Origin of the sequence: Rhizobium sp. BK212, assembly GCF_014197475.1 — a bacterium.
Classification (GTDB): Bacteria; Pseudomonadota; Alphaproteobacteria; order Rhizobiales; family Rhizobiaceae; genus Rhizobium; species Rhizobium anhuiense.
The window spans coordinates 280,381-338,051 of sequence record NZ_JACIFS010000006.1; the positions used below are offsets into that span (position 1 = coordinate 280,381).

General features: G+C 61.9%; 48 protein-coding genes and 3 tRNA genes (2 of these 51 only partly in view). 33 read left to right on the forward strand and 18 right to left on the reverse strand.

Annotated elements, in window-relative coordinates:
- A protein-coding gene (locus FHT79_RS20740; RefSeq protein ID WP_183904016.1) for a glutathione peroxidase crosses the window boundary here: on the forward strand, positions 1–149 show its 3' end. It extends 400 nt beyond the left edge of the window; the window shows 149 of its 549 coding nt (coding positions 401–549); the start codon falls outside the window, past its left edge; the stop codon is at positions 147–149.
- A 45-nt stretch (positions 150–194) separates the two neighbouring features.
- Here the strand turns inward: FHT79_RS20740 and FHT79_RS32515 are convergent, their stop codons facing one another.
- The 3 genes from FHT79_RS32515 to FHT79_RS20750 form a co-directional block, all read right to left on the reverse strand.
- Positions 195–407 (reverse strand): hypothetical protein, encoded by a 213-nt coding sequence (locus FHT79_RS32515; RefSeq protein WP_097543053.1) that lies wholly within the window; start codon positions 405–407, stop codon positions 195–197.
- 447 nt (positions 408–854) lie between these two features.
- Positions 855–1,253, reverse strand: a complete 399-nt coding sequence (locus tag FHT79_RS20745) for a hypothetical protein (RefSeq protein ID WP_183904017.1) — start codon at positions 1,251–1,253, stop codon at positions 855–857.
- A gap of 101 nt (positions 1,254–1,354) precedes the next feature.
- A tRNA-Val gene (locus FHT79_RS20750) sits at positions 1,355–1,430 on the reverse strand.
- Positions 1,431–1,846: 416 nt separating this feature from the next.
- On the opposite strand from FHT79_RS20750, the gene FHT79_RS20755 reads away from it, so the two are divergent.
- From FHT79_RS20755 to FHT79_RS20875, 25 genes are all read left to right on the forward strand, one after another.
- A tRNA-Asp gene (locus tag FHT79_RS20755) sits at positions 1,847–1,923 on the forward strand.
- An 85-nt stretch (positions 1,924–2,008) separates the two neighbouring features.
- Positions 2,009–2,085 (forward strand) — tRNA-Asp (locus FHT79_RS20760).
- A 246-nt stretch (positions 2,086–2,331) separates the two neighbouring features.
- Positions 2,332–2,697, forward strand: coding sequence for an NADH-quinone oxidoreductase subunit A (locus FHT79_RS20765; RefSeq protein WP_010055493.1), 366 nt, complete (start codon positions 2,332–2,334; stop codon positions 2,695–2,697).
- On the forward strand, positions 2,688–3,272 hold the full coding sequence (locus FHT79_RS20770) for an NADH-quinone oxidoreductase subunit B (protein ID WP_003578567.1): 585 nt from the start codon (positions 2,688–2,690) through the stop codon (positions 3,270–3,272). Before FHT79_RS20765 ends, FHT79_RS20770 begins: the two co-directional genes overlap by 10 nt.
- 19 nt (positions 3,273–3,291) lie before the next feature.
- Positions 3,292–3,894 (forward strand): NADH-quinone oxidoreductase subunit C, encoded by a 603-nt coding sequence (locus FHT79_RS20775; RefSeq protein ID WP_097543026.1) that lies wholly within the window; start codon positions 3,292–3,294, stop codon positions 3,892–3,894.
- 63 nt (positions 3,895–3,957) lie between these two features.
- Positions 3,958–5,148 (forward strand): NADH-quinone oxidoreductase subunit D, encoded by a 1,191-nt coding sequence (locus FHT79_RS20780; RefSeq protein WP_047616506.1) that lies wholly within the window; start codon positions 3,958–3,960, stop codon positions 5,146–5,148.
- Entirely contained in the window at positions 5,148–5,420 is a 273-nt protein-coding gene (locus FHT79_RS20785) for a hypothetical protein (RefSeq protein ID WP_047616508.1), read from the forward strand. Before FHT79_RS20780 ends, FHT79_RS20785 begins: the two co-directional genes overlap by 1 nt.
- Before the next feature lie 16 nt (positions 5,421–5,436).
- Positions 5,437–6,603, forward strand: coding sequence for an NADH-quinone oxidoreductase subunit E (locus FHT79_RS20790; protein WP_183904018.1), 1,167 nt, complete (start codon positions 5,437–5,439; stop codon positions 6,601–6,603).
- 10 nt (positions 6,604–6,613) lie between these two features.
- The gene (gene nuoF, locus FHT79_RS20795; RefSeq protein ID WP_003547378.1) at positions 6,614–7,918 is read left to right on the forward strand and encodes an NADH-quinone oxidoreductase subunit NuoF; all 1,305 of its coding nucleotides are present in this window, start codon (positions 6,614–6,616) and stop codon (positions 7,916–7,918) included.
- A gap of 2 nt (positions 7,919–7,920) precedes the next feature.
- Positions 7,921–8,658 (forward strand): NADH-ubiquinone oxidoreductase, encoded by a 738-nt coding sequence (locus tag FHT79_RS20800; RefSeq protein ID WP_048338651.1) that lies wholly within the window; start codon positions 7,921–7,923, stop codon positions 8,656–8,658.
- Between the two features lie 218 nt (positions 8,659–8,876).
- Positions 8,877–10,958 (forward strand): NADH-quinone oxidoreductase subunit NuoG, encoded by a 2,082-nt coding sequence (gene nuoG, locus FHT79_RS20805; RefSeq protein WP_048338650.1) that lies wholly within the window; start codon positions 8,877–8,879, stop codon positions 10,956–10,958.
- 12 nt (positions 10,959–10,970) lie between these two features.
- Positions 10,971–12,014, forward strand: coding sequence for an NADH-quinone oxidoreductase subunit NuoH (gene nuoH, locus FHT79_RS20810; RefSeq protein ID WP_047616518.1), 1,044 nt, complete (start codon positions 10,971–10,973; stop codon positions 12,012–12,014).
- Positions 12,015–12,054: 40 nt separating this feature from the next.
- On the forward strand, positions 12,055–12,546 hold the full coding sequence (gene nuoI / locus FHT79_RS20815) for an NADH-quinone oxidoreductase subunit NuoI (protein WP_003547385.1): 492 nt from the start codon (positions 12,055–12,057) through the stop codon (positions 12,544–12,546).
- A 141-nt stretch (positions 12,547–12,687) separates the two neighbouring features.
- Positions 12,688–13,302: an NADH-quinone oxidoreductase subunit J gene (locus tag FHT79_RS20820; RefSeq protein WP_047616520.1), complete on the forward strand. Its 615-nt coding sequence runs from the start codon at positions 12,688–12,690 to the stop codon at positions 13,300–13,302.
- 23 nt (positions 13,303–13,325) lie between these two features.
- Positions 13,326–13,634, forward strand: coding sequence for an NADH-quinone oxidoreductase subunit NuoK (gene nuoK, locus FHT79_RS20825; RefSeq protein WP_003547388.1), 309 nt, complete (start codon positions 13,326–13,328; stop codon positions 13,632–13,634).
- A gap of 7 nt (positions 13,635–13,641) precedes the next feature.
- Positions 13,642–15,642, forward strand: coding sequence for an NADH-quinone oxidoreductase subunit L (gene nuoL, locus FHT79_RS20830; RefSeq protein ID WP_183904019.1), 2,001 nt, complete (start codon positions 13,642–13,644; stop codon positions 15,640–15,642).
- Positions 15,642–17,153, forward strand: a complete 1,512-nt coding sequence (locus FHT79_RS20835; protein WP_183904020.1) for an NADH-quinone oxidoreductase subunit M — start codon at positions 15,642–15,644, stop codon at positions 17,151–17,153. Before nuoL ends, FHT79_RS20835 begins: the two co-directional genes overlap by 1 nt.
- A gap of 18 nt (positions 17,154–17,171) precedes the next feature.
- Positions 17,172–18,617 (forward strand): NADH-quinone oxidoreductase subunit NuoN, encoded by a 1,446-nt coding sequence (nuoN, locus tag FHT79_RS20840; RefSeq protein WP_048338649.1) that lies wholly within the window; start codon positions 17,172–17,174, stop codon positions 18,615–18,617.
- Positions 18,617–19,381 carry a biotin--[acetyl-CoA-carboxylase] ligase gene (locus tag FHT79_RS20845; protein WP_183904021.1) on the forward strand — a complete coding sequence of 255 codons (765 nt, stop codon included), beginning with the start codon at positions 18,617–18,619 and terminating at the stop codon, positions 19,379–19,381. Before nuoN ends, FHT79_RS20845 begins: the two co-directional genes overlap by 1 nt.
- A gap of 17 nt (positions 19,382–19,398) precedes the next feature.
- Positions 19,399–21,069, forward strand: coding sequence for a ribonuclease J (locus FHT79_RS20850; protein ID WP_183904022.1), 1,671 nt, complete (start codon positions 19,399–19,401; stop codon positions 21,067–21,069).
- A gap of 2 nt (positions 21,070–21,071) precedes the next feature.
- Positions 21,072–21,476 (forward strand): methylmalonyl-CoA epimerase, encoded by a 405-nt coding sequence (gene mce, locus FHT79_RS20855; RefSeq protein ID WP_183904023.1) that lies wholly within the window; start codon positions 21,072–21,074, stop codon positions 21,474–21,476.
- 113 nt (positions 21,477–21,589) lie between these two features.
- On the forward strand, positions 21,590–21,865 hold the full coding sequence (locus FHT79_RS20860; RefSeq protein WP_047616533.1) for a DUF1467 family protein: 276 nt from the start codon (positions 21,590–21,592) through the stop codon (positions 21,863–21,865).
- A gap of 590 nt (positions 21,866–22,455) precedes the next feature.
- Positions 22,456–23,778: a proline--tRNA ligase gene (proS, locus tag FHT79_RS20865; RefSeq protein ID WP_097623007.1), complete on the forward strand. Its 1,323-nt coding sequence runs from the start codon at positions 22,456–22,458 to the stop codon at positions 23,776–23,778.
- Between the two features lie 15 nt (positions 23,779–23,793).
- Positions 23,794–25,098, forward strand: coding sequence for a lipoprotein-releasing ABC transporter permease subunit (locus tag FHT79_RS20870; RefSeq protein WP_047616538.1), 1,305 nt, complete (start codon positions 23,794–23,796; stop codon positions 25,096–25,098).
- 14 nt (positions 25,099–25,112) lie between these two features.
- Entirely contained in the window at positions 25,113–25,796 is a 684-nt protein-coding gene (locus tag FHT79_RS20875) for an ABC transporter ATP-binding protein (protein WP_047616540.1), read from the forward strand.
- An 8-nt stretch (positions 25,797–25,804) separates the two neighbouring features.
- Here the strand turns inward: FHT79_RS20875 and FHT79_RS20880 are convergent, their stop codons facing one another.
- On the reverse strand, positions 25,805–26,269 hold the full coding sequence (locus FHT79_RS20880; RefSeq protein WP_183904024.1) for a DUF5680 domain-containing protein: 465 nt from the start codon (positions 26,267–26,269) through the stop codon (positions 25,805–25,807).
- A 501-nt stretch (positions 26,270–26,770) separates the two neighbouring features.
- On the opposite strand from FHT79_RS20880, the gene dnaE reads away from it, so the two are divergent.
- Positions 26,771–30,268, forward strand: a complete 3,498-nt coding sequence (gene dnaE, locus FHT79_RS20885; RefSeq protein WP_183904025.1) for a DNA polymerase III subunit alpha — start codon at positions 26,771–26,773, stop codon at positions 30,266–30,268.
- A gap of 11 nt (positions 30,269–30,279) precedes the next feature.
- On the opposite strand, the gene FHT79_RS20890 is transcribed toward dnaE, so the two are convergent.
- Positions 30,280–31,536 (reverse strand): L,D-transpeptidase family protein, encoded by a 1,257-nt coding sequence (locus tag FHT79_RS20890; RefSeq protein ID WP_183904026.1) that lies wholly within the window; start codon positions 31,534–31,536, stop codon positions 30,280–30,282.
- Between the two features lie 91 nt (positions 31,537–31,627).
- On the reverse strand, positions 31,628–32,920 hold the full coding sequence (locus FHT79_RS20895; protein ID WP_183904052.1) for a DNA polymerase IV: 1,293 nt from the start codon (positions 32,918–32,920) through the stop codon (positions 31,628–31,630).
- Positions 32,921–32,995: 75 nt separating this feature from the next.
- On the opposite strand from FHT79_RS20895, the gene FHT79_RS20900 reads away from it, so the two are divergent.
- A complete protein-coding gene (locus tag FHT79_RS20900; protein WP_183904027.1) occupies positions 32,996–33,583 on the forward strand; it encodes a GNAT family N-acetyltransferase in 588 nt (195 codons plus the stop codon).
- Here the strand turns inward: FHT79_RS20900 and FHT79_RS20905 are convergent.
- Positions 33,558–34,232: a hypothetical protein gene (locus FHT79_RS20905; protein ID WP_183904028.1), complete on the reverse strand. Its 675-nt coding sequence runs from the start codon at positions 34,230–34,232 to the stop codon at positions 33,558–33,560. The two genes, FHT79_RS20900 and FHT79_RS20905, sit on opposite strands and share 26 nt — an antisense overlap.
- A 2-nt stretch (positions 34,233–34,234) precedes the next feature.
- The gene (locus tag FHT79_RS20910; RefSeq protein WP_047616556.1) at positions 34,235–34,543 is read right to left on the reverse strand and encodes a DUF3572 domain-containing protein; all 309 of its coding nucleotides are present in this window, start codon (positions 34,541–34,543) and stop codon (positions 34,235–34,237) included.
- A gap of 132 nt (positions 34,544–34,675) precedes the next feature.
- On the opposite strand from FHT79_RS20910, the gene FHT79_RS20915 reads away from it, so the two are divergent.
- Positions 34,676–35,047, forward strand: a complete 372-nt coding sequence (locus tag FHT79_RS20915) for a response regulator (RefSeq protein ID WP_003547430.1) — start codon at positions 34,676–34,678, stop codon at positions 35,045–35,047.
- An 18-nt stretch (positions 35,048–35,065) separates the two neighbouring features.
- Positions 35,066–36,439, forward strand: a complete 1,374-nt coding sequence (locus FHT79_RS20920; RefSeq protein WP_183904029.1) for a PleD family two-component system response regulator — start codon at positions 35,066–35,068, stop codon at positions 36,437–36,439.
- Between the two features lie 749 nt (positions 36,440–37,188).
- On the opposite strand, the gene rpmG is transcribed toward FHT79_RS20920, so the two are convergent.
- The 9 genes from rpmG to FHT79_RS20965 form a co-directional block, all read right to left on the reverse strand.
- Positions 37,189–37,356 (reverse strand): 50S ribosomal protein L33, encoded by a 168-nt coding sequence (rpmG, locus tag FHT79_RS20925; RefSeq protein WP_003587245.1) that lies wholly within the window; start codon positions 37,354–37,356, stop codon positions 37,189–37,191.
- 92 nt (positions 37,357–37,448) lie between these two features.
- Entirely contained in the window at positions 37,449–38,633 is a 1,185-nt protein-coding gene (locus FHT79_RS20930) for an MFS transporter (protein WP_063474318.1), read from the reverse strand.
- A gap of 310 nt (positions 38,634–38,943) precedes the next feature.
- Positions 38,944–39,396 (reverse strand): DUF983 domain-containing protein, encoded by a 453-nt coding sequence (locus tag FHT79_RS20935; protein WP_047616564.1) that lies wholly within the window; start codon positions 39,394–39,396, stop codon positions 38,944–38,946.
- Between the two features lie 123 nt (positions 39,397–39,519).
- Positions 39,520–41,892 (reverse strand): ribonuclease R, encoded by a 2,373-nt coding sequence (gene rnr, locus FHT79_RS20940; RefSeq protein WP_183904030.1) that lies wholly within the window; start codon positions 41,890–41,892, stop codon positions 39,520–39,522.
- Between the two features lies 1 nt (position 41,893).
- Complete coding sequence (gene topA, locus FHT79_RS20945; protein WP_183904031.1) at positions 41,894–44,548, reverse strand: type I DNA topoisomerase; 2,655 nt, start codon at positions 44,546–44,548, stop codon at positions 41,894–41,896.
- Between the two features lie 236 nt (positions 44,549–44,784).
- A complete protein-coding gene (dprA, locus tag FHT79_RS20950) occupies positions 44,785–45,927 on the reverse strand; it encodes a DNA-processing protein DprA (protein WP_183904032.1) in 1,143 nt (380 codons plus the stop codon).
- Positions 45,927–46,547: a glycerol-3-phosphate 1-O-acyltransferase PlsY gene (gene plsY / locus FHT79_RS20955; protein ID WP_183904033.1), complete on the reverse strand. Its 621-nt coding sequence runs from the start codon at positions 46,545–46,547 to the stop codon at positions 45,927–45,929. The genes dprA and plsY overlap by 1 nt, the downstream gene beginning before the upstream one ends.
- A 45-nt stretch (positions 46,548–46,592) precedes the next feature.
- The gene (locus FHT79_RS20960) at positions 46,593–47,882 is read right to left on the reverse strand and encodes a dihydroorotase (RefSeq protein WP_183904034.1); all 1,290 of its coding nucleotides are present in this window, start codon (positions 47,880–47,882) and stop codon (positions 46,593–46,595) included.
- Positions 47,879–48,835, reverse strand: a complete 957-nt coding sequence (locus tag FHT79_RS20965; RefSeq protein ID WP_007626148.1) for an aspartate carbamoyltransferase catalytic subunit — start codon at positions 48,833–48,835, stop codon at positions 47,879–47,881. Before FHT79_RS20965 ends, FHT79_RS20960 begins: the two co-directional genes overlap by 4 nt.
- A 179-nt stretch (positions 48,836–49,014) precedes the next feature.
- Between FHT79_RS20965 and FHT79_RS20970 the strand changes: the two genes are divergently transcribed.
- On the forward strand, positions 49,015–50,673 hold the full coding sequence (locus FHT79_RS20970; protein ID WP_183904035.1) for an acyl-CoA dehydrogenase family protein: 1,659 nt from the start codon (positions 49,015–49,017) through the stop codon (positions 50,671–50,673).
- Between the two features lie 191 nt (positions 50,674–50,864).
- Here the strand turns inward: FHT79_RS20970 and FHT79_RS20975 are convergent, their stop codons facing one another.
- Positions 50,865–53,729, reverse strand: a complete 2,865-nt coding sequence (locus FHT79_RS20975; RefSeq protein ID WP_183904036.1) for a ribonuclease E/G — start codon at positions 53,727–53,729, stop codon at positions 50,865–50,867.
- A gap of 622 nt (positions 53,730–54,351) precedes the next feature.
- On the opposite strand from FHT79_RS20975, the gene FHT79_RS20980 reads away from it, so the two are divergent.
- Positions 54,352–55,608 carry an N-acetylmuramoyl-L-alanine amidase gene (locus tag FHT79_RS20980; RefSeq protein WP_183904037.1) on the forward strand — a complete coding sequence of 419 codons (1,257 nt, stop codon included), beginning with the start codon at positions 54,352–54,354 and terminating at the stop codon, positions 55,606–55,608.
- Positions 55,609–55,970: 362 nt separating this feature from the next.
- Positions 55,971–57,671 carry the 5' portion of a penicillin-binding protein 1A gene (locus tag FHT79_RS20985; RefSeq protein ID WP_047616584.1) on the forward strand. The gene runs 759 nt beyond the window's last position, so only the first 1,701 of its 2,460 coding nucleotides appear in the window; it begins with the start codon at positions 55,971–55,973; the stop codon falls past the right edge of the window.

Consider the following 57,671-nt stretch of genomic DNA (forward strand, 5'->3'; position numbering starts at 1 on the left):
CAGGCGGCGACGAGGACGACATCCTCTGGAACTTCGAAAAATTCCTGATCGGCCGCGACGGCAGAGTCGCCGCCCGTTTCGCACCTGACGTGACCGCAGATGATTCGCGGCTGGTTTCGGCGGTGGATAAGGAATTGGCGAAGAAATGAAGGCCCTCGGGCGACACCAGTGGCGTCTGGACTCTCAGATAGTCTTCAGATTCCAAGCACGGTCACAAGCGGGGGCGTAAAGTCCTTGTAGCCCAGTCTCGGCCAGTCACACCTTCTGTCGAATCGCGTTTTTGGTTCGTGGCGCTGGCATTTCGGATTCGTCTTGAAGGCGTATCCGGGCAGGCTGACATAGATGGCACTTGGCGTACAAAGGGCAATCGCGATGCACAGCGTCAATGCGGAGCATAGGGTCCTCATGACAGACCTCCAGACGTCGTAAGCCTTCAAGCGCGGAGACTTTCCGGGCGGCGAATTCTCCCACTTTTGCAGGTCTCCATCCATTCGCCCAATAGGAAGTGGCGCGAAGGCGGGGAGTAGCCCGTTTTGTGGAGCGCTGCGGGGATGGCGTATCTGAAGCTGCCGGGCGTAACGCCTTGGTGCGCGGGAACGTCTTGCCGAATGCCGCTTCGAGAACGCAGACCTACCCGCACTCGGCCACGGTCGCAGTCACTCCAGCCAGAAGCGGGCAGAGATTTTGATAGCATGAGGTTGATATAGGACTGATCGTCGCTTCGCCTTACGTCGCTCTAATGGTGGACGATTCGCGGCTGGTTTCGACGGTGGACCAAGAACGGGCGAAGCGATGAAATGGTGGCGGTGAGTGCCCGCCAGACGGAAGGCGTACCCATCACCCCAATCACCCAGTCACTTCTGCGTCAGAGAAAATGAGAAGGCGCATCGGGCGCCGCTCATAAATGAAACGCGGTTCTGGAAAAACGAAAACCTATATTCATCGCCACTTTGACCGCTGTCTCTAAAAGATGCGGGGAATCGGCTGATTTTGCTGAAGACGCCGCGCTGGCTGGCTTTCATGATTTCCAGGCTGCAGGCCGAATTGTCGGCATCGACCGAAAAAACAATCGGCAGATCCGACTGCATTCTCAGGAGATATGTTCTGGCTTCGCGGCCCGGAGTTTCTCCCGACGTCGTCATCGTCTGGTCTCCGGCAGACAGGAACACCTCTTGCGCGGGCTCCTTGGCAATGCACGGCGGCGCAGCCACGCTGGCGAGAAGCAGCGCGGAGGTGATGGCAACGGTTTTCATGAGGTGTCTCCTGACGAAACACCTTGCGCAGATCGCGAGCGCATTAGCGAGCGAATTCGGAATCCCGAATCGGATGGACAAGCAGCGGGAAAGTTTGGAAATGGTGGGCGATGAGAGACTCGAACTCCCGACATCCTCGGTGTAAACGAGGCGCTCTACCAACTGAGCTAATCGCCCATCGCAAACGAAGCCGGATCGGCCTGCCGCGTTGGTGGCCGTGATCTATGCGGATCGCGGCAAAACCGCAAGAGTGTTTGTGAAGATTTTTTGATTTTTTTGGTGGTGCTTCCGTGTCTGGCCCCGTGTCTGGCAATGCCGCTTAGGTTCGGCTCGGCTGTGGAAAAGTGAGGGGAGGGTGGCGAGCATCTCCGTTTCGAAGGCGCTGCGTCTGCGCCTGAGTATCGCTGCGGAACACGGAAGTGCCGGCTTTTGTTCGTCTGGCACCCAACCCGCCGAAACATTTCACAGACTGTCATGGTTTTGTCTCCAAACCTGCTTGACACTAAAAGACGAACCCCGTAGTTAGCCGCTCATCGAAACGGGCAGCCGTTTTGGTGAGGGTGCGAAGGCATCCGGACTGCTTGAAATGAATTGCGGGTGTAGCTCAGTTGGTTAGAGTGCCGGCCTGTCACGCCGGAGGTCGCGGGTTCGAGCCCCGTCACTCGCGCCATTTCAAGTCTTTGTAAAACGCAAATGTGATTTGTCGTTTGTCCGGTTTTCTTCAGCCTCGCGGCCGCCAATGGCCGATCATATGCGCGGGTGTAGCTCAGTCGGTTAGAGTGCCGGCCTGTCACGCCGGAGGTCGCGGGTTCGAGCCCCGTCACTCGCGCCATTTTCTTCCGAAAGCCATGCAGTTTCCAATGGTCAGACATGCAGCTTCAGGCAGCTTGCGTGGATTTGTCGCGACATCGTTGCATCTGCTTGATAATGTCCGCGCGCGACGCGTCGAATTGCCTCTGTAAATCTCTTGCGCCGGGGCGTCGGCTGCGCTAACCACGGCTTGTTGCAACGCACGTTCGCTTGCCGGGCATTTGCCCAAATGCGCGCCTGGCGCCTCCGGCAAGCAGGGATGAACATGATGACTGAACTGCTCAGTTCTTATATTCCGATCGCTATCTTCATCGCTATCGCGCTCGTTATCGGCCTGGCGCTGCTCATTGCGCCGTTCGCCGTGGCTTTCAAAGCGCCTGATTCGGAAAAGCTCTCGGCTTACGAATGCGGCTTCAACGCGTTCGACGACGCCCGCATGAAGTTCGACATCCGCTTCTACCTCGTATCGATCCTCTTCATCATCTTCGACCTCGAAGTCGCCTTCCTCTTCCCCTGGGCCGTTTCCTTCGGCGCCATCGGCTGGTTCGGCTTCTGGTCCATGATGGTCTTCCTTCTCGTGCTGACCATCGGCTTTATCTATGAATGGAAGAAGGGAGCCCTGGAATGGGAGTAGCCCCTGTGAGCAATCAGCCCCTCGTTGCCCAGCAGCCGAAGGGGATCATCGATCCCTCGACCGGCAAGCCGATCGGCAGCAACGACGCCTTTTTCGGCGAGATCAACAATGAGCTCGCCGACAAGGGTTTCCTTGTCACCTCGACCGACGAGCTGATCAACTGGGCCCGCACCGGCTCGCTGATGTGGATGACCTTCGGTCTGGCCTGCTGCGCCGTCGAAATGATGCAGCTGTCGATGCCGCGCTACGACGTCGAGCGCTTCGGCTTTGCGCCACGCGCCTCGCCGCGCCAGTCCGACGTGATGATCGTCGCCGGCACGCTGACCAACAAGATGGCGCCGGCGCTGCGCAAGGTCTATGACCAGATGCCCGAGCCGCGCTACGTCATCTCGATGGGCTCCTGCGCCAATGGCGGCGGCTATTATCACTATTCCTATTCGGTAGTGCGCGGTTGCGACCGCATCGTGCCGATCGACATCTACGTGCCGGGCTGTCCCCCCACGGCGGAGGCGCTGCTTTACGGCGTGCTTCTGCTGCAGAAGAAGATCCGGCGTACCGGCACGATCGAACGCTAAGGGTTAAGGACAAGGCAATATGAGTGAAGCCCTGACTGAGCTTGCGTCCTACCTTGGTGAAGCGCGCGGCAACCTGATCGCCGCATCGCAGACGAAGTATGGCGAGCTGACGGTGACGACGACGGGTGAAAACCTGGTCGCGCTGCTGACCTTTTTGCGCGACGACGCCAAATGCGGTTTCGTCAACCTGATCGATATTTGCGGCGTCGACTGGCCGCAGCGCGAGCTGCGTTTCGATGTCGTCTATCATCTGCTGTCGCCGAAGAAGAACCTGCGCATCCGCGTCAAGGTCGCGACCGACGAAGATACGCCGGTTCCCTCGGCCTGCGCCGTCTATCCCGGCGCCGACTGGTTCGAGCGCGAGACCTGGGATATGTACGGCGTGCTCTTCACCGGCCATCCGGACCTGCGCCGCATCCTCACCGATTACGGTTTCGAAGGCCACCCGCTGCGCAAGGACTTCCCGACGACAGGTTTCGTCGAGGTCCGTTACGACGACGCCGCGAAACGCGTCGTGTACGAGCCGGTCGAGTTGAAGCAGGAATTCCGCAACTTCGACTTCATGTCGCCATGGGAAGGCACCGACTATGTGCTGCCCGGTGATGAAAAAGCGAAGCAATAAATTAAAGGCGGCTGGCGGCTTTCGCCGCCACTCATCGGTTATCTGAGAACGCGAGCCATCGCCATGACAGAACATAACGTCCGCAACTTCAATATCAACTTCGGACCGCAGCATCCGGCGGCGCATGGCGTTCTTCGTCTTGTCCTGGAGCTTGACGGCGAAATTGTGGAGCGGGTCGATCCGCATATCGGCCTGTTGCATCGCGGCACCGAGAAGCTGATCGAGACCAAGACCTATCTTCAGGCCGTGCCCTATTTCGATCGCCTCGACTATGTCGCGCCGATGAACCAGGAGCATGCCTATGCGCTGGCCGTCGAAAAGCTGCTCGGCATCGAGATCCCGATCCGCGGCCAGCTGATCCGCGTGCTCTATTCGGAAATCGGCCGCATCCTCTCGCATCTTCTGAACGTCACCACGCAGGCCATGGACGTCGGGGCGCTGACGCCGCCGCTCTGGGGCTTCGAAGAGCGTGAAAAGCTGATGGTGTTTTACGAGCGCGCCAGCGGTTCGCGCATGCACGCTGCCTATGTTCGTCCGGGCGGCGTCCATCAGGACCTGCCGGAACAGCTCGTGCAGGATATCGGCGACTGGTGCGACCCCTTCCTGAAGGCGCTCGACGACATCGACGACCTGCTCACCGGCAACCGCATCTTCAAGCAGCGCAACGTCGATATCGGCGTCGTCTCCCTGGAAGACTGCTGGGCCTGGGGCTTTTCCGGCGTCATGGTGCGCGGTTCGGGCGCTGCCTGGGATCTGCGCCGCGCCCAGCCTTATGAATGTTATTCCGATCTCGAATTCGACATTCCGATCGGCAAGAACGGCGACAACTACGACCGCTACCTGATCCGCATGATCGAGATGCGCGAATCGGTCCGCATCATGAAGCAATGCGTCAATCGCCTGCTGTCCGATGCCAAGACCGGCCCCTTCTCGTCGATCGACGGCAAGGTCGTACCGCCGAAGCGCGGCGAGATGAAGCGCTCGATGGAAGCGCTGATCCACCACTTCAAGCTCTATACCGAAGGCTACCACGTGCCGGCCGGCGAAGTGTACGCCGCCGTCGAGGCGCCGAAGGGCGAGTTCGGCGTCTATCTCGTCTCCGACGGCTCCAACAAGCCTTATCGCTGCAAGATCCGCGCGCCGGGTTATGCCCATCTGCAGGCGATGGACTTCATGTGCCGCGGCCATCAGCTTGCCGACGTCGCGGCCGTGCTCGGCTCGCTCGACATCGTCTTCGGCGAGGTGGACCGCTGATGCAGCTTCTGCCGCTGGCCGTCGCACTCCTTCTTTCGGCATCCGGAGTTTCGGCTCAGGAGGCCGATAGCCTCGGCACGCCGCTGGGCCATAAGGAAGAGACGCCGCCGGCGCAGCAATCGTCCATGGGCGAGCTTTTGTCCAAGGGCTATCAGATCAAGGCTGCCGTTCCGAACGGCGGCAAATTCGTAGTGTTTATGCAGAAAGACCAGTCGGCCTATGCCTGCGAAATGCAGTCTTTGACCGCTTCGCGGTGTGGAACCCTAAACTGACAAGGCGTGAGGAAGAATGTCCGTTCGTCGATTAGCCGAAGATCAATTTCAGCCTGCCGCATTCGCCTTCAGCGATGAGAATGCGGTCTGGGCGGACAAGACGATCCAGAAATACCCCGCCGGCCGCCAGCAATCGGCGGTCATTCCGCTGTTGATGCGGGCGCAGGAGCAGGATGGCTGGGTCACGCGCGCGGCGATCGAAAAGATCGCCGACATGCTCGACATGGCCTATATCAGAGTGCTCGAGGTCGCGACCTTCTATACGCAGTTCCAACTGCATCCTGTCGGCACGCGCGCCCATGTTCAGGTCTGCGGCACGACGCCCTGCATGCTGCGCGGCTCGGAAGCGCTGATGTCGGTCTGCAAGAGCAAGATCCATGCCCATGCCTTCGAGCGCAATGCCGAAGGCACGCTGTCCTGGGAAGAGGTCGAATGTCTCGGGGCCTGCGTCAACGCGCCGATGGTGATGATCGGCAAGGACACCTATGAGGACCTGACGCCCGAACGTCTCGAAGAGATCATCGACGTCTTTGCCGCCGGCAACGGCGCCAGCATCAAGCCCGGCACCCAGATCGACCGGATATTTTCAGCACCCGAAGGCGGCCCGACCTCGCTGACCACGGAAGAGCCGAAGGCCAGGACGCGCGCCAAGAAGGCCGATGCCGAAACCGTGTCGGCTCCGGTCGATGCCGCGCCGGTTCCGCCTTCCGAGGCCGCCCGCCCGAAGAGCACCGATGCCGAGACCAATGCAGCGCTGAAGACGCCGGCAACCGCACCGAAGGCAGCTGCGAAGAACGCCAAGGCCGCCGAAGAGCAGCCGATATCGGGCACGGCGGCTGCCGAACCGGCGCCGAAAGCTACCGTCAAGGCCGAAGCCGCCCCGTCGGCCAAGCCTTCCCTGACCGACAAGAACCGTCCGTCCGGCATCGAAAAGCCCGCAGCCCCGGATGATCTGAAGATGATCTCGGGCGTCGGTCCGAAGATCGAGGCGACGCTGAACGAAATCGGCATCTTCAGCTTCGCGCAGGTCGCGGGCTGGAAGAAGGCCGAACGCGAATGGGTCGACGGCTACCTGAACTTCCGCGGCCGCATCGAGCGCGATGACTGGGTCAAGCAGGCCAAGGCGCTCGCCAAGGGCGGGGAAGCGGAATATATCAAGGTCTTCGGCAAGAAGCCGCGGTAAGAGGTGAAGCATGTTACAAGATAAAGACCGCATCTTTACCAACATCTACGGCCTCAAGGACAAGTCCCTGAAGGGCGCGATGAGCCGCGGCCACTGGGACGGCACCAAGCAGATCCTCGAAAAGGGCCGTGACTGGATCATCAACGAGATGAAGGCATCCGGCCTTCGCGGTCGCGGCGGCGCCGGCTTCCCCACGGGTCTCAAATGGTCCTTCATGCCGAAGGAAAGCGACGGACGCCCGCATTACCTCGTCGTCAACGCCGACGAATCCGAGCCCGGTACCTGCAAGGACCGCGACATCATGCGCCACGATCCGCATACGCTGATCGAAGGCTGCGTCATCGCGAGCTTCGCCATGGGCGCCAATGCGGCCTACATCTATGTGCGCGGCGAATATATAAGAGAGCGCGAGGCGCTGCAGGCGGCGATCGACGAATGCTATGATTACGGCCTGCTCGGCAAGAACAACAAGCTCGGCTGGGACATGGACATCTTCGTCCATCACGGCGCCGGCGCCTATATCTGCGGCGAGGAAACCGCGCTGCTCGAAAGCCTCGAAGGCAAGAAGGGCCAGCCGCGCCTGAAGCCGCCATTCCCGGCCAATATGGGCCTCTACGGCTGCCCGACGACCGTCAACAACGTCGAATCGATCGCTGTCGCGCCGACGATCCTGCGCCGCGGCGCCGGCTGGTTCTCCGCCATCGGCCGCCCGAACAATGTCGGCACCAAGCTGTTCATGCTCTCCGGCCACGTCAACAAGCCGTGCACGGTCGAAGAGGAAATGGGCATCACCTTCCGCGAGCTGGTCGATCGCCACGCCGGCGGCATTCGCGGCGGCTGGGACAATCTGCTCGCCGTCATTCCGGGCGGCGCATCCTGCCCGATCGTTCCTGCCAAGGACATCATCGACTGCCCGATGGATTTCGACGGCTTGCGCGGCGTCGGCTCCTCCTTCGGCACGGCGGCGGCGATCGTCATGGACAAGTCTACCGACGTCATCAAGGCGATCGCCCGCATCTCCGCCTTCTTCAAGCACGAGAGCTGCGGTCAGTGCACGCCGTGCCGCGAAGGCACGGGCTGGATGTGGCGGGTGATGGAACGCATGGCCAAGGGCAATGCCCAGAAGCGCGAAATCGACATGCTGTTCCAGGTGACCAAGCAGATCGAAGGCCACACCATCTGTGCGCTGGGCGACGCCGCCGCATGGCCGGTGCAGGGTCTGATCCGTAACTTCCGTCCCGAGATCGAAAAGCGCATCGACCAGTACACGGCGAGCGCGCTCGATCACGGCGCGGTTCTGGAGGCGGCTGAATAATCATGGCGGACAATGCATCCAAGGCTGGGAAGAAGGAAGAAGTCGCCGATTTCGCGGCCGGTTTCGGCCGCCTTGCCGCCGAGATGCTTGAAAATGCACAGGCGATGCCGGTGCATCCGCTGATGGCGCATCCGGCTGCAGCCTTTGCCGCGGCAACGGCGATCGGCTTCGGTTTCTCGACGCAGATGGCCGGCGCCTTCTTCGGGGCCTGGCAGAGCGCCCTGGAAACCACGAGCAAGGTCGCGGCCGCTCTCGATGACACGCCGCCGGACGAGCCGGCGCTCGATGTCGATATCCAGCCGGAGAATATTCGCCCTGCCGTCAAGGCTTTCACCAAGCCGGCGGCCGGGAAGAAGGCAGGGCCGACACTGACTGTCGTCAGGCCGGTCAGCGAGCCGATCCCGGCCAGCCAGACGAAGCCGGTCAGTGAAGCGAAGTCAGTCGGCCAAACGAAGTCGGTCAGCGATACGAAGCCGGGCCAGCTGAAGCCGGCCGTGAAGGCAAAACCGGCTGCGCGGGCTGTCAAGGCCGACGATCTCAAGCTGATCGCCGGCATCGGCCCGAAGCTGGAGCAGGTGCTGAACGCCAAGGGCATTCGCAGCTTCGCCGAGATTGCCGCCTGGACCGACGCGGAAATCGCCCGGCTCGACGCCGAACTCGGCTTCAACGGCCGCATCGGCCGTGACGACTGGACCGGTCAGGCAAAAGTTCTGGCAGGGCGGGGCCGCAGGAAGAAATGAACTGACCGGCCGTGTCAATCGGCCGGAAGAATGGGCAGATCGGCGGACGGGCGGGGGCCTTTCGATGCCGGTGCGGGTTCCGGGTCTGGAACGCGTGACAGAGAATTTCGGCGACATCCGGTGTCGGCAGGACGAAAGATCCGGCTTGGCAATGAGAATGTTGCAAAAATGGGTTTGTTTGCCGTCATCAGGCAAACGGGAAACAGGACTGAGCGACGATGGCAAAACTGAAGATTGACGGCAACGAGATCGAAGTTCCGGATCATTTCACGCTATTGCAGGCGTGTGAGGATGCCGGCGCCGAGGTTCCGCGCTTCTGCTTCCACGAGCGCCTGTCGGTTGCCGGCAATTGCCGCATGTGCCTCGTCGAGGTGAAGGGTGGCCCGCCGAAGCCGCAGGCTTCCTGCGCCATGAGCGTGCGCGACATTCGCGGCGGCCCGAACGGCGAACTGCCCGAGGTCTTCACCAACACCCCGATGGTCAAGAAGGCCCGCGAAGGCGTGATGGAATTCCTGCTGATCAACCATCCGCTGGATTGCCCGATCTGCGACCAGGGCGGCGAATGCGACCTGCAGGACCAGGCGATGGCCTTCGGCATCGACACCTCGCGCTATCAAGAAGACAAGCGCGCCGTCGAAGACAAGTATATCGGCCCGCTCGTCAAGACGGTGATGAACCGCTGCATCCACTGCACGCGCTGCGTTCGCTTCACGACGGAGGTTGCCGGCATTTCCGAACTCGGCCTGATCGGCCGTGGCGAGGATGCCGAGATCACCACCTATCTCGAACAGGCGATGACCTCCGAGCTGCAGGGCAACGTCGTTGACCTTTGCCCGGTCGGCGCGCTCACCTCCAAGCCCTTCGCCTTCACCGCGCGCCCGTGGGAATTGAACAAGACCGAATCGATCGACGTCATGGATGCCGTCGGTTCGGCGATCCGCGTCGACACCCGTGGCCGCGAAGTCATGCGAATCCTGCCGCGCGTCAACGAGGCGATCAACGAAGAGTGGATCTCAGACAAGAGCCGCTTCATCTGGGACGGACTGAAGACCCAGCGCCTCGATCGGCCCTATGTGCGCCGCGACGGCCGCCTGCAGCCCGCCACCTGGGCCGAAGCCTTCGGCGCCATCAAGGCCGCCGTCAGCGCCACTTCGGGCGACAAGATCGGCGCGATCGCGGGCGATCTCGCTTCCGTCGAGGAAATGTATGCGCTCTCCGAACTGGTGAAGTCGCTGGGCTCGACCAATCTCGACTGTCGCCAGGATGGGGCGGCACTCGATCCGTCGCTCGGCCGCGCAAGCTACCTGTTCAACCCGACCATTTCGGGCATCGACCAGGCCGATGCGCTGTTGATCATCGGCGCCAATCCGCGCTTCGAGGCGGCGATCCTCAATGCCCGCATCCGCAAGCGCTGGCGCCGCGGCAAGTTCCCGATCGGCGTCATCGGCGAGCCGGGCGAGCTGCGCTACAGCTATGATTACCTCGGCGGCGGTCCCGACACGCTGAAGGATCTGATCGACGGCAACCACGCTTTCGCTGACGTGCTGAAGAACGCCGCCAAGCCGATGATCATCATCGGCCAGGGCGCGCTGTCGCGCACCGACGGCGCCGGCGTTCTCGCCAGTGCCGCCAAGCTCGCCGGTTCGGTCGGCGCAGTCGTCGAAGGCTGGAACGGCTTTGCCGTCCTCCATACCGCAGCCTCCCGTGTCGGCGGCCTCGACCTCGGCTTCGTGCCGGGTGCTGCCGGCGTCAATGCCGCCGAAATGCTGAGCGCGATGGACGTGCTCTTCCTGCTTGGCGCCGACGAACTCGATTTCGCCGCCAAGAAGGCCAGGCTCACCGTCTATATCGGCTCGCATGGCGACAACGGCGCGCATCATGCCGACGTCATCCTGCCGGCTGCAGCCTATACCGAAAAGTCCGGCACCTGGGTCAACACCGAGGGCCGCGTCCAGATGGGCAACCGCGCCGGCTTTGCGCCGGGGGATGCCCGCGAAGACTGGGCGATCATCCGCGCCCTGTCTGACGTGCTCGGCAAGAAGCTTCCCTTCGATTCGCTGAGTGAACTGCGCGTCCGGCTCTATGCCGCTTTCCCGCATTTCGCCGCCATCGACGAGATCGCCGAAAGCGATAGCGCCCAAATTGCCGCAGTTGCGAAAAAAGCCGGCAAGATGAACAAATCCGGGTTTGCGTCGCCGGTCAAAGACTTCTATTTGACGAACCCGATAGCGCGCGCCTCGGCTGTCATGGCGGAGTGCTCGGCATTGGCCCGCAACAACTTCAAAGTCGCGGCAGAGTAAGGGCAGGGGACTATGGATTCTTTCTTTTCGACCTATGTCTGGCCGGCGATCATCATGATCGGTCAATCGCTGCTGCTTCTGGTCTGCCTGCTCGTCTTCATCGCCTATGTGCTGCTCGCCGACCGCAAGATCTGGGCGGCCGTGCAGCTGCGCCGCGGCCCGAACGTCGTCGGTCCCTTCGGCCTGTTCCAGTCCTTCGCCGACCTTCTGAAGTTCGTCTTCAAGGAGCCGATCATTCCGGCCGGCGCCAACAAGGCGGTGTTCCTGCTGGCCCCGCTGGTGACGGTGCTTCTGGCGCTGTCCACCTGGGCGGTGGTGCCGCTCGCCGACGGATGGGTGATCGCCAACATCAATGTCGGCATCCTCTATATTTTCGCCATCTCCTCGCTCGAGGTTTACGGCATCATCATGGGCGGCTGGGCTTCGAACTCGAAGTATCCCTTCCTCGGCGCGCTGCGCTCGGCGGCACAGATGGTGTCCTATGAAGTCTCGATCGGCTTCGTCATCGTCACCGTGCTTCTCTGCGTCGGCTCGCTGAACCTGACCGATATCGTCAATGCCCAGCATACCGGCCTCGGCACCATGCTCGGCCTGCCGTCGTCGTTCCTCGACTGGCACTGGCTGTCGCTCTTCCCGATGTTCATCATCTTCTTCATTTCGGCGCTCGCCGAGACGAACCGTCCGCCCTTCGACCTTCCGGAAGCCGAATCGGAACTCGTCGCCGGCTTCATGGTCGAATACGGCTCCTCGCCATACATGATGTTCATGCTCGGCGAATATGCCGCCGTCGTCCTGATGTGCTCGCTGACGACCATCCTTTTCCTTGGCGGCTGGCTGCCGCCGGTCGATTTCTGGCTCATCAATTGGGTGCCGGGCATCATCTGGTTCATGCTGAAGGCCTGCTTCGTGTTCTTCATGTTCGCGATGGTCAAGGCTTTCGTTCCGCGTTACCGCTACGACCAGCTCATGCGCCTCGGCTGGAAGGTCTTCCTGCCGCTGTCGCTCGCCATGGTCGTCATCGTTGCATTCGTGCTGAAACTGACGGGTTGGGCATGATCATGCCCGCTCTCGTTTCCGGCAAAATTGGAGGTTGAAGATGGCAAGCTTGTCCGGCTCCATCAGCTCGCTGTTTCTCAAGGAATTCGTCGGCGCGTTCTTTCTGTCGATGCGCTATTTCTTCCGCCAGAAGGCGACGATCAACTATCCCTTCGAAAAGGGTCCGGTCTCCCCGCGTTTCCGCGGCGAGCATGCGCTGCGCCGTTATCCGAACGGCGAGGAACGCTGCATCGCCTGCAAGCTCTGCGAGGCGATCTGTCCTGCCCAGGCGATCACCATCGAGGCGGGTCCCCGCCGCAATGACGGCACGCGCCGCACGGTGCGTTACGACATCGACATGGTGAAGTGCATCTATTGCGGCTTCTGCCAGGAAGCCTGCCCGGTCGACGCGATCGTCGAAGGCCCGAATTTCGAATTTGCGACGGAAACCCGCGAAGAGCTTTATTTCGACAAGGCGCGGCTTCTGGACAACGGAGACCGGTGGGAGCGCGAAATCGCCCGCAACATCGCGATCGACTCGCCGTACCGCTGATTGAGATTTGAAATGCCGCGATGGAGCAACGGCTCCGATCGCGGTCAATATGCACAGGAGCCTTGCCGGTTCGCGCCGCGCAAAGCTCTATCGGGCAGGGAAACTCCCGGCTGCCCGGGGGAAGATGAAAAAGGCACCAACATGGGTCTGCAGGCTCTATTTTTCTATCTTTTCGCCTTTGTCGCGGTGGCGTCGGCGTTCATGGTCATCTGGGCGAAGAACCCGGTTCACTCGGTTCTGTTCCTGATCCTGGTGTTCTTCAACGCGGCCGGCCTCTTCCTGCTGCTCGGTGCCGAATTCCTGGCGATGATCCTGCTGGTCGTCTATGTCGGCGCCGTCGCCGTGCTCTTCCTCTTCGTGGTGATGATGCTCGATATCGACTTCACCGAACTGAGGGCCGGCGTTCTCGAATATGCGCCGATCGGCGGGCTGATCGGGGTGATCCTGGCGGCCGAACTGATCGTCGTCATCGGCGGCAGCGTCATCTCGCCTGAGATCGCCAAATCGGTCGCCATGCCGATACCGGCATTGACGGAGCGCACCAATACGGCCGCCCTCGGCGACGTGCTCTACACCAACTACGTCTATTTCTTCCAGATCGCCGGTCTGGTGCTGCTGGTGGCCATGATCGGCGCGATCGTGCTGACGCTCAGGCACCGCACCAACATCAAGCGGCAGAATATTCCCAGGCAGGTTGCCCGCACGCCCGCCACCGCCGTCGAGGTGGTGTCGGTCAAGCCCGGGCAGGGCGTCTAAAGGCAGGTCAAGGAACAAAGAACATGGTCATCGGACTTTCCCACTACCTGACGGTCAGCGCCATCCTCTTCACGCTCGGCGTCTTCGGCATCTTCCTGAACCGGAAGAATGTCATCGTCATCCTGATGTCGATCGAACTGATCCTGCTTGCCGTCAACATCAACATGGTCGCCTTCTCCTCCTTCCTGAACGACATCGTCGGCCAGGTCTTCGCGCTGTTCATCTTGACGGTCGCGGCAGCCGAAGCGGCGATCGGTCTTGCAATTCTCGTTGTCTTCTACCGCAACCGCGGCTCGATCGCGGTCGAAGACGTCAATATGATGAAGGGCTGAGTGGCTCATGTTCCTCTATAAGGCTATCGTCTTTCTTCCCTTGATCGGTGCGATCGTCGCCGGCCTCTTCGGCCGCGCCATCGGCGCCAAGGCTTCGGAATATGTCACCAGCGGCCTGATGATCATCGCCGCCATCCTGTCCTGGGTTGTCTTCTTCACGGTCGGCATGGGCCACGCCGAAGGCGGCCCGATCAAGGTCGAGGTGCTGCGCTGGATCCAGTCCGGCGGCATCGACGTCTCCTGGTCGTTGCGCGTCGATACGCTGACCTCGGTGATGCTGATCGTCGTCAACACGGTCTCGACGCTGGTGCATGTCTATTCGATCGGTTACATGCACACCGATCCGCACCGCCCGCGCTTCTTCGCCTATCTCTCGCTCTTCACCTTCGCCATGCTGATGCTGGTAACCGCCGACAACCTTGCGCAGATGTTCTTCGGCTGGGAAGGCGTCGGTCTCGCCTCCTATCTGCTGATCGGCTTCTGGTTCAAGAAGCCGTCGGCGACGGCTGCGGCGATGAAGGCCTTCATCGTCAACCGCGTCGGCGACTTCGGCTTCGTGCTCGGCATTGCCGGCGTCTTCGTGCTGTTCGGCTCGATCAATTTCGACACGATCTTCGCCAATGCCTCGAACTTCGCCCCGCATGAAGGCGGCGGCGAGGCGGGCGAGGTGATCCTGAACCTGTTCGGCATGCAGCTTGACAAGGCGCATGCGCTGACCGGCATCTGCCTGCTGCTGTTCATGGGCGCGATGGGCAAGTCGGCGCAGTTCCTGCTGCACACCTGGCTGCCTGATGCCATGGAAGGCCCGACCCCGGTCTCGGCCCTCATCCATGCCGCCACCATGGTCACCGCCGGCGTCTTCCTCGTCGCCCGCATGTCGCCGCTCTTCGAACTGTCGCACGATGCACTCGTCGTCGTCACCGTGATCGGCGCGATCACCGCCTTCTTCGCGGCCACCGTCGGCTTGGTGCAGAACGACATCAAGCGCGTCATCGCCTATTCCACCTGCTCGCAGCTCGGCTACATGTTCGTGGCGCTCGGGGTAGGGGCCTATGGCGCGGCGATCTTCCACCTCTTCACGCACGCCTTCTTCAAGGCGCTGCTTTTCCTCTGCGCCGGCTCGGTCATCCATGCCGTCGATGGCGAGCAGGACATGCGCTACATGGGCGGCCTGCGGCCGCACATTAAGTGGACGTTCCGTATGATGATCATCGGCACGTTGGCGATCACCGGCGTCGGCATTCCCTTCACGCCGTTCGGTCTTGCCGGCTTCTTCTCCAAGGACGTGATCATCGAGGCGACCTATGCATCGCATTCGCCGGTCTCGGGCTTCGCCTTCGCGCTGCTCGTCATCGCCGCTCTATTCACCAGCTTCTATTCTTGGCGCCTGATCTTCATGACCTTCTATGGAAAGCCGCGCGCCTCGCACGAGGTCATGCACCACGTCCACGAGTCGCCGCAGGTCATGCTGGTGCCGCTCTATATCCTCGCGCTCGGCGCGGTGCTTGCGGGCGTGATCTTCGAAGGCCGGTTCTATGGCGAGGAATATGCCGAGTTCTGGAAGGGCGCGCTCTTTACTGGCGCCGAGAACGAACTGGTCGAAGAGTTCCACCATGTGCCGGCGCTCGTGGCTTTGAGCCCGTTCATCGCCATGGTGCTCGGCTTCGTCACGGCCTGGTACATGTATATCCGCTCGCCGCAGACGCCGCGCATCCTGGCGCAGCAGCATCGCGTGCTCTACCAGTTCCTGTTGAACAAGTGGTATTTCGACGAGCTCTACGACTTCCTCTTCGTCCGCACCGCCAAGGCGCTCGGCCGCTTCCTGTGGAAGAAGGGTGATGTCGGCGTCATCGACACCTACGGCCCGAACGGCGTCGCCGCCCGCGTCGTCGCCGTCACCGACCGCGTCGTCCGCCTGCAGACCGGTTACCTCTATCACTACGCCTTCGCCATGCTGATCGGCATTGCGGCGCTCGTTACCTGGATGATGCTCGGGAGTTCCTTCTGATGACCGATTGGCCTATTCTTTCAACGGTCACCTTCCTGCCGCTCGTCGGCGTGGTGCTCCTGATATTGATGAACGGCGAGAGCGAAACCGGCCGGAAGAACGTGCTGTGGATCTCGCTGATCACCACGGTCTTCACCTTCGTCGTATCGCTCTTCATCTGGACTGGCTTCGACAATGCCAATCCGGGCTTCCAGATGGTCGAGAAGCATAACTGGCTCGGCACCGGCATCGGCTACCACGTCGGCGTCGACGGCATCTCGATGCTGTTCGTCATCCTGTCGACCTTCCTCATGCCCTTCTGCGTGCTGGCGAGCTGGCTCTCGATCGAGAAGCGCCTGAAGGAATATATGATCGCCTTCCTCATCCTGGAAACGATGATGGTCGGCGTCTTCGTCTCGCTCGATATCGTGCTGTTCTACGTTTTCTTCGAAGCGGGCCTCATTCCGATGTTCCTGATCATCGGCGTGTGGGGCGGCAAGGACCGCGTCTATGCGAGCTACAAGTTCTTCCTCTATACGCTGCTCGGCTCGGTGCTGATGCTGCTCGCCATCATGGCGATGTATTGGCAGGCCGGCACGACCGACATCACCGCGCTGCTCGCCTACAAATTCCCGCCGGCGCTGCAGACCTGGTTATGGCTTGCCTTCTTCGCCTCCTTCGCGGTGAAGATGCCGATGTGGCCGGTCCATACCTGGCTTCCCGATGCCCACGTTCAGGCGCCGACGGCAGGCTCGGTGATCCTGGCCGGCGTGCTCCTGAAGCTCGGCGGCTACGGTCTCATCCGCTTCTCACTCGGCATGTTCCCGGTCGCCTCCGACTATTTCGCGCCGCTCGTCTTCGCCATGTCGGTGATTGCCATCATCTATACCTCGCTGGTGGCGATGATGCAGGACGACATCAAGAAGCTGATCGCCTATTCCTCCGTGGCCCATATGGGCTACGTGACCATGGGCATCTTTGCGGCCAACATGCAGGGCGTTCAGGGCTCGATCTTCCAGATGCTGTCGCACGGCATCGTCTCCGGCGCGCTCTTCCTCTGCGTCGGCGTCGTCTACGACCGCACGCACACCCGCGAGATCAACGCCTATGGCGGCCTCGTCAACAACATGCCGAAATATGCCGTCGCGATGATGGTCTTCACCATGGCCAATGTCGGGCTTCCCGGCACGTCGGGCTTCATCGGCGAATTCCTGACGCTGATGGGCGTCTTCCGGGTCAACACCTGGGTCGCGCTCTTTGCCGCCACCGGCGTCATCCTCTCGGCTGCCTACGCGCTCTGGCTTTATCGCCGGGTGATCTTCGGCGCGCTGGAGAAGGAGAAGCTGAAGGCGCTGCTCGATCTGTCGCCGCGCGAGCAGCTGATCCTTTACCCGCTGGTCGCGCTGACCATCTTCTTCGGCGTTTACCCGGCTCCGGTCTTCGATGCGACGGCCGCCTCGGTGGATCTGCTGGTCAACAACTACACGGCCGCCGTGCACGCAGCGCAGAATGTTGCGCTGTCTATGAAATGATGACGGGACTTATTGGACATGACCGCTGAAACTATTCTCCTCAGTCTGCATCTTTCCGCGCCGGAGCTCATCCTCGCGGTCGGCGCCCTTGTCCTGTTGATGGTCGGCGTCTTCTCAGGCGAGCGGTCGGGCCTTGTCGTCACCGGCCTCGCCATCGTCCTGCTCCTAGCCTCCGGCCTGTGGCTGCTCTTCGTGCCCGCAGAAGGTCTTGCTTATGGCGGCGTCTACATGGCCGACGGCTTCTCCCGCTTCATGAAGCTGGTGGCGCTGATCGGTTCGCTGGTGGCTCTGTTCATGACGATCGGCCATGCCCGCGAAAACCAGCTCGACAAGTTCGAGTTCCCGGTCCTGCTGGTGCTTGCGACCCTCGGCATCCTGCTGATGATCTCGGCCAACGACCTGATCTCGCTCTATCTGGCGCTGGAACTGCAGTCGCTGGCGCTCTATGTCGTCGCCGCGATCAACCGTGACAGCCTGAAGTCGACCGAAGCAGGGCTGAAATATTTCGTCCTCGGCGCGCTGTCCTCCGGCATGCTGCTCTACGGCATGTCGCTGGTCTATGGCTTCACCGGCCACACCCACTTCTCCGAGATCGCCCAGGCGCTGTCGGTCGAGGGTGCGCGTTCGCTCGGCCTCATCTTCGGCCTGGTCTTCATCCTCGCCGGCATTGCCTTCAAGATATCGGCCGTTCCCTTCCACATGTGGACGCCCGACGTGTATGAAGGCGCGCCGACGCCGGTTACCGCCTTCCTTGCCGCAGCCCCCAAGGTTGCCGCCATGGCGATGATGACCCGTATCGTCATCACCGCCTTCCAGCCGGTTCTGGCGGACTGGCAGCAGGTCGTCGTCTTCATCTCGATCGCCTCGATGCTGCTCGGCTCGTTTGCCGCCATCGGCCAGAAGAACATCAAGCGACTGATGGCCTATTCCTCGATCGGTCACATGGGTTATGCGCTGGTCGGCCTTGCCGCCGGCAACCAGACTGGCGTCACCGGCGTCATGCTTTATATGGTCATCTACATGGTCATGACGCTCGGCACCTTCGCGATCATCATGTCGATGCGCCGCAAGGACGGCACCGTCGTCGAGAATGTCGACGATCTCGCCGGCCTTTCCACAACGAACCCGTTCATGGCCGTCGTGCTGACGGCGCTGATGTTCTCGCTCGCCGGCATCCCGCCGCTCGCCGGCTTCTTCGCCAAGTACTTCGTCTTTGTCGCCGCCATCGAAGCCAAGCTCTATGCGCTCGCCATCATCGGCGTTCTCGCCTCGGTCGTCGGCGCGTACTATTATCTGCGGGTCATCAAGCTGATGTGGTTCGATGAAGCGACCGGCGAATTCGCCCGCGTCTCCGGTGCGCTGCGTCTGGTCTTCGGTCTCTCCGGCCTGTTCGTCACCGTCTATGTCCTCATCGGCGGTCCGATCGGCGGTGCGGCAGAGCTTGCCGCCGCGACGCTCTTTTGATGGCTCCCGACGGGCGGCGCCGGATATCGCTCGGCGATTTCAGGCACGAGGCTCTGTCGGAGACATCGTCCACCAACAGCGAATGCCTTGCCCGGGCCCGGGCGGGCGACGGCGGTAATCTCTGGGTGACCGCCGAAAGGCAGACCGGCGGCCGCGGCCGCCGCGGCAGGCTCTGGGTTTCCGAACGCGGCAATCTCTACGCTTCGCTTCTGCTGATCGACCCGGCGCCGATGGAGCGCCTGAGCTCCCTGCCGCTGGCCGTTGCCGTTGCCGTACACCAGGCGATCCGCATGGTGCTGCCTCCGGGCGCCGAGCCGCTCGAGGTCAAATGGCCGAACGATATTCTTATCGGCCGAAAGAAGACCTGCGGCATCCTCGTCGAAGGCGAGAGGCTGCCGGACGGCCGTTACGCGCTGATTGTCGGCATCGGCATCAATGTCTCGGTGATGCCGGATAATCCGCTCTACCCCGTCACCTGCCTGCGTCAGCAGGGAAGTGCGGCCTCTCCGGAGGAACTCTTCGCCCATCTCTTCGCCGCAATGGCTGAAGTGCTTGATCTATGGGACGAGGGCCGCGGCATCGGCGAGATCACGGCGCTCTGGCGCGCCATCGCCTGCGGCATCGGCGAAAAGATTACGGTGAATTTGCCGGACCGATCGATTTCCGGACAATTCGCCGGAATTGATGATAATGGCTTGTTGATGCTCGATACCGGCGCTGGCAGGATAGTGCCCATTGCCGCCGGTGATGTGTTTTTTGGATAGCGGAACAAACGAAAATTATGGCGAAACAGGACGAACTGGTATTCCTGCCTCTGGGCGGCGTTGGCGAGATTGGCATGAATCTCGCTCTTTATGGCTACGGCCCGCCCGAGCACCGCCAGTGGATCATGGTCGATTGCGGCGTCACCTTTCCCGGCCCCGACCTGCCGGGCGTCGACCTCGTGCTGCCCGATATCCGCTTCCTCGCCAGCGAGCGGAAGAACCTCAAGGCGATCATCATCACCCACGCGCATGAAGACCATTACGGCGCGCTGGCCGATCTCTGGCCCGGCCTCAATGTGCCGGTCTATGCGTCGGGCTTTACTGCAGGTCTGCTCGAAGCCAAGCGCAATTTCGAGAAGGCGACGATCGGCGAAGTGCCGGTGACGCGGTTCAAGGCGGGCGATACGATCAATGTCGGCCCCTTCAGCATCGAAGGCGTGGCCGTCAACCATTCGATCCCCGAACCGATGTCGCTCATGATCCGCACGCCGGTCGGCAATGTCATCCATACCGGCGACTGGAAGATCGACCACGAGCCTTCGCTCGGGCCGCTGACCGACGAGACACGTTTCCGCCAGCTCGGCGACGAGGGCGTGCTGGCGCTGATGTGCGATTCCACCAATGCGCTGCGCGACGGTGTTTCGCCCTCCGAGAAGGATGTGTCCGAAAGCCTGCGCAAGATCATCGAGAATGCCGAGGGCAGGGTGGCGATCACCACCTTCTCGTCGAATGTCGGGCGCATCCGTACCGTTGCCGAGGCCGCCGAGGCGGCCGGCCGCGAAGTGCTGCTGCTCGGCAGCTCGCTGAAGCGCGTCGTCGATGTCGCCCAGGATATCGGCCTGATGGAAGGCGTGAAGCCCTTCATCTCCGAGGAGGAATACGGCTATATCCCGCGCGACAAGGTCGTCGTCATCCTGACCGGCAGCCAGGGCGAGGCACGGGCAGCCCTTGCCAAGCTCTCCCGCGACGAAATGCGCAATGTGGCCTTTGCGGCAGGCGATATCGTCGTCTTTTCCTCGCGCGCCATTCCCGGCAACGAGAAGGCGATCCAGGATATCAAGAACGGCCTCGTCGAGCAGGGCGTGCACATCATCACCGATACCGAGGCGCTGGTCCACGTGTCCGGCCATCCCCGCCGCAACGAGTTGCAGCGGATGTATGAGTGGACGCGGCCGAAGATCGTCGTGCCGGTGCATGGCGAGGCGACGCATCTGACGGCGCACAAGGAATTGGCCGAGCAATCCGGGATCGCGATCGTGCCGCGCGTGCGCAACGGCGATATCCTGCGACTGGCGCCCGGTCCCGTCGAGGTGATTGGCGAAGCGCCACATGGCCGCATTTATAAGGACGGCACGCTGATCGGCGATTTCGACGAGATGGGCATCGGCGAGCGCAAGAAGCTCTCCTATGTCGGCCATGTCGCCGTCAACGTCGTGCTCGACGCCCGCTATGACATCGTCGGCGATCCCGATCTCGTGTCGATCGGCCTGCCGGTCTATGACGACGAGGGCGAGGAGATGGAAGATACGCTGTTCGACGCGGCGGTCAGCGCCATTGAAAGCATTCCGCGCGCCCGCCGCAAGGATATCGACATGCTGCAGGAGGCCGTGCGCCGCGCCATCCGCTCGGCCGCCAATCACGCCTGGGGTAAGAAGCCCGTCGTCACCGCCTTCGTCACCAAGGTCTGATCATGCTCGGCCGGGTCAACCATATCGCCATCGCCGTTCCCGATCTGGCAGTGGCGACGGCCGCCTATCGCGACACGCTGGGGGCTGCGGTATCGCAGCCGCAGGCTCTGCCGGAGCACGGCGTCACCGTCGTCTTCGTCGAACTGCCGAACACCAAGGTCGAATTGTTGCAGCCGCTGGGTGACGCTTCGCCGATCGCAGCCTTCCTCGAAAAGAACCCGTCCGGCGGCATGCACCACATCTGCTACGAAGTGGACGATATTCTTCTCGCCCGTGACCGGCTGGTCGAGGCGGGTGCCAGAGTGCTCGGCGATATCAAGCCGAAGACCGGCGCGCATGGCAAGCCGGTGCTCTTTCTGCATCCCAAGGATTTCTTTGGCACGCTGATCGAACTTGAACAGGCCTGACCCCTGCTGCGGCAGAGTGACCCGAAGGCGACTAAACGCTTCGCTCGCTTTGAGTTGGTCGCCATTCCGCCGTATAAGGACGCGATATCAGCGCGACATCAACGGGACCGATAATGCTCGAGATCTTTCTTCAGGGATTTGCCGTCTACTTCATCATCTGGTGGATGACGCTTTTCGCCGTTCTGCCGATCGGCCTGCGCACCCAGGCGGAAGACAATGATGTCGTGCTCGGCACCGTTCCGAGTGCGCCCGCCCGGTTTCGCGCCGCTTTCGTCTTTTCGCTGACGACGCTGATTTCGGCTGTGATCTACGGCCTCTGGTACGTTTGCGACACCTATTTCGGTTGGGGCTTCGACGCCCTGCCGCAACTCGGTCCCAGCTTCTATTGAAGCGTGGCTTTTGCTCAAACTTTGAGCATATGCAAATCTATGGAAAAGCGAATTTCGTCATACCGGCGTCATGCTGTTGCGGCACAGAGCTGACGTAACGGAATGAGGGTCATCCCCTACGGAAGCTGCGGGTTTCGTGGATGAGGTGAAAAGCCGAAAAGCCAAAAAAAAACAAGGCTAGAAGCCTTGTTTTAAGTATCGCGTGATCTGTAACCGTTGCCGGGGCTGCGACGAGCGCGCCTAAGATCTGATCCTCCCAAGACTTGACCGCGAATTCGGCAAGAATTTATCCTTCCTGCCTGTTTTGTGAGCTAAAGCTAGCTCAAACATTGGGCTTTGTCATCAGCTTTTTTTGCATTTTTGCTACACTCTAGCAAAATTTTTCTGTTGACAAGATTTTCGTTCAAGTCCTTATAAACACGCGCTTTTTCTGGCCCGTTCATTTTGCGGGTGCGAACATGCGCTTCCGGGAGGTTGCCAACATCCGTTGCGGGTTTCCTTCCTGCCGCGAAGCGGCTATGAACGCTCCCACGTCAACAATTGCCTTCGATTCCGCTTGCTGCGGGATCTCAACTGCTCCGGAATCCGCCATGCGTCTGTCCCGCTTTTTCATGCCCATCCTCAAGGAAAATCCCAAGGAGGCGGAAATCGTCTCCCACCGGCTGATGCTGCGCGCCGGCATGATCCGTCAGCAGTCGCAGGGCATCTATTCCTGGCTGCCGCTCGGCAAGCGCGTGCTCGACAAGGTCAACGCCATTATCCGCGACGAGCAGAACCGCGCGGGCGCCATCGAGCTGTCGATGCCGACGCTGCAATCGGCCGAACTCTGGCAGGAAAGCGGCCGCTATGACGCCTACGGCAAGGAGATGCTGCGCATCAAGGACCGCCAGGATCGGCCGATGCTTTACGGCCCCACCAACGAGGAGATGGTAACGGATATTTTCCGCTCTTCCGTCAAATCCTACAAGGACCTGCCGCTCAATCTCTATCACATCCAGCTGAAATTCCGCGACGAGATCCGTCCGCGCTTCGGCACCATGCGCTCGCGCGAATTCATGATGAAGGACGCCTATTCCTTCGATCTGACGCGCGAAGGGGCGGAGCATTCCTACAACAAGATGTTCGCCGCCTATCTCAGAACCTTCGATCGGTTGGGCCTGCGCGCCATTCCGATGCGCGCCGACACCGGCCCGATCGGCGGCAATCTCAGCCATGAGTTCATCATCCTCGCCGATACCGGCGAATCCGAAGTCTTTTGCCACAAGGACTTCGTCGGCTTCGATATTCCCGGCGAACACATCGATTTCGACAGCGTCGAGGGCCTGCAGGCGATCTTCGACAAGTGGACCTCGCTCTATGCGGCGACCTCGGAAATGCACGATGAGGCGGCTTTCAACGCCGTTCCCGAAGGCGACCGGCTTTCGGCGCGTGGTATCGAGGTCGGCCACATCTTCTATTTCGGCACCAGATATTCCGAGCCGATGGGCGCAAAAGTGCAGGGACCGGACGGCAAGGAGCACTTCGTCCACATGGGTTCCTACGGTATCGGGCCGACACGCCTTGTTCCCGCCATCATCGAAGCATCGCATGACGACAATGGAATCATCTGGCCGGCATCGGTCGCGCCCTTCGATGTTGTGGTGATCAACATGAAGGCGGGCGATCAGGCCTGCGACGATACCTGCGAGCTGATCTATGCCGCGCTGAGCAAGGCCGGCAAGGATGTGCTCTACGACGATACCGACGATCGGGCCGGCACGAAATTCGCGACCGCCGACCTGATCGGCGTGCCCGTCCAGATCATCGCCGGCCCGCGCGCGGTCGCCAACGGCGAAGTTGAAGTGAAGGACCGCAAGACCGGCGCCCGCGAAACGATGACCATCGAAGCGGCGATCAACCGGTTCGTGGCTTAAGGAAACGGAGGCGAAATGGCAGAGGCAGCAGTGGACCGGAGTTCAAAATCCGGCTTGGGTCCGGCTGGCAAGCCATTTTCCACCTTCGAACGCCTCGTGGCGTGGCGTTATCTGCGCGCCCGCCGCAAGGAGGCCTTCATCTCGGTGATCGCCGGCTTCTCCTTCGTCGGCATCATGCTGGGCGTTGCGACGTTGATCATCGTCATGGCCGTTATGAACGGCTTCCGCACCGAGCTCGTTTCGCGCATTCTCGGCATTAACGGCCACATGATCGTCCAGCCGGTCGACGGCCCCTTCACCGATTATCCCGCTCTCAGCGGCAAGCTCGCCGCCGTACCCGGCGTCAAGATGGCGCTGCCCTTGGTGGAGGGCCAGGTGCTCGCTTCCGCCCAGGCCGGCGGCAGCACCGGCGCGCTGGTGCGCGGCGCCCGCGCCGACGACCTGACCAAGCTCAAGACGATCTCCGACAACATCAAATCCGGCGATATGGTAGGCTATGCCTCCGGCGACGGTGTGCTGATCGGCACCCGCATGGCCGACCAGCTCGGTCTGCGCGTCGGCGATCTCATTACGCTGACGTCGCCAGATGGTGACATCACGCCGATGGGCGTCAGCCCGCGCATCAAGTCCTACAAGATCTCAGGCCTCTTCGAGATCGGCATGTCGGAATATGACTCCTCGATCATCTTCATGCCGCTCGAGGAAGCGCAGCTCTATTTCAACGCCGAGGGGCTGGTGCAGTCGATCGAGCTCTTCGTCGACAATCCGGACGATATCGACGATCTCAGGCCCAAGGTGGAGGAGGCGGCCGGCCGCCAGATCGCCATTACCGACTGGCGCCAGCGCAACCAGACCTTCTTCTCCGCACTCCAGGTCGAGCGCAACGTCATGTTCATGATCTTGACGCTGATCGTGCTTGTCGCGGCGCTGAATATCATTTCCGGCCTCATCATGCTGGTGAAGGACAAGGGCAGCGATATCGCCATTCTGCGCACCATGGGCGCCACCGCCGGTGCGATCATGCGCATCTTCTTCATGACCGGGGCAGCGATCGGCATCGTCGGCACTATTGCCGGCGTTCTGCTCGGCGTTCTCGTCTGCGTCAACATCGAATCTGTCCGCCAGTTCTTCTCCTGGATATCAGGCACCGTACTCTTCAATCCGCAGGTCTATTTCCTCAGCCAGCTGCCGGCCGAAATGGATCTCAGCGAAACGATCTCGATCGTCGTCATGGCGCTGACGCTGTCCTTCATTGCGACCATTTTCCCCGCCTGGCGTGCCTCAAAGCTCGATCCGGTGCAGGCCCTGCGCTACGAATAAGGAATGCCGCCTTCATGAAACGCAACGTCGTTCTCAAGCTTACCGGCGTCGAGCGCCATTACGGGCAGGGCGATACGCTGCTCCCGATCCTGAAGGGCGCAGATTTTTCGATATCGAAAGGCGAAATCGTCGCTCTCGTCGCCCCTTCCGGCACCGGCAAATCGACGCTGCTGCATGTCGCCGGCCTCCTGGAGCATCCGGACGGCGGTGAAGTCAACATCAATGGCCATGCCTGTGACGGCCTGAGCGACGATAAACGTACCGCGATCCGCCGCAGCGAAATCGGCTTCGTCTACCAGTTCCACCACCTGCTGCCGGAATTCTCGGCGCTCGAAAACATCATGATGCCGCAGCTGATCGCCGGGCTTTCCTGGAAGGAAGCCGGAGAGCGGGCCGGCCAGCTTCTCGATTATATGCGCATCGGCCATCGTGGTTCGCACCGCCCGGGCGAGCTTTCCGGCGGCGAGCAGCAGCGCGTTGCGATCGCCCGCGCCGTCGCCAATGCGCCGACCCTGCTTCTTGCCGATGAGCCGACCGGCAATCTCGACCCGGAAACGGCAAGCTACGTCTTCGACGCGCTGGAAGCGCTGGTGCGCCAGTCCGGCCTTGCCGCCCTGATCGCCACCCACAATCACGAGCTTGCCCGCCGCATGGATCGGCGCGTCACGATCTCCGACGGCAAGATCGTTGATTTCTGAGGCTGTGCTCAGGGGATGACCAGCCCGCCGCGATAATCGAGCGCATAGGCCTTCCGGCCGTCGACCATGATGCATTCATGGCCGGTGAACCGCGCGCAGCCGCCTTCGCTGCTATCGATATAGCGGCCGAACGGATGATCGAATTCCATGCCGTCCAGAAACCGGCCCTCTCGATACATCGCCGAAAGTGCAGCCTTGATCACCGCTCCGGCTGCTGTGCCGTCGATGAGCTCAGGCGCAATGACGCAGCCGAAATAATTCATCGCCCAGGCGGGCTCTCCGGCAAACCACACCACTTCCTGCCCGGCGAAATCGGTGCCGCCGAAATAGCTGTCGAGATAGCGCCAGTCACCGCGTTCGTAACCGATATCGTGGGAACCCGGCCGGCACGGCGCGCGCGGCACGCCGCCCCCGACATAGGTCGCAGCCTTCGCCTCCACGATGAATTCATTCAGCATCGCAATGTCGAGCATGTCGTTCTCCTCTCAGCCCGATGCTGGCAAATAGGTCGCGACATGTAAAGAACAAAAAGAGAACTTCTGGTGGAATAAGCGCATCACTTTGAGGGGAAGGCGGCCGCCCGAACACGATGTCTGGTCTGTGGGGGCGGGGGAAGGGCATGACGGCCCCAGATCACAACAAGTGCCAGTTCGTGCGATTCGCCGCGCGCATCCGGGATTTTCCACATGCAAGAAAGAAGGAAAAGATTCCTGTTGACAACGGAACATACATGGAACAAAGTGAAAACATAACGAGTAAAGGAGAGCCCGATGACTGACATGATCCGTGATATCGCAGCATTCACCTCCATCGCAATGTTCGTTGCCAGCTTCTCGCTCATCGTGATGGCGATCTAAAGTTTTCAGGGGACCGCATGGCAATCATGCGGTCCGGAGGCGGGACTTCTTCTGGACATCATCGCCCTCTATGCCGACAATGCGTCCGATTCATTCGGGTGATTGGGAAGGCATGTCATGGCGGATACGGCAAAGGGTTCAACGGGTGAGGCGACCGGCGGCACGCCGGGTTTCATCCACCTGAGGGTCCATTCCGCCTATTCGCTTCTCGAGGGCGCTCTGCCGCTGAAGAAGATCCTCTACAAGGCGACCGGCGACAGCCAGCCGGCGATTGCGATCACCGACACCAACAATCTGTTCGTCGCCCTCGAATTCTCCCAGAAGGCGATGGACGAGGGCCTGCAGCCGATCATCGGCTGTCAGGTCTCGATCGACATGGGAGACGGGTTGGAAACGGAAAAGCGCGGCGGCCAGCAAGCCCTGGTCAAGCTGCCGTCGATCGTTCTTCTCGCCGCGACCGATGCCGGCTACGAACGGCTCGTCGATCTCGTCAGCCGGGCCTATCTCGGCGGCGAAAGCAACCAGGCCGTTCATATCAAAGCCTCCTGGTTGGAAGAGGCCGGCACGGAAGGGCTGATCGCATTGACCGGCGCCCCGACCGGCCCGGTCGACATGGCGATCAGGGAAGGCCATCCCGCCCAGGCGGAGGCCCGACTGCTCATGCTGAAGCGCCTCTTCGGCGACAGGCTTTATGTCGAGCTGCAGCGCCACGGCACCTACGACAAGCGGCACGAGCAGAAGATTGTCGGGCTTGCCTATGCCCACGACCTGCCGCTGGTTGCGACCAACGAGGCCTTCTTTCCGACGCGCGACGATTATGACGCCCATGATGCGCTGATGGCGGTCGCGCACAACGCCATCGTCTCCGACGACAGCCGCTTTCGCCTGACGCCCGATCACTATCTGAAGAGCCGGGCCGAGATGGCCAAGCTCTTCGCCGACCTGCCGGAAGCGCTGGAAAATACCATCGAGATCGCCAGGCGCTGCTCCTTCGTGCTGAAGACCAGAAAGCCGATCCTGCCGCGCTTCACCGGTGCGACCGACGATGCCGAGGAGGCCGAACGCGCCGAGGCGAGCGAGCTGCGCCGCCAGGCGGTCGAAGGGCTGGACATGCGGCTGGCCACGCTCGGCATGTCGCCGGGTTACGAGGAGAAGGATTATCGCGAGCGGCTGGATTTCGAGCTCAGCGTTATCGAACGCATGCGCTTTCCCGGCTACTTCCTGATCGTTGCCGACTTCATCAAATGGGCCAAGCAGCATGACATTCCCGTCGGTCCCGGCCGCGGCTCGGGCGCCGGTTCGCTGGTCGCCTATGCCTTGACGATCACCGACGTCGATCCCTTGCGTTTTTCGCTGCTCTTCGAGCGCTTCCTCAATCCCGAACGCGTCTCGATGCCGGACTTCGACATCGACTTCTGCCAGGACCGCCGCGAAGAGGTGATCCGCTACGTCCAGACCAAGTATGGCCGCGAGCAGGTGGCGCAGATCATCACCTTCGGTTCGCTGCAGGCGCGCGCCGCCCTTCGCGACGTCGGCCGCGTGCTTGAGATGCCCTATGGCCAGGTCGACAAGATCTGCAAACTGGTGCCGAACAACCCGGCCAATCCGACCCCGCTGTCCAAAGCGATCGAGGAGGAGCCGAAGCTGCAGGAGGAGGCGGCGAAGGAACCGGTTGTCGCGCGCCTGCTCGATATCGCCCAGAAGATCGAGGGACTTTACCGCCACGCCTCGACCCATGCCGCCGGCATCGTCATCGGCGACCGCCCGCTTTCCAAGCTGGTGCCGATGTATCGCGATCCGCGCTCCGATATGCCGGTCACCCAGTTCAACATGAAATGGGTCGAGCAGGCGGGCCTGGTCAAGTTCGACTTCCTCGGTCTGAAGACGTTGACGGTGCTGAAGGTCGCCGTTGATTTCGTCGCCAAGCTCGGCGTCAAGGTCGATCTCGCGGCCATTCCTCTCGACGACAAAAAGACCTACGAGATGCTGTCGCGCGGCGAGACGGTCGGCGTGTTCCAGGTGGAAAGTGCCGGCATGCGCAAGGCGCTGATCGGCATGAAGCCGGACTGCATCGAGGACATCATCGCGCTGGTGGCGCTCTATCGTCCGGGCCCGATGGAGAACATCCCGACCTACAATGCCCGCAAGCACGGCGACGAAGAGCTGGAATCGATCCATCCGATGATCGACCACCTGCTCAAGGAAACGCAAGGCGTTATCGTCTATCAGGAGCAGGTGATGCAGATCGCCCAGGTCCTGTCCGGCTATTCGCTGGGTGAAGCCGACCTTCTGCGCCGCGCCATGGGCAAGAAGATCAAGGCCGAGATGGACCAGCAGCGCGAGCGCTTCGTCGTTGGCGCCGTCAAGAACGGTGTGTCGAAGCCGCAGGCCGACAATATCTTCGAACTGCTGGCGAAGTTCGCCAATTACGGCTTCAACAAGTCGCATGCCGCCGCCTACGCCATCGTCTCCTACCAGACGGCCTACATGAAGGCGCATTATCCGGTCGAATTCCTCGCCGCCTCGATGACGCTCGACATGTCCAATACGGAAAAGGTCAATGATTTCCGCCAGGATGCCAAGCGCCTTGGCATCGAGGTGATCGCACCCTCGGTGCAGACCTCCTTCCGCCATTTCGAAACCGGCGACAACCGCATCTACTACGCGCTCGCCGCCCTCAAAGGCGTCGGCGAATCCGCCGTCGACCATATCGTCGCGGTGCGTGGCGATAAGCCTTTCGCCAGCATCGAGGATTTCTGCCTGCGCATCGATCCGCGCCAGGTCAATCGCCGCGTGCTCGAAAGCCTGATCTATGCCGGCGCCTTCGATTGTTTCGATATGGACCGCGCCCAGCTTGCAGCCGGCCTCGACCGCATCCTCGGTTATGCCCAGCGCGCCCAAGAGAACAAGCTGAGCGGCCAGTCGGACATTTTCGGCAGCACGCTGACCACGGGACCGGAGAAAATCTCCCTGCCGCCGTTCTCGCCCTGGCTCCCCTCGGAGCGGCTGCTGAAGGAATTCCAGGTGTTGGGCTTCTATCTCACGGCCCACCCGCTCGATTCCTACAACAACATCCTGCAGAAGATGCGGGTGCAGACCTTTGCCGAATTTTCCCAAGCGATCAAACAGGGCGCGGCCAATGCTCGGCTTGCCGGCACCGTCATCTCCAAGCAGGAGCGCAAGACCCGCACCGGCAACAAGATGGGCATCATCGTCTTTTCGGATTCTTCCGGCCAGTTCGAAGCGGTGCTGTTTTCGGAAATGCTGAACCAGTATCGCGACGTGCTGGAATCCGGCAAATCCTTCGTGCTGACCGCCACCGGTGAGGAGCGGCCGGAGGGCATCGGCCTGCGCATCCAGACGATCCAGTCGCTGGAGGAAAAGTCGCTGCAGATGCAGAAGGCGCTGCGCGTCTATATCAGAGATTCCGGACCGCTCAGGATGGTCGCCGGCCACTTGAACGCCAAGGGCGACGGCCTCGTTTCCTTCATCGTCATCAAGGAGGAGGGCAAACGCGAGGTGGAGGTGGCGCTGCCGGAGAAATACCGCATCACCCCTGAGATCGCCGCCGCCCTTCGCGCCGCCCCCGGCGTTGTCGACGTCGAACTGGTTTGATCAGCCCCGCGTCACCCGCGGGTGATCGTGATGAAATCCGTGCCTTCGCCGGTCTCCCGGCCGAGGCCGGTATCGGAGATCGTCAGTGTCGAGCCGGGCGCGATCAGCGCATCGATCCTGCGGCGGGTCTCGTCGGGGATCGTGATGCGGCTGAGTGAACGGGCGATCGGCCTGCCTGTGACGATCGAGCTTTCCTGATTGGTGATGCCGAGCCGCTTCATCGTCTCGCGGGAGAGATTGTTCTCTAGCGTAATGCCGAGCCAGTCCGCCGTACCGGCCTTTTCATCGACAGCATGCAGCGTGAAGAAATGTGTGCCGAGCGCCAAGCCCGGATCGGCGATCGTCACCGGCGCTTCGAAGATCGGCTTGAAGGCCTGCCGCACCATGATGACGCCGTTCGGCGGCTGACCCTTGCCGGTTGCGGCATAAACTTCCTTGAGGAGCGCGTCGGAGACCAGGCTCCTGTCGCCGGCAAATTCTGCCGGCCGCAGCGCCTTGAAATCCCTGATCGCCTGCACGGTCGACGGACCGAGCAAGCCGTCCGGATCGCCGGCGGAAAAGCCGAGCTGGTTGAGCAGGGTCTGGATGTCGATCACCGTCTCGCGCAGCGTCCGGCGCGTGACGAGCATGCTGATCGGCTCGGACGGCGGCTCGGGTTCGGGTGTTGCGGCCGGCTGTATTGCCGGCATTGGCATCGCAGCCGTGTCGTTCATTGCCACCTGCACCGGTTTTTCGGGGCTGTCGGGCATGGAGGGCCGCAGTTCGACATCCGAAAGCAGCGGCATCGGCGCCGGTGTATCCGGATGGAAAAGGGTGGGATGGTCGATCGGCTGCGGCACGACTTCGCCGTCGCTGATGATGACCGGAACACCAGGGTCGGTCATCCCATAGAGCATTTTGGCGAAGGCGCCGGGCATGCGCACGCAGCCATGCGAGGCTGGATAACGCGGCACGGAATTCGATTCATGCAGCGCGATGCCGGACCAGGTCAGCCTTTGCATGAACGGCATCGGGGCGTTGGAATAGAGATTGGATTCGTGGTATTTCTGCTTTTCGAGCACCGAGAAGATGCCGCTCGGCGTCGTGTGACCGTCCTTGCCGGTCGAGACCTTCGAGGTCGCGACGACCTCGGTGCCATCATAGACCGCAAGCGACTGCTTGTCCTTCGAGACGATGATCTGCAGCGTGCGCGCATCCGCAGCGAGAGCAGGGTGCACGAGTGCGGTGGCCGACAGCAAGCCGAGGCCGAAGACGAGACGCGAGAACATGATACCCAACCATACGCAATACTGCCCGGCAGATTATGGGACGAAGTTTAAGGAAGATTTTATAGGCCGGGCTTGATGTTGCCCTCACGCGTTAGTGATCGCGCTTGCCGCTGCCGAAGGTGTAACCGGTCTCGACCGTCTTCGTGCCGAACTTGTCGCGCAGCTTGTCCATCGCCGCTTCGGCGGCCGCTCGCCGGCCCGATTGCTGGTCGATGAGGTCGGGCGGATCGGCGCGGGCGGCATCGCCGAGATCGGTGACGCCGATGCCGAGCAGTCGGAACTTCGTGCCGTCGGTCTCCTTTTCGAGAAGCTCGAGCCCGGTGCGGAAGATCTTGTCGGCAAGCTGGGTCGGGTCTTCGAGCTTGCGGTTGCGGGTGCGCGATTTGAAATCGGCGCTCTTCATCTTCAGCACCACGGTCTGGCCGGCAATGCCGCTTTTCTTCAGCCGCCAGGAGACCTTTTCGGAGAGGTTGCGCAGGATCGGCACCAGCTCCTCATAACGCGAGATGTCGTCGAAAAAGGTCGTCTCGGACGAAACGCTTTTGGCCGCATCGTTGAGATGCACCTCGCGGTCGTCGATCCCACGCGACAGCCGTGCGAGCCGCTGGCCGATGCTGCCATAGCGGCGCATCAGGTCGTTCTCCTCCATCTGCTGCAACTGGCCGATGGTGCGGATGCCGTCCGCCTCCAGCGTCGCTGCAAAGGCCTTGCCGACGCCCCAGATCGTGGTGACCGGACGCGGCGCCAGGAATTCGACCGCTTCCTCACGGCCGATGACGGAAAAGCCGCGCGGCTTCTGCAGGTCGGAGGCGACCTTGGCGAGGAATTTGCAGTAGGAAAGCCCGACCGAAACGGTGATGCCGATTTCCTTTTCGATGCGGCGGGCGAATTTGGCGAGCGTGCGCGCTGGCGGATCGTGATGCAGCCTCTCGGTGCCGCCAAGCTCCAGAAAGGCCTCGTCGATCGACAGCGGCTGCACCAGCGGCGTCAGATCCTGCATCATGGTCCGCACCTGCCGCCCGACCCGGACATATTTTTCCATGTTGGGGCGGATGACGATCGCCTCTGGGCACGCCTCCAGCGCCTTGAACATCGGCATGGCCGACCGCACGCCGTGGATGCGGGCGATGTAGCAGGCGGTGGACACCACACCGCGTTTGCCACCGCCGATGATGACGGGCTTGTCGGCAAGGTCAGGATTGTCGCGTTTCTCCACCGCTGCGTAGAAGGCATCGCAATCGATATGCGCAAGCGTCAATGCGTAGAGTTCACGATGGCGCACGAGACGGGGGCTGCCGCAGGAAACGCAGCGGCGCGCCTCGCCCTTCTGCTCGGCAAGGCAGTCGCGACAAAAGCCGGGTGTCTTGTCAGGCGCAGGCGTCATGATGAGAACAAAGATTGAACGCCGGGACATTACGCCTTAAGCTTCCGAGTCACAAGAGACGCGGGAGCTTTGCCTTTGGATAACGACCTTCGTTTCGAGCCGGTCACCTTAGAGCGCTGGGACGACTTCGAAATCCTGTTCGGGCCGCAGGGTGCCTTCTATAACTGCTGGTGCGTCGCGCTGCGCCTGCCGCATGCGATCAGGACCGAGATGGCGGCCGACGAGCGCAAGGCGCATATGCGGGAGCGGATCAAGGCAGGCCCGCCGCCGGGCATCCTCTGTTATGCCGACGGCGCGCCGGTCGCCTGGGTGCAGGTCGGGCCGCGTCACGACGTGCCGCAGTTCAATTCGCCGCGCACCGTCTCGCGGCCGCTGGAGGAAGACGATGCGCATGATCCGTCCATCTGGGCCGTCAGTTGCTTTTTCCTGCTGCCCAAACTGCGTGGCAAGGGAATGAGCCATCGCCTGCTCGCCGCCGCGATCGATCATGCCCGGCGCCAGGGAGCGCGGCGGCTCGAAGCCTGCCCGATCGATCATGTGAAGCAGTCGAAATCCGTGACGCTCTGCATCGGCTCGACGGCGATCTTTGATGCCGCCGGTTTCGAAACGGTGGCGCGGCGCAAGGACGGCCGTCCGCTCATGCGGCTGGAACTGCGCGAGTGACCGCGCCGGACAGAAAATGCGCCTCGATGAGTTCGGCCACATGCGTCCAGTCCGTAGCGCGGGTAATGTCATCGGCGGCGGCCGGTGCGAAACGATGGACAGGTGAGTTCGGCATCAGATGAATGAGCAGGCAATCGGCGACGTGATCCCTGACGGAATGCAGATTGCGCGCCATATCATCGATGAAGACGACGGGAAGGGAGCGGCTGGCATGCAAGGCGTGAACGATCGGCCCCTTGGGCTGTTCGGTGGCAAGCAGCGGAAAAAGCAGGCCCATCCTGTCCAGCAGGCGACGGCGCTGGTCCTGGAATCGCGGCTGCATGGCCGTCAGGAAAAGCACATCGGCTTCTTCGGAAAGCCGGTCGAGCGTTTCGACGACGCGATCGAGCGGCGTCTGCCACTGCTCCTGCGCTTCGAAGAACTCCTCGATCAGCCGACTGACCTGCTGATCCTCGATCTCCGTGCCATCCGCCTGCGAGACGATGTTGCCGTGAAGCCGGAACGATCGCGGCAGAAACGCATGCCCCTGGCTCTCGAGGAAAAGCTGGAAGGGATCGATGAACTGCAGGACGACGTCGTCGACGTCGCAGACGATCAGCGGCCGTTCGCCGAGGCGAATATGCGAGATGTCGAATTCCCCGGAGGTCACGGTCAGTATTCTCCGGAATCGAGGCCCGGCGAAGAGAAATGCCGCCAGGCGGCGGTCACCGTCTCCGGGCTTATGCCGCTTGCCGCGCAGAAGGCCAAGGCCGTCGGTTCGTGGTTCATCAGGAAATCCATCATGCCGGCGAGAAATCCCGGATCGTTGACGGCGTTGCGCACCTGGCCGGGCGCCACACCCGTCAGGGCGAGAAAGCGGCCGAACATGTCGGGATCGCCGGCAAGCCAGCCGAGCACGGCAATCGCCGTCTCGTGCGGGTCGGCTGCCAGTTGTTTCGATGTCTTGAAGTTGCTTTGCATTTCGCGGGGTAAGTTACCTTTTCTTCAACCAAATACCGGTAGCGTGCGCTATCGGTTTCACGCAGCTTTTGTCCGCATGTGCCTTTCTCATGGGACGAACCGCTGCGCGAACGGACGTAGGGACAGCTTGTCATGCCCAAACAGGTGATGATTGTAGAAGATAACGAGCTCAACATGAAGCTCTTTCGCGACCTCATCGAGGCGTCCGGTTATACCACGATCCAGACCCGAAACGGCATGGAGGCGCTGGATCTGGCGCGCAAGCATCGCCCCGATCTCATCCTCATGGACATTCAGCTTCCCGAGGTCTCAGGCCTCGAAGTCACCAAATGGCTGAAGGAAGACGACGAGCTGCATGTGATTCCCGTCATCGCCGTCACGGCTTTCGCGATGAAGGGCGACGAGGAGCGGATCCGCCAGGGCGGCTGCGAGGCCTATGTTTCCAAGCCGATCTCGGTTCCAAAATTCATCGAGACGATCAAGACCTATCTGGGCGATGCTTGACGCATCGGAAAGACACTTATGACTGCGCGAATACTGGTGGTTGACGATATTCCGGCCAACGTGAAGCTGCTTGAGGCGCGGCTGCTCGCGGAGTATTTCGACGTGATGACCGCAGCCGACGGCTACACGGCGCTGGCGATCTGCGAGCGCAACCAGGTCGATCTCATCCTGCTCGACATCATGATGCCCGGCATAGACGGTTTCGAGGTCTGCGAACGGCTGAAGGCGAGCCAGAAGACAGCCCATATTCCAGTCGTCATGGTCACCGCGCTCGACCAGCCGGCCGATCGCGTGCGCGGCCTGAAGGCTGGCGCCGATGATTTCCTCACCAAGCCGGTCAACGATCTGCAGCTGATCTCTCGGGTGAAGAGCCTGCTGCGGCTGAAGACGTTGAGCGACGAGCTGCGCATCCGCTCCGATACCGCCCATACGATGGGCATCGACGACCTCGCGCGAGCAGGCGAGGGCCGCGCCGATGAGACCGCTCAAGTGTTGCTCGTTGACGGCCGCGCCAATTCGCAGGAGCGCCTCGTCAAGGCGCTGAAGCCGGTCGCCGACGTGCTTGCCCTTTCCGATCCGCAGGCTGCCCTCTTCGAGGCGGCCGAAAGCGCCTTCGATCTTGTCATCGTCAATGCCAATTTCGATGACTACGATCCGCTTCGCCTCTGCTCGCAGCTGCGCTCGCTGGAGCGCACGCGCTTCCTGCCGATTTTGATCATCACCGAGCAGGGCGCGGACGACATGGTGGTGCGCGCGCTCGATCTCGGCGTCAACGATTACATCATCCGCCCGGTCGATCCCAACGAGCTTGTTGCCCGCAGCCTGACGCAGATCCGCCGCAAGCGCTACAACGACCGCCTGCGCGCCAGCGTCAAGCAGACGATCGAGCTTGCCGTCACCGATCCGCTGACCGGCCTTTATAACCGGCGCTATCTCGACAACCATCTGAACGTACTCTTCAACCGTTCGATGGCCCGGGGCCGACCGCTTTCGGTGTTGATCACCGATATCGATCGCTTCAAGCAGGTAAACGACACCTACGGCCATGACGGCGGCGACGAAGTGCTGCGGGAATTCGCAAATCGCGTCCGTTCGACCATCCGTGGCGCCAATCTCGCCTGCCGCTACGGTGGCGAGGAATTCGTCGTCGTGATGCCCGACACCTCGCCGGAAATTGCCGCTACTGTAGCCGAGCGCCTGCGCGCGGCGATCGAAAGCGCTCCCTTCATGCTGAAACACGCCGGCCAAGCGCTGAACGTCACCGCTTCCTTCGGCATCGCCTCGCGGATTGCGGCGGTACTGACCCCGGACCAGCTGATGAAACAGGCGGATCTGGCCCTTTACGAGGCCAAGAATACCGGCCGCAACCGCGTGGTCGCCGCAGCCGCCTGACGAATCAGTTGCCGCCATAGGCACCATTTGCGGGTTTTCCACCGCTGTAAGCCAATCGTTACCGATTTTTAATCTTCGCTTATGCAATGCGGGGCGAAAATTTTGCAACTCAATAGCCCAAAAATGGACCATCGGCGTTGCTGCGGATATGTCGACCTGCGACAGTGTTGAGGATGTCTGGCCGCTGGCTCAAGATGAAATGGAGACTATAAAAAATGCCTGTCGCCGGAAGGGCCAAATAGACTGCGGCGACGTCACCTCACGTAAGGGGAGGGGAGGCGTAAGTTGTTAAGTTATATTGTCGAATTTCTTGGGATGGTCCAACTCTAGGCTTCAAGCCCAAGCAGAGCCGACAAATCTTTGTATGTCCCAAATCTGGACTTTTAACCATAGAATCAGGCTAACAAATTTCACCATTAAGAATTTGTTGATTTTCTTTCATTTCTGCGCAAATTATCGGCTCATAAGAGAAGCGCTCCCGTTGAGGAGTTGTCGATACCCCATGATGCTCAGGTCCGCCGCATCTCCTGGGTCGTGGGGTCGGTCGGCTAGTAGGCAAGTTATAGCGGTTCCTCGTGCCGTTTTGCATGCTGGCCGACCCCCTTTCACAAAAACGCCGTCACTTCCCGAAGATGGAAGGGCGGCGTTTTGTCTGTTTGCGCTATCATCTCTCAAAGACGATCATCCGGACAATAAAAAACGCGCAACCCGAAAGCGCGCGCTTTTTTGAAATCCGTCAGCTCAAGCGATTACTTGATCTTGGTTTCCTTGAACTCGACATGCTTCTTAGCAATCGGGTCGTACTTCGTCTTCGTCATCTTGTCCGTCATCGTACGGCTGTTCTTCGTCGTGACGTAGAAGAAACCGGTGTCGGCTGTCGACAGCAGCTTGATCTTGATTGTTGTAGCCTTGGCCATGGTCGTCCTGCCTTTAAGAAAATGAAAGCCGTGGAAGCCGGATGGGCTCCACGGCAAATTCTGGCGCGAAACTACGAATCCAGCCCGAAAAGTCAAGTCCGTTTTCGAATGAACATCAGTCTGATGCCGGAAAGTAGGGCGTACAGGCCGAAGAAGGCGGCAATCGCCCAGGCAAAACCATTATTTCCAGCGACATCGATCGCCGCGCCGATCGCCTGCGGCCCGGCCACGGTTCCCATCGCATAACAGAAGACGAAGGCAGCATTGGCCGCCGCAAGGTCGGAACCCGTCAGCCGCGAGCCGAGATGGCTGAGTCCGACCGTATAGAGGCCGGAGACGCAGCCGCCCCAGAAAAGCAGGAGCCCGGCCATCAGCAGCCAGTTGTCGACCAGCAGAGGCAGCATCATCGAGCCGATGAACCCCATCAGCGCCATGGCAGCCAGAAGCGGCCGCTTGTCGCCGATGCGGTCGGAGAGCAGGCCGAGCGGGATCTGAAAGATGACGTTGCCGACACCCATCATGGTCAGCAGAAGTGCTGCCTGCGATTCGGTGAAATGGGCGCGCACGGCAAAGATCGGGAAAAGCGACAGCCCGCCCGCTTCGACCGCGCCGAAGATGAAGACCGCCGCCGTCGCCGTCGGCACCAGGAAGACGTAGCGCATGAAATGCAGCTCCGGTTTTTCCTCGAGCACCGGGCTTTCGTCGCGGGCGATGAAGATCGGGATGGCGGCAAGCAGGATGGCGGCGGCGCCGATGAGGAAGGGGAAGATGCCGTCGCTGCCGAGGATCGAAAAGAGCAGCGGCCCGGCCGCAAAGCCAAGGGAAAGCACCGTCGCGTAGATGCCGAGCACGAAGCCGCGCTTGGAAGGCGGCGAAGCGGCATTGATCCAGAATTCGGAGAGGATGAACAGCGTCGTCGTCGCGCCATGGAAGGCGAAACGCAGCGGAAACCACATCCAGAAATCCTCGGCGTAATAAAAACCGAGCGCGCTCAGCGCCGAAATCAGCACCGCCCAGAGCATCGTCGGCGCAACGCCGTATTTATGGGCAAGCTTGGTGGTGATTGGTGCGGCGGCCATCGCCGCAACCCCGGCCATCGCCGTGTTGAGCCCGATCAAGGTGGACGAGATGCCGCGTTTTTCGAGGATGATGCTGAGAAGCGGGAGTCCGAGGCCGATTGCTATGCCGACGGCTGATATGGACGAGATGGCTGCCACCAGAGAAGGCCAATGGATTTCCTCGACATCGCCCGGTGTGCCGTTTCTCGGCTGAGACATTTATCCATCCTTAGAAAGCTACGCGAGCGAACCGGCCTGTCACCTCGCATAGAAAGACACAGGCGTGCCAAATCCAGGTGACGGGCAGCGTTTCGCAGTATTTCCGATGTGAGTGACCACCTGCGGAATGTAAAGCCTGTTCAGACAAGAAAAGCGTACCATGTCAAGTCGTTGAGGATCGTCGGCTGCCGCGTTCGGGTGGTGATCGGTGGAGCGCTGGCACTACACGTTAAATATGTCTGGAAGGTGAAGGCGCTAAAGTGCGTCGCGATCTTTCAGATTCGCGGCTCGCGCTTTTGCTCGACATGCTCTAATCCGGCCGGCCGGGGATGTCATAATCGTCCGCACCATCACTCTCCCCGCCGAAACCGTGCATGCGCAGCGCCCACTGCAGGCCGATGACGCCGCCCTTGATAGGCTGGATCGAGGCGAGCGCTGTGATGACGGTGATCGGCGCCCAGATGGCAAGGTGCACCCAGACCGGCAGCACGAAAGTCAGGTCGGTCAGCATATAGCCGCCGACCACGACGTGGCCAAGGACGAGAATGACGATATAGGGCGGCAGGTCGTCGGCGCGTTGGTGATGCATCGCCTCGCCGCAGGCCGCGCAATGATCGACCGGTTTCAGGAAGGCGCGAAAGAGCTTGCCGTTACCGCAGGCCGGGCAGCGGTTCATCAGCCCGCGCATGACCGAGCGCCCAACCGGACGCTCGACCTCGGGCGCATCTCCGTAGCGGACCGCCGGATCGGTCGGTGTGATCATCGCCTGTTCCTCTTTCGGACATAGAGCCCCGTGCGTCCTTTCGGACGCACAAAGAACGCTCTAACTCTTTCAATCCTTGCATCGCGCTTTTCGAAAATCGATTCCGATTTTCGAGCCGGTGGGCTAGTGCCGTCCGCGCGGCGGCCTCGTTCCGGGTTTCTTGCGGACCTGGCCCCTGTCGCGGCGGCCCGCTTTGTGGAAGGAGCGCACCGCCGTCGGCATCTCGCGGCCCTCGCTGATCATCTCGAAACGCAGCGCGCCGGCAAGCGGGATCGCTTCGGCAAGCTTCACGGTGACGCTGTCGCCCAGGCGATAGCCGAGCCCCGTTCGTTCCCCCGACAGCGCCTGATGCGCCTCGTCATAGATGAAATAATCGGTGCCGAGCGTAGATATAGGGACGAAGCCGTCGGCGCCATAGTCCGGCAAGGCGACAAAAAGCCCCGATTTCGTCACGCCCGAGACCCGCCCGGCAAATTCCTCGCCGACGCGGCCGCTCAGATGATGGGCGATCAGCCGGTCGACCGTCTCGCGCTCGGCGGCCATGGCGCGGCGCTCGAAGGTCGAGATTTCGGCGGCGATATCGTCGAGTGCCGCCTCTTCGTCGGGCGTAATGCCGCCTTCGCCGAAGCCCAGCGAACCGACGAGGGCGCGATGCACGATGAGATCGGCGTAGCGGCGGATCGGCGAGGTGAAGTGGGCGTATTTCATCAGGTTGAGGCCGAAATGGCCGATATTCTCGGGACCGTAGATCGCCTGGCTCTGCGAACGCAGCACCATCTCGTTGACCATCGTCTGGTGCGGCGTACCGTCCGCCTTCGCCAGAATGCCGTTGAAGCTGTTGGCGCGCATATTGCCGCCCTTGGCAAGCGAGATGCCGAGTGTCGCCAGGAACTCGCGCAGGATTTCCTGCTTGGCGAGCGTCGGGCCGTCATGGATGCGGTAGATCAGCGGCTGGCGTTTCTTTTCCAGGGTCTCGGCGGCGCAGACATTCGCCTGGATCATCATTTCTTCGATCAGCTTGTGCGCATCGAGCCGCGGCGGCACGAAGACCCGGTCGACCGTGCCGTCGGGCTTCAGCAGGATCTTGCGCTCCGGCATGTCGAGTTCCAGCGGCTGGCGCCGGTCGCGTCCGCGCTTCATCACCTCATAGGCGTGCCAGAGCGGCTTCAGGATCGGCTCGAGCATCGGTCCGGTCTGATCGTCCGGCTTGCCGTCGATCGCCGCCTGCGCCTGCTGGTAGGAGAGCTTTGCGGCGCTCTTCATCATGATGCGATGGAAGGTGTGGCCGATCTTGCGGCCTTCCGCGGAAAAGCTCATGCGCACGGCGAGCGCCGGGCGGTCGACGCCTTGCTTCAGCGAGCAGAGATCGTTGGAGATGCGCTCCGGCAGCATCGGCACGACGCGATCCGGGAAATAGACCGAGTTGCCGCGCTTCAGCGCCTCGCGGTCGAGCGGCGAATTGGGGCGGACATACCAGGAAACGTCGGCAATCGCGACGGTGACGAGGACGCCGCCGGGATTGTCGGGCGAGGGGTCGAGCTCGGCATAGACCGCATCGTCATGGTCCTTGGCGTCGGCCGGATCGATGGTGATCAGCGGCACGTCGCGCCAATCCTCGCGATGCGACATGTTGGCAGGCTTGGCGTCATCCGCCTCGGCGATGACCGCAGGCGGGAAGACATGCGGGATGCCGTGTGCATGGATGGCGATCATCGAGATCGCCTTTTCCGAACCGACGGAACCGACGACGGAAAGCACCTTGGCGCGCGGCAGGCCGAAGCGGCCGAGACGGGCGACTTCCACTTCGACCAGGTCGCCGTCCGCGGCGCCGCCGGTGAAGTCGGGATCGATCACCATTTCCTCGCCGCGCCGTTCGATCGGCAGCAGCCGGCCACCGCCGCCGGGTGCTGCGCGGAAGACGCCCATCGAGGCGCCGCGGCGCCTGTCGATCACCTTGATGATCCGCGCCGTATAGGCCGGCCCGCCGCGATCGACGGCCGGGAAGATCTTTGCCAGGATGCGGTCGCCGAGGCCGGCGACGGGCGCCTTGCCCTTGCCCCGGTGGCCTGCGGGCGATTGCTGGCGGATGGCGACGGCGGGTGCGACGCCCTGGTCCTCCGGCCATTCCGCCGGCCGGCCGATCAGATCGCCATCCTTGTCGCGTGTGGTGATATCGAGAACGGTGACGGGCGGCAGCGCGCCGGGACGGATCAGCGACTTGCGGTTCTTCTGCAGCATGCCTTCCTGCTCGAGTTCCTGCAGCATGTGCTTGAGCTCGACGCGGCTGTCGCCCTTCAGGCCGAAAGCCTTGGCGAGTTCGCGTTTGGAGGCTTTCTGCGGATGATCGGCGATGAAGCGCAGGATCACCTCGCGTGAGGGCAGGGCGCCGTGGACGATGTTCAGCGGCTCGACGGCGGGAGCATCCTTGCCCGAGCGGCCGATCTTGCCCGGGCGCTTGCCCGCGGGGTTCGTTCTCTCGCGCGGTATCCTGCTCACGTCAGCCCTTTTTCGATTTCGCCGGCGCTTTCGCCTTCGTTGCCTTCGGCTTGGCCGCCGTCTTGGTGGTCTTGGCTTCGGCGGCCGCCGCCTTCGGCTTGGCCTTCGCCTTTGCCGTCTTGCCTGCAGGCGCCTTGCCGGCCTTTTCGGTGATCAGCGCGAGCGCTTCCTCGACGGTGATCGCCTGCGGGTCCTTGCCCTTCGGCAATGTCGCATTGACCTTGCCCCAATTGACGTAAGGTCCGTACTTGCCGTCGCGAACGGTGATGGGGCCGCCATCAGGATGATCGCCGAGCGTCTTCAGCGCCGCCGGTGTCCCGCGCGAACCCCGCCCCGGCGGCTGGTTCGCCTTTTCGGCGATAACAGTCACGGCACGGTTGAGGCCGACCGAGAACACGTCCTCGACGGTTTCCAGATTGGCATAGGAACCGTCATGCAGGAGGAACGGCCCGTAGCGACCGATGCCGGATGAGATCATCTTGCCCGTTTCGGGGTGTTTGCCGATATCGCGCGGCAGCGAGATCAACGCCATCGCCTTTTCATAGTCGATATCCTCGGGCTTCCATCCCTTCGGCAGCGAGGCGCGTTTGGCTTCCTTGCCGTCGCCGCGCTGTATATAGGGGCCGAAGCGGCCGGACCGCAGCGTCAGCTCCTCGCCGGTCGTCGGATCGGTGCCGAGGTTCTTCGGCTCGTTAAGGGCAGCACCGTCCGCCTCTCCGCCGTTTTCGGAGGAGAGCTGGCGGGTGTAGTTGCAATCCGGATAATTTGAGCAGCCGACGAAGGCGCCGTATTTGCCGAGCTTCAGCGACAGGTTGCCGGTGCCGCAGACCTGGCAGATCCGGGGATCGCTGCCATCCTCGCGCTTCGGGAAGACGAGCGGCGCCAGCGCCTCGTTCAGCGAATCGAGCACGTTGGTGACGCGCAGTTCCTTGGTGTCCTCGATCTGGGCGAAGAAATCCTTCCAGAAGTCGCGCAGCACCTGCTTCCAGTTCAGCTCGCCGGCGGAAATCCGGTCGAGCTTCTCTTCGAGATCGGCGGTGAAGTCGTATTCAACATATTTGGTGAAGAAGCTTTCGAGGAAAGCGGTCACCAGCCGGCCCTTGGCCTGCGGGATAAGCTTGCGCTTGTCGATCGTCACATAGTCGCGGTCGCGCAACGTCGCCAGCGTCGCGGCATAGGTGGAGGGGCGGCCGATGCCGAGCTCTTCCATCTTCTTGATCAGCGAGGCTTCCGAATAGCGCGGCGGCGGCTCGGTGAAATGCTGCGTCGAGTTGATCTTCTGCTTGGCGAGCGTCTCGCGTGCATTGATCTCCGGCAGGCGGCTATCCTCGTCGCCGTCGTCACTCTGCTCGCCGTCCTCCTTCTGGTCGGTATAGGCGGCGATGAAACCGTCGAAGCGGATGACCGAACCGACGGCGCGCAGCCCGGCCTTCTCGCCCTTGTTGTCGGCGGTGATTTCAGCCGTCGTGCGCTCGATTTCGGCCGACGCCATCTGGCTGGCGATGCCGCGCTTCCAGATCAGGTCGTAGAGGCGGATCTGATCGGCATCGAGGAATTTGCGCACGCGGTCGGGCGAGCGGTAGAAATCGGTCGGACGGATCGCCTCGTGCGCCTCCTGGGCGTTCTTGGCCTTGGTGGAATAGAAGCGCGCCTTCTCGGGCATATAGCGCTCGCCGAACTGGTCGACGATGGCGCGGCGCGCCGCATCGATCGCCTCGGGCGCCATCTGCACGCCGTCGGTTCGCATATAGGTGATGAGACCGACCGTCTCGCCGCCGATATCGACGCCTTCATAGAGCTTCTGGGCGATCTGCATGGTGCGCGAGGCGGAGAAGCCGAGATTGGAGGAGGCGGCCTGCTGCAGGGTCGAGGTCGTAAACGGCGGTCCGGGATTGCGCTTGACCGGTTTCGCTTCGACGGAGTCGACGATATAGCTTGCGCCTTCGAGCAATGCCTTGAGCTTGCCGGCATCCTCGCCGTTGCCGATCGCGCGCGGCTGCAGCCGTTTGCCATTCGCCGAAACCAGCCTGGCCTCGAACTCGTCGCCGCGCGGTGTCTTTAGAAGGGCCGAGATGTTCCAGTATTCTTCCGAAATGAAGCGTTCGATCTCGGATTCACGGTCGCAGACCAGACGAAGCGCCACCGACTGGACGCGGCCGGCCGACCGGGCGCCGGGCAGCTTGCGCCAGAGCACCGGCGAAAGATTGAAGCCGACCAGATAGTCGAGCGCGCGCCGCGCCAGATAGGCGTCGACGAGCGGCACGTCGATGTCGCGCGGATCGGCCATCGCGTCGAGCACCGCCTTCTTGGTGATGGCGTTGAAGACGACGCGTTTGACCGGCTTGCCGTTCAGCACGCGCTTCTTGTTCAGCATATCGAGAACGTGCCAGGAAATCGCTTCGCCTTCGCGATCCGGGTCGGTCGCGAGAAAAAGGCCGTCGGAGGATTTCACCGCATCGGCAATATCCTTCATCCGCTTTGCGGAGGCGCTATCGACCTCCCAAAGCATTTCGAAATCCTGATCAGGAAGAACTGAGCCGTCCTTGGCAGGCAGATCGCGCACATGGCCGAAGGAGGCGAGCACTTTGTATCCCGGACCCAGATACTTGTTGATCGTCTTGGCCTTGGCAGGCGATTCCACCACTACAACATTCATGATGATTCTCTAAAAAGGAAACGACGCCAGCGTTGAAGCCAGCGCGACACACACCGAAAGATGGATCCCGGCCCTCCGACATGGACAGGGAAATCGCCGCGGTCAAGGGGTTTGCTACAATTTTAGTTCTTGCATCCGGTGCAGCCGAAGGGAGTTTGTCGGGGAAATGCAATCTTAGATAGGTTGTCGAAGGTTTTCGACACAGGGGGCAGCAATTCTGCGATATCGTGCAAAGTTCAATCGGAAAGCGAGACGAACCCGCCCTGATGCCGCTGCAGCCTGCCCGATATATCGAGTTCCAGAAGGATGAGATAGACCGCGGATGCCGACAGACCGGTATGGCGGATGACGTCGTCGATCTCGACCGGCGTCGGCCCGAGCGCATCGATGACGCGGGTTCGGTCGGGATCGCCGGGTGGCACCGGGATTGCCTTGCCCTCATGCGCCGGTGCCTCCGCCATCGATGACGAAAACAGGTCGAATTGCGCAAGCGGCGCCAAAGCCTCGACGACATCGGCAGGCGCGGTCACGATCGAAGCGCCGTCCTTCAACAACCCGTTGGTGCCATGGCAGCGCGGATCGAGCGGCGAGCCGGGCACGGCAAACACCAGGCGGCCGAACTCGCCGGCAAGCCGCGCCGTGATCAGCGAGCCGGAACGTGTCGCCGCTTCGACGACGACGAGGCCGAGCGCGATGCCGGCGATCAACCGGTTGCGGCGCGGAAAGTCGCGGGCGCGGGGCTCCCAGCCGAAGGGCATCTCGCTGACCGCCAGGCCGTTGCCGCCGGTGATCTCCTCGAGCAGGCCGATATTCTCCGGCGGGTAGGGCTGGTCGAGACCGCCGGCAAGGGCGGCGATCGTGCCTGTGTCGAGGCTTGCCCGGTGCGCTGATGTGTCGATGCCGCGCGCCAGACCCGAGACCACGGTATAACCCGCCCGGCCGCAGTCGCGCGCCACCATCGCCGCGAATTTCGCGCCTGCGACCGAGGCGTTGCGGGAGCCGACGATGCCGACGGCCGGTCGTTTGGCGGCGGCAAGCGCGCCCTTGACGGCCAGAAGCGGCGGTGCGCCGTCGATCTGTTTCAGTGCCTGCGGATAGTCCGGCTCACCGATGCCGACGAAGCGGGCGCCGAAACGGTGCGCCGCCTCCAGTTCCCGATGCGCTTCGGCCTCGCTGGCAATGCGGATTGCCCGCGTGGCGCCGCCGCGGGCCGAAAGCTCCGGCAATGCGGCAAGTGCTGCCTCGGCCGAACCGAAATGATTGATGAGGTCGCGAAAGGTGGCGGGGCCGATATTGTCGGAACGGATGAGGCGCAGCCAGGCAATTCTCTGCCGTTCGGTCAGTACGACGCCTTTTGGTCCCGCGCTCAGCGCATCCATTATCCCTTTGCCCCGATCTTGCTTTCCGTCCCGTCCATCAGTCGGGAGATATTCGCCTTGTGCTTCCAGTAGGAAATCAGGGTCATGATCGCCATGACGGCCGCAACCTTCTCATTGCCCAGGATCCATAGCGCCACCGGAGTGACGAGCATGGCGACCAGCGCCGACAGCGAGGAGTAGCGGGTGGTGAAGGCGACCGCCAGCCAGACGGCGGCGAAGAGCACGACCATGATCGGCGCGACGCCGAGCAGGGTGCCGATATAGGTGGCGACGCCCTTGCCGCCCTTGAAGCCGATCCAGACCGGGAAGAGATGGCCGATGAAGGCGAAGAAGCCGGCGATGATCGCCGCCTCCTCACCGAGGAAATAACCGACGACCCAGGCCGCCGCCGATGCCTTCAGCGCATCGAGCAGCAGCGTGGCCGCGGCGAGCTTACGGTTTCCGGTTCTGAGCACATTGGTCGCGCCGATATTGCCGGAGCCGATGCTGCGCACATCGCCGAGGCCGGCCGCACGCGTCAGGATCAGGCCGAAAGGAATGGAGCCGAAGAGATAGCCGATGACGGCGGCGATAAGCGCGATCGGCAGGGTGATCTGCCATGACATGAGATTGGATAACATATGCCCCCTCGGCCCTTCGTGACCTATCCTCGGTCCAGCCGTCTCCTAAATTGCGTGGACAAGCTTTCCCGAGACGTATGTCGCGACCGCCCGTCCGCTGAAGCGTGCATCCTCGAACGGCGTATTCTTCGAACGGGAGAGAAGCATGTCTTTGGCGACAAGCCAAGGCTCATCGAGATCGATCAGTGCGATATCGGCCGCCGCACCCGGCTTCAGCGTGCCGGCGGGGAGGCCAAAAATCTCGGCAGGGCGGGTGGACATGGCGTCGATCAGGCGCATCAGGCTCACCTGGCCGCCATGGTGAAGCCTCAGCGCTGCCGCCAGCATGGTTTCCAGCCCGACCGCGCCGTCCTCCGCCTCGGCGAAGGGCAGGCGCTTCGTGTCGACGTCCTGCGGGTCGTGCGAGGAGACGATGATGTCGATCGCGCCGCTGGCAAGGGCCTCGACCATCGCCACCCGGTCGTCTTCCGGGCGCAGCGGCGGATAGAGCTTGAAGAAGGTCCGGTATTCGCCGATGTCGTTTTCGTTGAGCGCCAGATTGTTGATCGAGATGCCTGAGGTCACCTTGGCGCCGCGGCTGCGGGCACGTTCGATCGCCTCGACCGATTGCGGCACCGAGATCATTGCGGCGTGATAACGTCCGCGCGTCAGCTCGGCGATCCTGAGATCGCGTTCGAGCGGGATGAGCTCGGCTTCCCGCGGGATGCCGGAGAGCCCGAGCCAGCTGGCGAAAAGCCCTTCATGCATGACGCCGTTGGCGCCGAGATATTTGTCGCGCGTCTCGCAGGAGACGACGGCGCCGAATTCGCGCGCATAGGTCATGATCCGGCGCAGCACCTGCGTGTCGTGGACGCTGGAATGGGCATCGGTGAAGGCGACGGCGCCGGCCTGCTTCAACAGGCCGATCTCGGTCATTTCCTCGCCGGCAAGGCCCTTGGTGATGGCGGCTGCCGGATAGACATTGACGGCGGCCGTATCCCGCGCCGTCTTCTTGACGAATTCGACGAGCGCGATGTCGTCGATGACGGGATCGGTGTCCGGCATCATGATGATCGAGGTGACGCCCCCGGCCGCCGCCGCCCGGCTCGCCGAGGCGATCGTCTCACGATGCTCGCCGCCGGGTTCGCCGATATGGACGCGCGCATCGACGAGGCCGGGCGTCGCCACAAGGCCCGTGCAGTCGCGGATGACGGCGCCATCAGGCGCGCCCTGATTCTGCGCCGCATGGCCGGCGGCGATGATCACGCCGTTTTCGGCGATGATCGTTCCGACTTCATCGAGGTTGCGCGAGGGATCGACGATGCGGACGTTCTTGAGGACGATCGGGTTGCTCATGCCATCATTCCATCGCTGCGGGGACCCTGGTTCTGCGAGACGAGCAGCGTCTCCATGACCGCCATGCGCACCGCCACCCCCATCTCCACCTGTTCGGCGATCACACTCTGCGGCCCGTCCGCCACCTCAGACGCGATCTCGACGCCGCGGTTCATCGGGCCGGGATGCATGACCAGCGCATCCTCCTTGGCGGCTTTCAGCGTTTCGGCGTCGAGTCCGTAGAAGTGATAATATTCGCGCACCGAAGGCACGAAGGCGCCGGACATGCGCTCGCGCTGCAGCCGCAGCATCATCACGACGTCGGCGTCCTTCAGCCCTTCCTTCATCGAATGGAAGACCTCGACGCCCATCTCGGCGATGCCGGCGGGCAGGAGGGTTGCAGGTGCGACGACACGGACGCGGGCGCCCATCGCGTTGAGCAATAGGATGTTGGAGCGCGCCACCCGCGAATGCAGCACGTCGCCGCAGATTGCCACGATGATGCGCGACAGCTTGCCCTTGGCGCGACGGATCGTCAGCGCGTCGAGCAGCGCCTGGGTCGGATGTTCGTGCTGCCCGTCGCCGGCATTGACGACCGAGCAGGAGACCTTCTGGGCGAGAAGGGCGGCGGCACCTGCGCTCGAATGGCGGATCACCAGCACGTCGGGGCGCATGGCATTCAGCGTCATCGCCGTGTCGATCAGCGTTTCGCCTTTCTTCACCGAGGAATTGCCGACCGACATGTTCATGACGTCGGCCCCGAGCCTCTTACCGGCAAGTTCGAAAGAGGCCTGCGTGCGGGTCGATGCCTCGAAGAAGAGATTGATCTGCGTCAGCCCGCGCAGCGTCGACGTCTTCTTTTCTCTCTGGCGGCTGATCTTGACGGCCTCATCCGCCTTGTCGAGAAGATAGGTGATATCCTGCTCGGTGAGGCCCTTGATGCCGATGAGGTGGCGGTGGGGGAAAAAGACCATGACCTTGCCTCTTGCTGTCTCTGGCGGGTCTATAAAGAGTGCTGCCCGCCGGGGCAAGCATGCGCTGTGGGCAAAGGCTTATGTCCCCATGCATTTTCGCCCGAATTCCGATAGAGCAGAATGAACCGAATCATAACTTCCGGTTTCCCTTTGCCGGGTTCTTACACTAGAAGCGAATTATGACCTCCGCCAACCGGACTGACGACAAACTCGCAGAACTCAACCAGCCGAGCCTGTGGTCCGGCATCAACGCCTATCGATCCGATCCGCTGATCGTCGACCTGACGGCGGCCCTCCCGCGCGGCATCCGCGAAGACCTGGAAAATATGGGCCGCTACGTCACCTCGCCGGAGGCGCAGGAACTGGCGCGCATGGCCAACCAGGGCGCGCCGCAGCTGCGCACCCATGGTCCGCGCGGTGAGCGCCTCGACGTCGTCGAGTTCCATCCCGCCTGGCACGCGCTGATGCGCCGCTCCATGTCGGTCGGGCTGCATTCCTCCGTCTGGGACCCGCAGGCCGATACCGAGGCCAAGGATGAGGCGCACAAGGTTCGCGCCGCGCGGTTTTATCTGACGTCACAGCTGGAATCCGGCCATCTCTGCCCGCTGACGATGACCAGCGCCTCGGTTGCGGCGCTGTCGGCTTCGCCCGCTGTCCAAAAGGACTGGGCGCCAAAGATCCTCTCGCGCAAATATGATTCGTCGAACAAGCCCGCCATGCAGAAATCCGCCGTGACCATCGGCATGGGCATGACGGAAAAGCAGGGCGGCACGGATGTGCGCGCCAACAGGAGCGCTGCCGAAAAGGTCAGCGAGGGTATCTACCGGCTGTCCGGCCACAAATGGTTCATGTCCGCGCCGATGAGCGATGCCTTCATCATGCTGGCGCAGACGAAGGAGGGCATGGGTTGCTTTCTCGTGCCGCGCCTTCTGGAAGATGGTTCCGCCAACGGGTTGCAGTTCCAGCGGTTGAAGGACAAGGTCGGCAACCGCTCCAACGCCTCTTCCGAGGTCGAGTTTACAGACACATTCGGTTTCCTGCTCGGCGGTCCGGATGCCGGCATCCGCACCATCCTCGACATGGTGACGCTGACCAGGCTCGACTGTGCGCTGGCCTCATCGGGCATGATGCGCGCCTCGCTTGCCGAAGCCGTGCATCACACCCGCGGCCGCAGCGTCTTCGGCAAGATGCTGGTCAACCAGCCGATCATGACGCGCGTGCTCGCCGACATGGCGCTCGATGTGGCCGCCGCGACGGCGCTGTCCTTCCGTCTTGCCGACGCCTTCGACAAGGCGCGCGGCAATGCCGAGGAGGCGGCCTATGCCCGCGTCATGACGCCGGTCGCCAAATACTGGTGCTGCAAGATCGCGCCGGCGCTGATCTACGAGGCGATGGAATGCATCGGCGGCAACGGCTACATCGAAGATCGCCCGATCGCCCGCCATTACCGCGAGGCGCCCGTCAACGCCATCTGGGAAGGCTCCGGCAACGTCATGGCGCTTGACGTGCTGCGTGTGCTCAACCGTGGCAAGGATCTGTTCGAAACCGTCTTCGCCGGCCTTGCCCGCGATCTCGGCCCTGCCGGCAAGAAGACGATCGACGTGTTGCGCGCCGCAATCGCGCTGTGTGAACAGGACGAGGGCGCCGCGCGCCTGCTGGTCGAGCAACTGGCGCTGGCTGCCGGTGCCGCCGAACTCTATCGGCTGGGCGCCGGGCGCATTGCCGATGCCTTCATCGAGACGCGCCTTGCCGGCGGCTGGCGCTCCACCTACGGCATGCTCGATTCCCGTTTCGACGCCAGCTACATCGTCGACTTGCTCTATCCGCCGGCGGCCTGATCGCAACCGGGGATGATGGTCGCTCTTCGCCGGCGTCGAGCCGAGCGATAGTGAAGCGCTCTATGCCGTCTCGCTTGCGGTACACAGTGGCAAAGTGCCGCCCATTTCTACTCCCCACGCTATCGCCATAAACGAAAATCCGGCCGCGTCGCCGCGGCCGGATTTCAGTGTTTACGTCCGAAAATCAGCGTTCAGAAGAAGCCACGGCGCTGCCACCAGCCGGCTTTCTTCGGCTTGCCGTCATCGCCGTCGCCATTCTCGACGCGGGTGGTGGATTTCACCGTCGGCTCGGAGGAGGAGATATTGGATTCGCGGTTGGCGCGAACCGGCTTTGCCTCTTCTTGGACTGATGTTTCGAGATCGGCGGAGGCTTCCACCAACTCCGGTTCTGCCTCGACCACAGGTGCGGTCTCCGCCACCGGTTCCTCGACCGGCGCTGCCGCCGGTTTGCGGCGGCCGCGGCTGCGGGCGGGCTTCACATCTTCGGTGATGACCACTGCACTCTCGACGGCTGCCATAGCGGGCTGAGCTTCGTCAGCCTGCTCGGCAATCGCCTCGACAGCTACGGCTTCACCAGGAGCGCCGTCGTTCGAAACGTCGTCACCTTCGTCCTCGTCGCCGCCATTGTCTTCACCGGCTTCGCCGGCCGTCAGCTCGGAGCCATCCTCGGCGCGATTGCGGCGACCGCCACGCTTGCCGCGACGGCGGCGCTTGCGGCGCTGCGATTCCTCGCTTTCAGCGCGCGTCTCGGGTGTGGCTTCGGTGTTTTCATCACCTTCGCCGCCCTCGTCGTCGCCATCCTCATCCTCGTCACCGGCTTCGCCTGCTGCCGATACCGGCTGCTCGGCATTGCCGTTGCGGCCGCGGCGGCGCCTGCGGCGCTTGCGCTTGCGGTTACCGTCACCTTCGCCTTCCGAGCGCACTGCTGCGGGGCGTTCTGCAGCGGCCGGCTTTTCCTCGAGTTCTTCGTCTTCCTCTTCATCCACTTCGATGACGATATCGTCGTCGTCATCTTCGGGAATGGCTGCGAAGTTGAAGAGTGTTTCGATCTTGACCGGGTTTTCCACGGCTTCGCCGCGATCGATCGCGAAATGCTGCGCACCGACCGAACCATCCGCATCGATGACGATCGCGACGCCGAAACGGCTTTCGTAATCGATGATCGTCTGGCGCTTGTGGTTGAGCAGGTAGAGCGCGATGTCAGGCGTGGTGCGCACGGTGATGTTGTGCGTGGTGTTCTTCAGCAGATATTCCTCGATGCCGCGCAGCACATGCAGCGCGACGGAGGACTGCGAACGCACATGGCCGGTGCCGCCGCAATGCGAGCACACCTGCGTGGTCGATTCGAGAACCGAAGCGCGGATGCGCTGGCGCGACATTTCGAGCAGGCCGAAATGCGAGATCCGGCCGACCTGGATGCGGGCGCGGTCGTTCTTCAGGCATTCCTTCAGCTTCTTCTCGACGGCGCGGTTGTTGCGCTTTTCTTCCATGTCGATGAAGTCGATGACGATCAGGCCGGCAAGGTCGCGCAGGCGAAGCTGGCGGGCGATTTCTTCCGCGGCTTCGAGGTTCGTCTGCAACGCGGTATCCTCGATTGAGTGTTCGCGCGTCGAGCGGCCGGAGTTGACGTCGATCGAAACCAGCGCTTCCGTCTGGTTCATGATCAGGTAGCCGCCGGAACGCAGGGTCACCTGCGGCTGCAGCATGCGGTCGAGCTGGGCTTCGATGCCTGAGCGCGAGAAGATCGGGTGGATGTCGCGATAGGGCTGAACCACCTTGGCGTGGCTCGGCATCAGCATCTTCATGAAGTCTTTCGCTTCACGATAGCCTTCTTCGCCGGCAACGATGATCTCGCTGATGTCCTTGTTATAGAGGTCGCGGATCGAGCGCTTGATCAGCGAGCCTTCCTCATAGACGAGGCAGGGAGCGGTGGACGCCAGCGTCAGCGTGCGTACGTTCTCCCACAGGCGCATCAGATATTCGAAGTCGCGCTTGACCTCGACCTTGGTGCGGTTGGCGCCGGCGGTGCGAAGAATGACGCCCATGCCCTGCGGTACCTCGAGCATGCGCGCGATTTCCTTCAGGCGCTTGCGGTCGGCAGGGTTGGTGATCTTGCGGGAAATGCCGCCGCCGCGCGCCGTGTTCGGCATCAAGACGGAATAGCGGCCGGCGAGCGAGAGATAGGTGGTAAGGGCTGCACCCTTGTTGCCGCGCTCTTCCTTGGCGACCTGCACGAGCAGGATCTGGCGGCGCTTAATGACTTCCTGGATGCGGTACTGCTTGCGCGGCTTGCGCTGCACGCGGTCCGGCACTTCTTCCATCGCGTCTTCGGCGCCGACGGATTCGATGACTTCCTCTTCGCCGTGATCGTCATCGTCGTCATCATCATCGTGGCGACGCTTGCTGGTATCGACGTCCTCGGAAATCTCGTCGGTTTCTACCATGGCGGCCATCGCGCCGCCGGTCGAGCCGTCATCCTCGTTGTCGACGGTCGAAGCGCCTTCGGCTTCGACGTCTGTGGGAACGGCGTCCTCGGTCGCGGTCGTTTCGGCGACCGGTTCGGTCACCTTCTTGCGGCTGCGGCGCGGCCTTGCCTTCTTGGCCGGCGCTTCGTCTGCGGCCTCGGGCGATGCCGCTGTCGTCTCTTCCGTTACGGCAGCCGCTTCCGGCGCCTTTGCCGGAACGATGCCGACATCCGGCTGATCCTGCTTGGAAAGATCGACCATCGGCGCGGTTTCGACATGCTCGACATCTTCGTCGCGGCGATGCTCTTCGGCTTCGGCACGAAGCAGTGCCTGACGATCGGCAAGCGGTATCTGGTAATAGTCGGGATGGATTTCGGCGAAGGCCAGGAAGCCGTGCCGGTTGCCGCCGTAATCGACGAAGGCGGCTTGCAGCGAGGGCTCGACCCTCGTTACCTTTGCAAGATAGATGTTGCCGCGGATCTGCTTCTTGTGCTGGGACTCGAAGTCAAATTCTTCTATGCGGTTCCCGCGAACGACAACGACGCGCGTCTCTTCCTCGTGAGACGCATCGATAAGCATTTTGTCTGCCATGTAAGCTGTGCTCCTCGGCGTGGCCGCGAGAGCGCATTCCCGACTGCTGTTGAAACAGAAAGAATGCGGTCCACTGTAGCCGCGCCGGATAATGAAAGTCGCGCCTGATGCGAGGGGGAGGGCAGCAGCCAGACAGCAGCCGGAACCATTTCGGTCCGGGGCCTGTACACTTCAGATAAAACCTGCTGCGAAACCATCAACAACCAAGCGTGATCGACAAATACGAAGACCCGTTCGGGTCCGATGAGTTTGCTCCCTGAGAGCGTGGTGGCTGATCCACCAATGAATTCCGACAATAAGCCGGAAAATCAGGATCCAGTTCTAGGGATGAAGCGCATGAGACGGCGGACGATGACCGATGTGGCGCCAGGTCCTGATCTGGCTGGCAGCCTTTGCGGCGACTCTATCCCGTCAACACTTTACCCTGAAATTCGTTGTATGTTTTCTGTGTCACAATAGCAAGGGAAAAGCCAAATGTGCCATAATATTGATGGATTTCGTAACGCATAGAAGCTGGGGATAAAGTGATCGCGATTCGGCAGGCTAACGGGTGTTTCGTCACGGGGACGTTCGCTGCAGCCGCGTCGGGTTCATGGCAATTCAAATAGGGTGTGGCGGTTTATTGTATAAGAGGGCTCGGATCGCGGCGAAATCCGCAGCGCGGCGATCGACATTCGCAAGGCGGGTTCTGACGGCAACGCTTCTGGCCGCCAGCCTCCTGGCCGTTGCCGGCTCCGTCGAAGCCGGAGATCCGCTGCTCGCCTATGGTGCGCGCATCGTCGGCGACGACGCCAGGACCCGCATCGTCATCGACTTCGATCGCGAACCGCGCTTCTCCGTCCACTATATCGCCAATCCGGAACGCATCGTCGTCGACCTGCCGGCCACCGCCTTCGGCTTTCCGGCGAAGGATCTTGCCGCCCGCGGCCTGTTCAAGGACATCCGTTACGGCAAGATGGACGAGGAAAGCGCCCGCATCGTGCTGACGACGGCAAGGCCGGTTAAGCTGGCGCTCGCCAAAGTGCAGGCCGACGAGGCAGGCAAGGGGCATCGCCTCGTGCTCGATGCCGAGATGATCGACAAGCAGGCCTTTGCCGAGCTGGTGAAGACCCAATCCTGGAACGATCAAACTGAGGCGGACCAGACGACCAGCGCCATTCCGGCAGCTGAGAAAGCCGCTCCCGGCGATTTCGTCATCGCCGTCGATGCCGGCCATGGCGGCATCGATACCGGCGCGATCGGCGTCGACACCAAGACCGAGGAAAAGCAGGTAACGCTCGCCTTCGCCAAGGCGCTGACCGACCGGTTGAACAAGGAGCCGGGCATCAAGGCCTTCCTGACGCGCGAGGATGACGAGTTCCTGTCGCTTTCGCAGCGCGTGCTGATCGCCCGCCAGAACCATGCCGGCCTGTTCATTTCCCTGCATGCCGACACGCTGAAGCAGAAAGATATCCGCGGCGCGACCGTCTACACGATCTCCGACAAGGCATCCGACAAGCTCGCCGCCGACCTTGCCGATCGTGAAAACCTTTCCGACCAGATCGCCGGCAAGGAGACGGTCGCCGAGCCGCCCGAGGTAGCAGACATCCTGCTCGATCTGACTCGGCGCGAGACCCAGGCCTTTTCGATCTCGCTGGCCGAGAGCGTGCTGAATTCCTTCAAGGATCAGGTTGGCACCATCAACAATCCACACCGTCACGCCGGCTTTCGCGTGTTGCAGGCCCCTGACGTGCCGTCGATCCTTCTCGAGCTCGGCTTCCTCTCGAATGCCGATGACGAGAAACTGCTGCTCGACGAGACCTGGCGCGACAAGATCGCCGGTCTCTTGACCGACGCAGTGAAGCGATACCGCGCCGCCGTCATGGCGAATGGCGGCTAATCCATGCCACGCAAAGATCTGTAGCGGGTTCTGGCATGGCGACATGCATAAAAAACAACGACTTAAAGCGCGTCACATGAATCAAGTTCTGAGCAAGATGCCTCAGATTGGCGGCGGCGACGGCGTTGCTTGGATGTGACAGTTCTAATGAAACGCTGCCGCAGCGGTGAATGCGGCGGGCAGAGCCCTATTTTGCTCACATTCGCGCCGTTACTCCGGCTTATGTTTCGTAGGCCTGAGGCGCGGAATCGGCTTGTGGCGGTAACGCTCATGGAGTAAGCCGCGCAACGTGCAAATTGCCTTGATCCATGCAATCGTTGCGTCTGCGCCGATTGAAGATCGAAAAGACCGGTAGCTGAAATATGGTTAGACTTTTTGGATATTTCTTCGGAATGGCCTGCGTCCTGTTTCTGGTCGCGGCGGCGGGTGTTGCCATCTATATCACCAATGTCGCCAGGGATCTGCCGGACTATGCCGTTCTGAACAGCTACGCGCCGCCGGTGACCACCCGCGTTCATGCCGGCAACGGCGCTCTGATGGCCGAATACGCCAAGGAAAAGCGTCTTTTCCTGCCGATCCAGGCCATTCCCGACCGCGTGAAGGCCGCTTTCCTGTCGGCCGAAGATAAGAATTTCTACAATCACCCGGGCGTCGATCTTACCGGTCTCGGCCGCGCAATCCTCGTCAACCTGCAGAATTTCGGCTCCGGCCGCCGTCCGGTCGGTGCCTCCACCATCACCCAGCAGGTCGCCAAGAACTTCCTGTTGAGCTCGGACCAGACGATCGACCGCAAGATCAAGGAAGCGATCCTCTCCTTCCGCATCGAGCAGGCCTATAGCAAGGACAAGATCCTCGAACTCTACCTGAACGAGATTTTCTTCGGCCTGAATTCCTATGGCATCGCCGGCGCAGCACTCACCTATTTCAACAAATCCGTCACCGAACTGACCGTCGCCGAGGCAGCTTACCTGGCCTCGCTGCCGAAGGGCCCCGCCAATTATCATCCTTTCCGCCACCCGGAAGCTGCGCTCGAGCGCCGCAACTGGGTGATCGACCGCATGGTCGAGAACGGCTATGTCAGCCAGAGCGACGGCGAGGAAGCCAAGAAGCAGCCGCTCGGCGTCACCGCCCGCACCACCGGACCGTCGCTCTTTGCATCGGATTATTTCGCCGAAGCCGTGCGTCGCCAGCTGATCGACCAATATGGCGAAAAGGTCCTCTATGAGGGCGGCCTTTCAGTGCGCACGTCGCTCGATCCGCAGATGCAGCTCGCTGCCCGCAAGGCGCTGCAGGACGGTCTGGTCACCTATGACGAGCGCCGAGGTTTCCACGGCCCCCTCAAGCAGATCGATGCAAGCGGTGATTGGGGCAAGGCGCTTGCCGATATCCCCGCACTGTCCGACGTACCGGAATGGCGGCTTGCCGTCGTGCTCGCCGTGTCCGACAGCAATGTCGACATCGGCCTGCAGCCGGCCAAGGATGGAAGCGGCAAGGTCGCGGCTGAGCGTCAACGCGGCACGATCGATGCCAAGAACATGCAGTGGGCCTTCCGTTCGGCCGACGGCGCCCGCAAGACCGCGAAGTCGCCGGTCGGCGTCCTGGCCCCCGGCGACGTCGTTTATGTCGCAAAGCTCGGCGACGACGCCTCAACCTCCTACCGCCTGCAGCAGCCGCCGAAGGTGCAGGGCGGCCTGGTCGCCATGGACCCGAAGACCGGCCGCGTGCTGGCCATGGTCGGCGGCTTCTCCTACTCGCAGTCCGAATTCAACCGCGCCACCCAGGCGATGCGCCAGCCGGGCTCCTCGTTCAAGCCCTTCGTCTATGCGGCGGCGATGGACAATGGTTATACGCCGGCCTCCGTCATCATGGATGCGCCGATCGAGATCGTCTCGGGCGGCCAGGTCTGGAAGCCGGAAAACTACGGCGGCGAAGTCGGCGGGCCCTCGACGCTTCGCTCGGGCATCGAGCATTCGCGCAATCTGATGACGGTGCGCCTCGCCAATGATCTCGGCATGAACATCGTCGCCGAATATGCGGAGCGCTTCGGCATCTACGATCACATG

Excerpts from the sequence above, each read along its gene's own strand:
- FHT79_RS32515 (WP_097543053.1), bottom strand. The coding sequence starts at position 407 with ATGAGGACCCTATGCTCCGCATTGACGCTGTGCATCGCGATTGCCCTT.
- FHT79_RS20745 (WP_183904017.1), bottom strand. The coding sequence starts at position 1,253 with ATGAAAACCGTTGCCATCACCTCCGCGCTGCTTCTCGCCAGCGTGGCT.
- FHT79_RS20765 (WP_010055493.1), top strand. The coding sequence starts at position 2,332 with ATGACTGAACTGCTCAGTTCTTATATTCCGATCGCTATCTTCATCGCT.
- FHT79_RS20770 (WP_003578567.1), top strand. The coding sequence starts at position 2,688 with ATGGGAGTAGCCCCTGTGAGCAATCAGCCCCTCGTTGCCCAGCAGCCG.
- FHT79_RS20775 (WP_097543026.1), top strand. The coding sequence starts at position 3,292 with ATGAGTGAAGCCCTGACTGAGCTTGCGTCCTACCTTGGTGAAGCGCGC.
- FHT79_RS20780 (WP_047616506.1), top strand. The coding sequence starts at position 3,958 with ATGACAGAACATAACGTCCGCAACTTCAATATCAACTTCGGACCGCAG.
- FHT79_RS20785 (WP_047616508.1), top strand. The coding sequence starts at position 5,148 with ATGCAGCTTCTGCCGCTGGCCGTCGCACTCCTTCTTTCGGCATCCGGA.
- FHT79_RS20790 (WP_183904018.1), top strand. The coding sequence starts at position 5,437 with ATGTCCGTTCGTCGATTAGCCGAAGATCAATTTCAGCCTGCCGCATTC.
- nuoF (WP_003547378.1), top strand. The coding sequence starts at position 6,614 with ATGTTACAAGATAAAGACCGCATCTTTACCAACATCTACGGCCTCAAG.
- FHT79_RS20800 (WP_048338651.1), top strand. The coding sequence starts at position 7,921 with ATGGCGGACAATGCATCCAAGGCTGGGAAGAAGGAAGAAGTCGCCGAT.
- nuoG (WP_048338650.1), top strand. The coding sequence starts at position 8,877 with ATGGCAAAACTGAAGATTGACGGCAACGAGATCGAAGTTCCGGATCAT.
- nuoH (WP_047616518.1), top strand. The coding sequence starts at position 10,971 with ATGGATTCTTTCTTTTCGACCTATGTCTGGCCGGCGATCATCATGATC.
- nuoI (WP_003547385.1), top strand. The coding sequence starts at position 12,055 with ATGGCAAGCTTGTCCGGCTCCATCAGCTCGCTGTTTCTCAAGGAATTC.
- FHT79_RS20820 (WP_047616520.1), top strand. The coding sequence starts at position 12,688 with ATGGGTCTGCAGGCTCTATTTTTCTATCTTTTCGCCTTTGTCGCGGTG.
- nuoK (WP_003547388.1), top strand. The coding sequence starts at position 13,326 with ATGGTCATCGGACTTTCCCACTACCTGACGGTCAGCGCCATCCTCTTC.
- nuoL (WP_183904019.1), top strand. The coding sequence starts at position 13,642 with ATGTTCCTCTATAAGGCTATCGTCTTTCTTCCCTTGATCGGTGCGATC.
- FHT79_RS20835 (WP_183904020.1), top strand. The coding sequence starts at position 15,642 with ATGACCGATTGGCCTATTCTTTCAACGGTCACCTTCCTGCCGCTCGTC.
- nuoN (WP_048338649.1), top strand. The coding sequence starts at position 17,172 with ATGACCGCTGAAACTATTCTCCTCAGTCTGCATCTTTCCGCGCCGGAG.
- FHT79_RS20845 (WP_183904021.1), top strand. The coding sequence starts at position 18,617 with ATGGCTCCCGACGGGCGGCGCCGGATATCGCTCGGCGATTTCAGGCAC.
- FHT79_RS20850 (WP_183904022.1), top strand. The coding sequence starts at position 19,399 with ATGGCGAAACAGGACGAACTGGTATTCCTGCCTCTGGGCGGCGTTGGC.
- mce (WP_183904023.1), top strand. The coding sequence starts at position 21,072 with ATGCTCGGCCGGGTCAACCATATCGCCATCGCCGTTCCCGATCTGGCA.
- FHT79_RS20860 (WP_047616533.1), top strand. The coding sequence starts at position 21,590 with ATGCTCGAGATCTTTCTTCAGGGATTTGCCGTCTACTTCATCATCTGG.
- proS (WP_097623007.1), top strand. The coding sequence starts at position 22,456 with ATGCGTCTGTCCCGCTTTTTCATGCCCATCCTCAAGGAAAATCCCAAG.
- FHT79_RS20870 (WP_047616538.1), top strand. The coding sequence starts at position 23,794 with ATGGCAGAGGCAGCAGTGGACCGGAGTTCAAAATCCGGCTTGGGTCCG.
- FHT79_RS20875 (WP_047616540.1), top strand. The coding sequence starts at position 25,113 with ATGAAACGCAACGTCGTTCTCAAGCTTACCGGCGTCGAGCGCCATTAC.
- FHT79_RS20880 (WP_183904024.1), bottom strand. The coding sequence starts at position 26,269 with ATGCTCGACATTGCGATGCTGAATGAATTCATCGTGGAGGCGAAGGCT.
- dnaE (WP_183904025.1), top strand. The coding sequence starts at position 26,771 with ATGGCGGATACGGCAAAGGGTTCAACGGGTGAGGCGACCGGCGGCACG.
- FHT79_RS20890 (WP_183904026.1), bottom strand. The coding sequence starts at position 31,536 with ATGTTCTCGCGTCTCGTCTTCGGCCTCGGCTTGCTGTCGGCCACCGCA.
- FHT79_RS20895 (WP_183904052.1), bottom strand. The coding sequence starts at position 32,920 with ATGACGCCTGCGCCTGACAAGACACCCGGCTTTTGTCGCGACTGCCTT.
- FHT79_RS20910 (WP_047616556.1), bottom strand. The coding sequence starts at position 34,543 with ATGCAAAGCAACTTCAAGACATCGAAACAACTGGCAGCCGACCCGCAC.
- FHT79_RS20915 (WP_003547430.1), top strand. The coding sequence starts at position 34,676 with ATGCCCAAACAGGTGATGATTGTAGAAGATAACGAGCTCAACATGAAG.
- FHT79_RS20920 (WP_183904029.1), top strand. The coding sequence starts at position 35,066 with ATGACTGCGCGAATACTGGTGGTTGACGATATTCCGGCCAACGTGAAG.
- rpmG (WP_003587245.1), bottom strand. The coding sequence starts at position 37,356 with ATGGCCAAGGCTACAACAATCAAGATCAAGCTGCTGTCGACAGCCGAC.
- FHT79_RS20930 (WP_063474318.1), bottom strand. The coding sequence starts at position 38,633 with ATGTCTCAGCCGAGAAACGGCACACCGGGCGATGTCGAGGAAATCCAT.
- FHT79_RS20935 (WP_047616564.1), bottom strand. The coding sequence starts at position 39,396 with ATGATCACACCGACCGATCCGGCGGTCCGCTACGGAGATGCGCCCGAG.
- topA (WP_183904031.1), bottom strand. The coding sequence starts at position 44,548 with ATGAATGTTGTAGTGGTGGAATCGCCTGCCAAGGCCAAGACGATCAAC.
- dprA (WP_183904032.1), bottom strand. The coding sequence starts at position 45,927 with ATGGATGCGCTGAGCGCGGGACCAAAAGGCGTCGTACTGACCGAACGG.
- plsY (WP_183904033.1), bottom strand. The coding sequence starts at position 46,547 with ATGTTATCCAATCTCATGTCATGGCAGATCACCCTGCCGATCGCGCTT.
- FHT79_RS20960 (WP_183904034.1), bottom strand. The coding sequence starts at position 47,882 with ATGAGCAACCCGATCGTCCTCAAGAACGTCCGCATCGTCGATCCCTCG.
- FHT79_RS20965 (WP_007626148.1), bottom strand. The coding sequence starts at position 48,835 with ATGGTCTTTTTCCCCCACCGCCACCTCATCGGCATCAAGGGCCTCACC.
- FHT79_RS20970 (WP_183904035.1), top strand. The coding sequence starts at position 49,015 with ATGACCTCCGCCAACCGGACTGACGACAAACTCGCAGAACTCAACCAG.
- FHT79_RS20975 (WP_183904036.1), bottom strand. The coding sequence starts at position 53,729 with ATGGCAGACAAAATGCTTATCGATGCGTCTCACGAGGAAGAGACGCGC.